Origin of the sequence: Streptomyces sp. AC512_CC834, from assembly GCF_019049325.1 — a bacterium.
Classification (GTDB): domain Bacteria; phylum Actinomycetota; class Actinomycetes; order Streptomycetales; family Streptomycetaceae; genus Streptomyces.
Window position 1 is genome coordinate 1 of the sequence record NZ_JAGMUO010000040.1, and the last position, 55,415, is coordinate 55,415.

At 70.9% G+C, this 55,415-nt stretch carries 51 protein-coding genes, 3 tRNA genes and 2 pseudogenes (1 of these 56 running past the window's edge); 28 read left to right on the plus strand and 28 right to left on the minus strand.

The features are described from left to right. Window positions 1-291: 291 nt before the first annotated feature. A complete protein-coding gene (locus tag KUM40_RS16810; protein WP_217166786.1) occupies window positions 292-945 on the minus strand; it encodes a TetR/AcrR family transcriptional regulator in 654 nt (217 codons plus the stop codon). Window positions 946-1,095: 150 nt separating this feature from the next. Between KUM40_RS16810 and KUM40_RS16815 the strand changes: the two genes are divergently transcribed. Continuing rightward, entirely contained in the window at window positions 1,096-1,854 is a 759-nt protein-coding gene (locus tag KUM40_RS16815; RefSeq protein WP_217166787.1) for an SDR family NAD(P)-dependent oxidoreductase, read from the plus strand. Window positions 1,855-1,930: 76 nt separating this feature from the next. Here the strand turns inward: KUM40_RS16815 and KUM40_RS16820 are convergent, their stop codons facing one another. The 3 genes from KUM40_RS16820 to KUM40_RS16830 all read right to left on the minus strand — a co-directional run bounded on the left by KUM40_RS16820 (window position 1,931) and on the right by KUM40_RS16830 (window position 5,091). Next, window positions 1,931-2,386: an SRPBCC domain-containing protein gene (locus KUM40_RS16820; protein WP_217166848.1), complete on the minus strand. Its 456-nt coding sequence runs from the start codon at window positions 2,384-2,386 to the stop codon at window positions 1,931-1,933. Window positions 2,387-2,529: 143 nt separating this feature from the next. Next, a complete protein-coding gene (locus KUM40_RS16825) occupies window positions 2,530-3,555 on the minus strand; it encodes an SEC-C domain-containing protein (protein WP_217166788.1) in 1,026 nt (341 codons plus the stop codon). Between the two features lie 99 nt (window positions 3,556-3,654). Next, window positions 3,655-5,091, minus strand: coding sequence for an MFS transporter (locus KUM40_RS16830; protein ID WP_217166789.1), 1,437 nt, complete (start codon window positions 5,089-5,091; stop codon window positions 3,655-3,657). Between the two features lie 115 nt (window positions 5,092-5,206). On the opposite strand from KUM40_RS16830, the gene KUM40_RS16835 reads away from it, so the two are divergent. The 4 genes from KUM40_RS16835 to KUM40_RS16850 all read left to right on the plus strand — a co-directional run bounded on the left by KUM40_RS16835 (window position 5,207) and on the right by KUM40_RS16850 (window position 7,972). Beyond that, complete coding sequence (locus tag KUM40_RS16835; RefSeq protein WP_217166790.1) at window positions 5,207-5,752, plus strand: helix-turn-helix domain-containing protein; 546 nt, start codon at window positions 5,207-5,209, stop codon at window positions 5,750-5,752. A 38-nt stretch (window positions 5,753-5,790) separates the two neighbouring features. After that, a complete protein-coding gene (locus tag KUM40_RS16840; RefSeq protein ID WP_374227388.1) occupies window positions 5,791-6,114 on the plus strand; it encodes a DUF6412 domain-containing protein in 324 nt (107 codons plus the stop codon). 109 nt (window positions 6,115-6,223) lie between these two features. Next, window positions 6,224-6,937 carry a YidC/Oxa1 family membrane protein insertase gene (locus tag KUM40_RS16845; RefSeq protein WP_217166791.1) on the plus strand — a complete coding sequence of 238 codons (714 nt, stop codon included), beginning with the start codon at window positions 6,224-6,226 and terminating at the stop codon, window positions 6,935-6,937. 177 nt (window positions 6,938-7,114) lie between these two features. Further along, the gene (locus KUM40_RS16850; protein WP_217166792.1) at window positions 7,115-7,972 is read left to right on the plus strand and encodes a fumarylacetoacetate hydrolase family protein; all 858 of its coding nucleotides are present in this window, start codon (window positions 7,115-7,117) and stop codon (window positions 7,970-7,972) included. Window positions 7,973-8,008: 36 nt separating this feature from the next. Here the strand turns inward: KUM40_RS16850 and KUM40_RS16855 are convergent, their stop codons facing one another. From KUM40_RS16855 to KUM40_RS16870, 5 genes and pseudogenes are all read right to left on the minus strand, one after another. Continuing rightward, window positions 8,009-10,555, minus strand: a complete 2,547-nt coding sequence (locus KUM40_RS16855) for an ABC transporter permease (protein ID WP_254395229.1) — start codon at window positions 10,553-10,555, stop codon at window positions 8,009-8,011. A 210-nt stretch (window positions 10,556-10,765) separates the two neighbouring features. Continuing rightward, window positions 10,766-10,891, minus strand: a pseudogene (locus KUM40_RS42675) (hypothetical protein); the annotation flags it as partial. Continuing rightward, a complete protein-coding gene (locus KUM40_RS16860; protein WP_217166794.1) occupies window positions 10,888-11,250 on the minus strand; it encodes a DDE-type integrase/transposase/recombinase in 363 nt (120 codons plus the stop codon). The pseudogene KUM40_RS42675 and the gene KUM40_RS16860, both read right to left, overlap by 4 nt. Then, window positions 11,190-11,498 (minus strand): transposase, encoded by a 309-nt coding sequence (locus KUM40_RS42140; protein ID WP_217166795.1) that lies wholly within the window; start codon window positions 11,496-11,498, stop codon window positions 11,190-11,192. Before KUM40_RS42140 ends, KUM40_RS16860 begins: the two co-directional genes overlap by 61 nt. Before the next feature lie 43 nt (window positions 11,499-11,541). Continuing rightward, the gene (locus KUM40_RS16870; RefSeq protein ID WP_217166796.1) at window positions 11,542-12,717 is read right to left on the minus strand and encodes a serine/threonine-protein kinase; all 1,176 of its coding nucleotides are present in this window, start codon (window positions 12,715-12,717) and stop codon (window positions 11,542-11,544) included. Window positions 12,718-13,004: 287 nt separating this feature from the next. Between KUM40_RS16870 and KUM40_RS16875 the strand changes: the two genes are divergently transcribed. Then, window positions 13,005-13,604 (plus strand): TetR/AcrR family transcriptional regulator, encoded by a 600-nt coding sequence (locus KUM40_RS16875; protein ID WP_217166797.1) that lies wholly within the window; start codon window positions 13,005-13,007, stop codon window positions 13,602-13,604. A 90-nt stretch (window positions 13,605-13,694) separates the two neighbouring features. Here KUM40_RS16875 and KUM40_RS16880 read toward each other — a convergent pair whose 3' ends face one another. The 3 genes from KUM40_RS16880 to KUM40_RS16890 form a co-directional block, all read right to left on the minus strand. Beyond that, entirely contained in the window at window positions 13,695-14,567 is an 873-nt protein-coding gene (locus KUM40_RS16880; protein ID WP_217166798.1) for an LLM class F420-dependent oxidoreductase, read from the minus strand. A gap of 136 nt (window positions 14,568-14,703) precedes the next feature. Beyond that, window positions 14,704-15,198, minus strand: coding sequence for a heme-degrading domain-containing protein (locus KUM40_RS16885; protein ID WP_217166799.1), 495 nt, complete (start codon window positions 15,196-15,198; stop codon window positions 14,704-14,706). Next, window positions 15,195-16,277, minus strand: coding sequence for a Gfo/Idh/MocA family oxidoreductase (locus KUM40_RS16890; RefSeq protein WP_217166800.1), 1,083 nt, complete (start codon window positions 16,275-16,277; stop codon window positions 15,195-15,197). Before KUM40_RS16890 ends, KUM40_RS16885 begins: the two co-directional genes overlap by 4 nt. 48 nt (window positions 16,278-16,325) lie before the next feature. On the opposite strand from KUM40_RS16890, the pseudogene KUM40_RS41375 reads away from it, so the two are divergent. The 3 genes and pseudogenes from KUM40_RS41375 to KUM40_RS16900 all read left to right on the plus strand — a co-directional run. Further along, window positions 16,326-16,550, plus strand: a pseudogene (locus KUM40_RS41375) (ROK family transcriptional regulator); the annotation flags it as partial. 282 nt (window positions 16,551-16,832) lie between these two features. Further along, window positions 16,833-17,954, plus strand: a complete 1,122-nt coding sequence (locus tag KUM40_RS16895) for an ROK family protein (protein ID WP_374227389.1) — start codon at window positions 16,833-16,835, stop codon at window positions 17,952-17,954. Window positions 17,955-18,106: 152 nt separating this feature from the next. Beyond that, window positions 18,107-18,928 (plus strand): hypothetical protein, encoded by an 822-nt coding sequence (locus tag KUM40_RS16900; protein ID WP_217166802.1) that lies wholly within the window; start codon window positions 18,107-18,109, stop codon window positions 18,926-18,928. 34 nt (window positions 18,929-18,962) lie between these two features. On the opposite strand, the gene KUM40_RS16905 is transcribed toward KUM40_RS16900, so the two are convergent. Beyond that, window positions 18,963-19,742 (minus strand): HAD-IIA family hydrolase, encoded by a 780-nt coding sequence (locus tag KUM40_RS16905; RefSeq protein ID WP_217166803.1) that lies wholly within the window; start codon window positions 19,740-19,742, stop codon window positions 18,963-18,965. A gap of 206 nt (window positions 19,743-19,948) precedes the next feature. Between KUM40_RS16905 and KUM40_RS16910 the strand changes: the two genes are divergently transcribed. The 3 genes from KUM40_RS16910 to KUM40_RS16920 are packed head-to-tail and all read left to right on the plus strand — an operon-like array spanning window position 19,949 to window position 23,097. Then, window positions 19,949-20,527, plus strand: a complete 579-nt coding sequence (locus KUM40_RS16910) for a hypothetical protein (RefSeq protein ID WP_217166804.1) — start codon at window positions 19,949-19,951, stop codon at window positions 20,525-20,527. Window positions 20,528-20,529: 2 nt separating this feature from the next. Further along, entirely contained in the window at window positions 20,530-21,267 is a 738-nt protein-coding gene (locus KUM40_RS16915) for a class F sortase (protein ID WP_217166805.1), read from the plus strand. 54 nt (window positions 21,268-21,321) lie between these two features. Then, window positions 21,322-23,097 carry a protein kinase gene (locus KUM40_RS16920; RefSeq protein ID WP_308401171.1) on the plus strand — a complete coding sequence of 592 codons (1,776 nt, stop codon included), beginning with the start codon at window positions 21,322-21,324 and terminating at the stop codon, window positions 23,095-23,097. A gap of 50 nt (window positions 23,098-23,147) precedes the next feature. Here the strand turns inward: KUM40_RS16920 and KUM40_RS16925 are convergent, their stop codons facing one another. Next, complete coding sequence (locus tag KUM40_RS16925; protein ID WP_254395230.1) at window positions 23,148-24,680, minus strand: peptide deformylase; 1,533 nt, start codon at window positions 24,678-24,680, stop codon at window positions 23,148-23,150. A 133-nt stretch (window positions 24,681-24,813) separates the two neighbouring features. Between KUM40_RS16925 and KUM40_RS16930 the strand changes: the two genes are divergently transcribed. From KUM40_RS16930 to KUM40_RS16945, 4 genes are read left to right on the plus strand one after another with little or no spacing between them, the layout of a single operon-like run. Further along, window positions 24,814-25,971 carry a glycosyltransferase gene (locus tag KUM40_RS16930; RefSeq protein ID WP_217166807.1) on the plus strand — a complete coding sequence of 386 codons (1,158 nt, stop codon included), beginning with the start codon at window positions 24,814-24,816 and terminating at the stop codon, window positions 25,969-25,971. Then, window positions 25,968-26,672 carry a hypothetical protein gene (locus KUM40_RS16935; protein WP_217166808.1) on the plus strand — a complete coding sequence of 235 codons (705 nt, stop codon included), beginning with the start codon at window positions 25,968-25,970 and terminating at the stop codon, window positions 26,670-26,672. Before KUM40_RS16930 ends, KUM40_RS16935 begins: the two co-directional genes overlap by 4 nt. Continuing rightward, on the plus strand, window positions 26,669-27,883 hold the full coding sequence (locus KUM40_RS16940; RefSeq protein WP_217166809.1) for a hypothetical protein: 1,215 nt from the start codon (window positions 26,669-26,671) through the stop codon (window positions 27,881-27,883). The genes KUM40_RS16935 and KUM40_RS16940 overlap by 4 nt, the downstream gene beginning before the upstream one ends. 14 nt (window positions 27,884-27,897) lie before the next feature. After that, window positions 27,898-28,743, plus strand: a complete 846-nt coding sequence (locus KUM40_RS16945; protein ID WP_308401172.1) for a glycosyltransferase family 2 protein — start codon at window positions 27,898-27,900, stop codon at window positions 28,741-28,743. On the opposite strand, the gene KUM40_RS16950 is transcribed toward KUM40_RS16945, so the two are convergent. Continuing rightward, window positions 28,740-29,267, minus strand: a complete 528-nt coding sequence (locus KUM40_RS16950) for an ATP-binding protein (RefSeq protein WP_217166810.1) — start codon at window positions 29,265-29,267, stop codon at window positions 28,740-28,742. The genes KUM40_RS16945 and KUM40_RS16950 overlap by 4 nt on opposite strands. A gap of 318 nt (window positions 29,268-29,585) precedes the next feature. Here KUM40_RS16950 and KUM40_RS16955 point away from each other — a divergent pair, with 318 nt between their 5' ends. Next, window positions 29,586-30,620 (plus strand): glycoside hydrolase family 6 protein, encoded by a 1,035-nt coding sequence (locus tag KUM40_RS16955; protein ID WP_217166811.1) that lies wholly within the window; start codon window positions 29,586-29,588, stop codon window positions 30,618-30,620. Window positions 30,621-30,676: 56 nt separating this feature from the next. Here the strand turns inward: KUM40_RS16955 and KUM40_RS16960 are convergent, their stop codons facing one another. From KUM40_RS16960 to KUM40_RS16975, 4 genes are all read right to left on the minus strand, one after another. Next, the gene (locus tag KUM40_RS16960) at window positions 30,677-31,333 is read right to left on the minus strand and encodes a hypothetical protein (RefSeq protein ID WP_217166812.1); all 657 of its coding nucleotides are present in this window, start codon (window positions 31,331-31,333) and stop codon (window positions 30,677-30,679) included. A 39-nt stretch (window positions 31,334-31,372) separates the two neighbouring features. Next, a complete protein-coding gene (locus tag KUM40_RS16965; protein ID WP_217166813.1) occupies window positions 31,373-33,310 on the minus strand; it encodes a kelch motif-containing protein in 1,938 nt (645 codons plus the stop codon). Further along, window positions 33,307-35,367, minus strand: coding sequence for a glycosyltransferase family 2 protein (locus KUM40_RS16970; protein WP_217166814.1), 2,061 nt, complete (start codon window positions 35,365-35,367; stop codon window positions 33,307-33,309). The genes KUM40_RS16965 and KUM40_RS16970 overlap by 4 nt, the downstream gene beginning before the upstream one ends. A 292-nt stretch (window positions 35,368-35,659) precedes the next feature. Then, window positions 35,660-35,733: transfer RNA gene (locus KUM40_RS16975), tRNA-Lys, on the minus strand. A gap of 222 nt (window positions 35,734-35,955) precedes the next feature. On the opposite strand from KUM40_RS16975, the gene KUM40_RS16980 reads away from it, so the two are divergent. The 3 genes from KUM40_RS16980 (at window position 35,956) to KUM40_RS16990 (ending at window position 39,110) form a co-directional block, all read left to right on the plus strand. Continuing rightward, window positions 35,956-37,053, plus strand: a complete 1,098-nt coding sequence (locus KUM40_RS16980) for a peptidoglycan-binding protein (RefSeq protein ID WP_217166815.1) — start codon at window positions 35,956-35,958, stop codon at window positions 37,051-37,053. 60 nt (window positions 37,054-37,113) lie between these two features. Beyond that, a complete protein-coding gene (locus tag KUM40_RS16985; protein ID WP_217166816.1) occupies window positions 37,114-38,373 on the plus strand; it encodes an SPFH domain-containing protein in 1,260 nt (419 codons plus the stop codon). 131 nt (window positions 38,374-38,504) lie between these two features. Then, complete coding sequence (locus KUM40_RS16990; protein WP_217166817.1) at window positions 38,505-39,110, plus strand: lytic polysaccharide monooxygenase; 606 nt, start codon at window positions 38,505-38,507, stop codon at window positions 39,108-39,110. A gap of 60 nt (window positions 39,111-39,170) precedes the next feature. On the opposite strand, the gene KUM40_RS16995 is transcribed toward KUM40_RS16990, so the two are convergent. The 6 genes from KUM40_RS16995 to ehuB form a co-directional block, all read right to left on the minus strand. Then, window positions 39,171-39,244: transfer RNA gene (locus tag KUM40_RS16995), tRNA-Lys, on the minus strand. Window positions 39,245-39,367: 123 nt separating this feature from the next. Continuing rightward, window positions 39,368-40,126 carry an IclR family transcriptional regulator gene (locus KUM40_RS17000; protein ID WP_217166818.1) on the minus strand — a complete coding sequence of 253 codons (759 nt, stop codon included), beginning with the start codon at window positions 40,124-40,126 and terminating at the stop codon, window positions 39,368-39,370. 234 nt (window positions 40,127-40,360) lie between these two features. After that, on the minus strand, window positions 40,361-41,149 hold the full coding sequence (locus KUM40_RS17005; protein WP_217166819.1) for an amino acid ABC transporter ATP-binding protein: 789 nt from the start codon (window positions 41,147-41,149) through the stop codon (window positions 40,361-40,363). Beyond that, on the minus strand, window positions 41,139-41,789 hold the full coding sequence (gene ehuD, locus KUM40_RS17010; protein ID WP_217166820.1) for an ectoine/hydroxyectoine ABC transporter permease subunit EhuD: 651 nt from the start codon (window positions 41,787-41,789) through the stop codon (window positions 41,139-41,141). Before ehuD ends, KUM40_RS17005 begins: the two co-directional genes overlap by 11 nt. Then, window positions 41,786-42,496: an ectoine/hydroxyectoine ABC transporter permease subunit EhuC gene (ehuC, locus tag KUM40_RS17015; protein ID WP_217166821.1), complete on the minus strand. Its 711-nt coding sequence runs from the start codon at window positions 42,494-42,496 to the stop codon at window positions 41,786-41,788. Before ehuC ends, ehuD begins: the two co-directional genes overlap by 4 nt. Beyond that, on the minus strand, window positions 42,493-43,422 hold the full coding sequence (ehuB, locus tag KUM40_RS17020) for an ectoine/hydroxyectoine ABC transporter substrate-binding protein EhuB (protein ID WP_217166822.1): 930 nt from the start codon (window positions 43,420-43,422) through the stop codon (window positions 42,493-42,495). The genes ehuC and ehuB overlap by 4 nt, the downstream gene beginning before the upstream one ends. Before the next feature lie 106 nt (window positions 43,423-43,528). Here ehuB and KUM40_RS17025 point away from each other — a divergent pair, with 106 nt between their 5' ends. Continuing rightward, window positions 43,529-44,023, plus strand: a complete 495-nt coding sequence (locus KUM40_RS17025; protein WP_217166823.1) for a DUF3830 family protein — start codon at window positions 43,529-43,531, stop codon at window positions 44,021-44,023. A 191-nt stretch (window positions 44,024-44,214) separates the two neighbouring features. Here KUM40_RS17025 and KUM40_RS17030 read toward each other — a convergent pair whose 3' ends face one another. Both KUM40_RS17030 and KUM40_RS17035 read right to left on the minus strand, forming a co-directional pair. Continuing rightward, window positions 44,215-45,594: an amidase gene (locus KUM40_RS17030; RefSeq protein ID WP_217166824.1), complete on the minus strand. Its 1,380-nt coding sequence runs from the start codon at window positions 45,592-45,594 to the stop codon at window positions 44,215-44,217. 69 nt (window positions 45,595-45,663) lie between these two features. Continuing rightward, on the minus strand, window positions 45,664-46,731 hold the full coding sequence (locus KUM40_RS17035; protein WP_217166825.1) for a D-2-hydroxyacid dehydrogenase: 1,068 nt from the start codon (window positions 46,729-46,731) through the stop codon (window positions 45,664-45,666). 188 nt (window positions 46,732-46,919) lie between these two features. On the opposite strand from KUM40_RS17035, the gene KUM40_RS17040 reads away from it, so the two are divergent. The 6 genes from KUM40_RS17040 (at window position 46,920) to KUM40_RS17065 (ending at window position 52,271) form a co-directional block, all read left to right on the plus strand. Then, on the plus strand, window positions 46,920-47,822 hold the full coding sequence (locus KUM40_RS17040; RefSeq protein WP_217166826.1) for a decarboxylase: 903 nt from the start codon (window positions 46,920-46,922) through the stop codon (window positions 47,820-47,822). Further along, window positions 47,819-48,550 (plus strand): aspartate/glutamate racemase family protein, encoded by a 732-nt coding sequence (locus KUM40_RS17045; protein WP_217166827.1) that lies wholly within the window; start codon window positions 47,819-47,821, stop codon window positions 48,548-48,550. The genes KUM40_RS17040 and KUM40_RS17045 overlap by 4 nt, the downstream gene beginning before the upstream one ends. Window positions 48,551-48,952: 402 nt before the next feature. Next, window positions 48,953-50,491, plus strand: a complete 1,539-nt coding sequence (locus KUM40_RS17050; RefSeq protein ID WP_217166828.1) for a polysaccharide lyase family 1 protein — start codon at window positions 48,953-48,955, stop codon at window positions 50,489-50,491. A gap of 161 nt (window positions 50,492-50,652) precedes the next feature. Then, window positions 50,653-51,021 carry a hypothetical protein gene (locus KUM40_RS17055; protein WP_217166829.1) on the plus strand — a complete coding sequence of 123 codons (369 nt, stop codon included), beginning with the start codon at window positions 50,653-50,655 and terminating at the stop codon, window positions 51,019-51,021. A 589-nt stretch (window positions 51,022-51,610) separates the two neighbouring features. Beyond that, complete coding sequence (locus KUM40_RS17060) at window positions 51,611-52,207, plus strand: bifunctional DNA primase/polymerase (protein WP_217166830.1); 597 nt, start codon at window positions 51,611-51,613, stop codon at window positions 52,205-52,207. After that, a tRNA-Lys gene (locus tag KUM40_RS17065) sits at window positions 52,198-52,271 on the plus strand. Before KUM40_RS17060 ends, KUM40_RS17065 begins: the two co-directional genes overlap by 10 nt. 67 nt (window positions 52,272-52,338) lie before the next feature. Here the strand turns inward: KUM40_RS17065 and KUM40_RS17070 are convergent. Beyond that, a complete protein-coding gene (locus KUM40_RS17070) occupies window positions 52,339-53,763 on the minus strand; it encodes a M6 family metalloprotease domain-containing protein (protein WP_254395232.1) in 1,425 nt (474 codons plus the stop codon). Between the two features lie 284 nt (window positions 53,764-54,047). Here KUM40_RS17070 and KUM40_RS17075 point away from each other — a divergent pair, with 284 nt between their 5' ends. Next, window positions 54,048-55,415 carry the 5' portion of a bifunctional diguanylate cyclase/phosphodiesterase gene (locus KUM40_RS17075; protein WP_217166831.1) on the plus strand. 615 nt of this gene lie beyond the right edge of the window, so the window shows 1,368 of its 1,983 coding nt (coding positions 1-1,368); the start codon lies at window positions 54,048-54,050; its stop codon lies beyond the right edge, outside the window.

The following is a 55,415-nucleotide window of genomic DNA, read 5'->3' on the forward strand; positions in this document are numbered from 1 at the left end:
TCCCGATCTCCACTCAAGATCAGGTTCGTATGGATGCCACGAAGTGAGTCAGTTTTGATCCGCCGTCAGAGGGTCACGGTTCAAGCGACGCCGACACGGCTGGATGGTCTCCGGAGGCGCTGACGCCTCCATGCTGGCGGGCGAGTTGCCCAAGGAACGCGGTATGGGACTTCTGCTGCCGCGTGGCGGGGTCCTGCGCTATGGACCCGCGAACATCTGAGTCCGGCGACTCTGGTTGGCACGAACCCTGCGGTAGCAGATGAGGCTGCTGGTGATGCCGGCGTGCCGGTGTCAACGTTCCGGCTTCGGGTCGGGCCGGCGGGTCGGGGCGTATCTGGCGAGCATGGTCTGGACGGCCTGTTCGACGGCGTCATGGATGTCGGAGGCTGCGGGGTTCCAGTCGGTCAGCAGCATGCGGGGCCACAGGACGTAGTTGGCGATCATGCCGAGGAACTGGTTCGCGGCGCTCACGGCGTCCGGGACGTCGGCGTTGCCCGCCTCGTGCTCGGATTCCAAGTAGTGCTGGACGGAGTTGAAGTAGGGCAGCTTGCCGAGCTGGAACTGCATCCGTCCCAGTTCGGGGAAACGGGGCAGTTCGGCGATGACGATCCGGAACAGGGCTGTCATGCCGGGTCGGCCGACCAGGTCGGCATAGCGGTGGCCGATGGTTGTCAGTCCGGAGCGCAGATCTCCGGTCTGTGGCCGTGCGGCAGCGTCGCCGGCGTCACGCTGCCAGGACTCGGTGACGATGGCCTCGAAGAGGGCCGCCTTGGTGGGGAATCGCTTGAACAGGGTGGACTTCGAGACCCCGGCCGCTTCGGCGATCCGGGCCAGTGAGGTGCCGTCGTAACCGCGATCCAGGAACAGTTCTGTGGCTGCGGTGGTGATCGCCTCGCGTTTCTGCTGGGCGAGTCTGCGGTGGTGTGCGGAGAGTTCTGCTGCCATGCGGGCAGTATGCCGCAGACCCGAGGCGAGTCACTTGACTCGCCTCAATGATCCTACTTACGGTGTGAGGGTAAGGCGAGTCGAGTGACTCGCATCGCATCTGTGGCGCCGGGGTGGATTCCCGGTAGCCGCGCGGTGGAGGAACAGTTCATGACGATCGACAAGACCGCCTTGGTGACCGGTGCGAATCGCGGCCTCGGACGTGGCGCGGCCATCGCTCTGGCCACACGTGGGGTGCGGGTCCTGGTCACCCACCGCGGTGATGCGGCCGGGGCCGAGGAGACGGTGGAACAGGTGCGGGCGGTGGGTGGGACTGCCGCTGTTCTCCGGCTCGACATCAGCGACGTCTCCTCCTTCGCGTCCTTCACCTCCGAACTGAGCGAGCAGTTGGAGCGCTGGGGTACGTCGCGGCTCGACATCCTGGTCAACAACGCGGGAGTGGGGATCTTCGGACCGCTGGAGGACGTCACGGTCGACGACTTCGACACGGTGATGGGCACCAACGTCCGGGGCACGTTCTTCCTCGTCCAGGCACTTGTGCCGCTGCTGGCCCGAGGCGGCCGCGTCATCAACGTCTCGACGTCACTGACCCGCCACACCAGCGCCGCCACCTCGGTCTACTCCGCCTCGAAGGCCGCCGTCGAAGCCCTGAGCCGTACCCTCGCCGCGGAACTCGGCCCGCGCGAAATCCGGGTCAACTCCATCGCCCCGGGGCCGACCGCCACCGATTTCAACGGTGGAGCGATGCGGGACGACGCCGGGACGCGCCAGGTTCTCGCCGGACAGACCGCGCTCGGCCGCGTCGGCGAACCTGAGGAGATCGGCGACGCCATCGCCACGCTGGCCTCCGAGGGTCTGCGCTGGGTCACCGCCCAGCGCATCGAGGTCTCCGGCGGCGCCCTCCTCTGAACGGCCGGGCGACCGCGGCCTCCCAGGGGCCGGGCCGGGATGTCGCCCGGGGGAGAGGGGGAGAGGGGGGAGGTGGTCAGGCCTTCGGTCCGTCCGCGAGGAAGCCCGTCAGGCCGTCCAGCAGCATTCCGCTGCCCTGCTCCGCCATGTCGCGTTCCTCCGCCGTGTCGCAGGTCTGGCTGAGGACGATCACGGTGTTGCGGGGGCCCTCCTCCGTGAGTTCCACGCCCATCGTCGACGGTTCCGGGCGGCCCGGGACGTCCATGCCGATGGTCAGCCGGCGGTGCTCGGCGACCTCGATGTAGGAGCCCGTCAGGGGGAACTCGGCGCCCTCCGGGGTGCGCATCGTGGCCTTCCAGAGGCCGCCCGGGCGGACGTCCATCTCGACGGTGCCGGGGATCGCGTAGGCCCACTGGGCGTACTGGTCGGGGGTGGTCCAGGCCTGCCAGACCCGCGCCGCGGGGGCGTCCAGGGTGCGGGTCAGGGTGTAGGAGAAGCCGTTCTCCGCCGCGGTGTTCTGCTCGGTGCTCATGTCGTCCTGTCTCCTCGGTTCGGCGGGGCTCGGGGCCTCGCGCTCTTCGTGGGTTCGGTTCGTCACGCTGTCGCACCTTGTAGACGTCCGCCGGGGCGGGAACTCATCGGTTCACCGCGACGGCTGTTCCAAGCTATTCCCGGCTATTCCCGGCCGTGGCACTCCCCGTACGCCCGCTGCGAGCCGCACCAGCACACCGCCCCGCGCTGCGGCGGCCACGCCACCGCACGCCCCCGGGCCGCCAGGGTCGTCGCGTACTGCGGCAGCAGGGCCGGGTCGGCCGGGGACGCGCCCTCCGACGCCGCGAAGGCCTCGTAGGACGGGACGGTGCCCGGGACCACGCCCAGGTTCGGCGTGCCCGACGACGCGAGTTCGCGCAGGGCCGCCTCTATCGTCGCCAGGTGCTCCTCGTACGAGGGGTACTCGGCGGCCAGCGGCGGATACGCCTGGAGCAGCTCCGTCAGTTCGTCGGCCGGCCAGTGCAGCATCGCCACCGGGAACGGGCGGGAGAGCGCCTCGCGGTACGCGCCCAGCTCGGCGCGCAGGCGGGAGATCTCCGCCTCCAGGTCCGCCGGGTCGTCCGAACCCAGGGACCAGACCCGCTTGGGGTCGTGCAGCTCGTCCAGGGAGACCGGCATGGTGTGGAGGGTGTCGGCCAGGGCGTCCCACTCGTCGTGGGCCAGGCCCAGCATCCGGCGGACCCGGTGACGGCCGTAGAGGAGGGGATGCGTCGAGTACGGCGGTTCCGGCACGTCCGTCAGGAGCAGGCGGGCGCCCTCCGTGAACGTCTCGTGCGCCGCCTCCAACTCGTCGTGGGACTCCAGGGCCTCGGCCACGATCACCCACGGCGCGGGATCGCGCGGCGACGCCGCACGGACACCGTCGATGATCGCCCGGGCCTCCGCCTCGTGGTCGTACTCCCAGAGGTTCGACGCCTTCAGGGCGCGCACCAGGGACGGGTTCTCCAGCCCGGGGGAGCCGGTGGCGGCGGAGGACAGCAGGCGGTCGTAGAGCCTGGTCGCGGCGGGGCGGTCGCCGGACAGCTCCAAGTGGGCCGCGGCGCGCAGGAGCAGGGCCTCGGCGTCCTCGGGATAGAGGCCGGAGGTTCGTTCCAGGCGGGCCGCTTCGGCGGCGTGGTCGACGTTTTCGGCGGGCGTGTCGGGGCGCATGGGGGACACCGTACTGCCGCGAGGTGACCAGGGTCAGCCATCCGCCGGCCGGAGCCCGGGGGATCGGCGTCGCCGAGGCCCGCATCGGCTCGCGGGGGCTCAGTGCCGCTCCCGCAACGCCCCCACCAGCACTCCCGCCACCACGGCCAGCCCCGCCGACACCCACAGCGCCACGTCCGTGCCCGCCCCCGGGCTCCCCGCCGACGTCGCGATCGCGATCGTCAGGGCGACGCCGGCGCACGAGCCGATGTACCGGAACGTCTGCTGCGCGCCCGAGCCCATCGCCGCCCGGGCCGCCGGTACCGACTCCACCGCGAGCAGCGGCAGCGCGGCGTTCAGCAGGCCGCTGCCGACGCCGGCCAGGACCAGACCGGGCAGCAGGCGGACCCAGGAACCCGCGCCGACCGCCCCGAGCATGGTCAGGACACCGACCGCGTGCAGGGCGAAACCGACGGCCAACTGGTGGCGCGGGGACACACGGTGGGCGACGCGGCGGGCCTGGAGGGCCACCGCGAAGGCGAGACCGGCCCAGACGAGGGAGAGCAGGGCCGTCTCCATGGGGGACAGGCCGAGCGCCCGCTGCAGCACCGTCGGCAGGAAGCTGAACAGGCCGATCACCGACAGGCCCGTGAACAGACCGCCCGCGGAGGACGCCAGGAAGCGCGGGCTGCGCAGCAGGGACAGGTCGATCATCGGGGTGGCCGCGCGGCGCTCCAGTACGACGAACAGGGCGCCGAGGAGTACGGCCGCCGCCAGCAGCAGCGCCACCGGCGCCCGCAGCCACCCGTCCCGCCCCAGCGTCAGCGCCGCCACCAGCGCGACCAGCGCCGGTCCGAACGTCACCGCCCCGGCGAAGTCCGGCCGGCCCGCCCGCGGTGAGCGCGACTCCGACAACGCCCGCGCGCCGAGGCCCGCCACCACCAGCGCGGCCGCGCCGAGCACGCCGTACGACACCCGCCAGTCGGGGATCGCCCCGACCAGCAGCGGGCCCACGGCTATCCCGCCGCTCACGAAGGCACCCCACACGCCGGTCGCGCGCAGCCGTCCGGCCGGGGTCGGGAAGGCGTGCACGAGCAGGCCGAGGCTGCTGGCCAGCAGCGCCGCGCTCGCCGCGCCCTGCGCGATGCGGGCCAGCGTGAACAGCCACGTCGTGGACGCGAAGGCACCGAGGACGGTGGTGACGCCGAGGGCCAGCGTGCCGGAGACGAAGATCCGGCGGCGCCCGTAGTCGTCGGCCAGGCTGCCGGCCACCAGGAGCACGGCGGCCAGGCCGAGCGGGGTGCCGTTCAGCAGCCAGGCCTGCGCGGACAGCGGGGTGTGCAGGTCGGCGGCCGTCTCGGGGAGCGTGACCGCCGGCGCGGCGTACGTCATCAGGGCCACGGCGGTCGCGGCGCTGGTCAGCGCGAGGGTCCGGCCGGGGTGCGGGGGCGGCGAGGCCCGTTCCGTGGTGTCGTCGGCCGGGGGTGCCGGTGTCGCGGTGGTGGGGGTGGCCGCGGTGGTCGGGGTGGTCGGGGAATCCGTGCCGGTGTCGGTCATGGCTGGCTGTCCGCTCCAGGTTGGTTCGGTCAATGAACTGACTCGAGGCGGCCCAACTTAGCATCATCAGTTCGGTGAATGAACCGAGCGGGGAAAGGTGGCTACAGTGGACGCCATGGCACTGGGCAAGGACTACGCGACGCAGGAGTGCTCGATCGCCCGCGCGCTGGAGGTCGTCGGCGAGCGGTGGACGCTGCTGGTGATCCGCGACGCGCTCTACGGCGTCCGGCGCTACAACGACTTCCTCGTCCACCTCGGCATCCCGCGCGCCGTCCTGGCCAACCGCCTCCAGGCGCTCACCGCCGAGGGGCTCCTGGACAAGCGCAGGTACCAGGAGTCGCCGCCCCGGGACGAGTACGTCCTCACCGACCGCGGCATCGCCCTGTGGCCCGCCCTGCGGGCGCTCGGCATCTGGGGGCGCGAGCAGCTCGGCGGCGAGCCGCTGCGCACCTACTGGCACGCCGACTGCCGCACCGAACTCACCCCCTACGGTGCCTGCCCCGCCTGCGGGACCCTCGTCGCCGTCCGCGACGTCGAGGTGCGGCCGGGCCCCGGACTCGACCCCGACCCCGCGGACCCGGTCAGCCGGGCGCTGCTCGGTCCCCGGCGGCTGCTCCAGCCGATCGAGACCGAGCAGGGTGCCGCGCCGCGTCCTGTATAACTGGGGCAAACGCGCGTGCGAGAGGAGGGGAGCCGCCGATGCCGCCCATGACCCAGCACCACCGGGCCGTCCCGCGTCCCCTTCTCGTGCTGCTCCTGGTCCTCCTCCCCGTCGCGCTCCTCGACGTCGGCAGCCTCTCCGCGACCGTCGCGCTCGCCGCGACCGCCGCCGTCGGTTCCGCGCTCGCCGTCTGCGCCGTCATCGCCGCACGCTGCGCGCCCGCCGTGCCGCGCACCCGGGTGCGTACGGCCATCAGGGACCGGGACCTGCGTACGGCCTTCCTGCCCCAACGCGATCCCGACGCCCGCGGCCGCCGCCGGCCCCGAGCGCCCGGACACGCCCTCCCGGCGACCACCGCGTAGGGCACCGCTGCACCGCTGCACCGCTGCTTCACCACCCTGCGCGGGGTGTGTCGTCATGCCGCAATCCCCTTGCCCGGCACGACGAGACCCTCGGAGGGCTCACCCACTCATGTCCGTCTTCGCCAGCCTGGTCGAGCAACTCGCCGACCTGCTCCAGCCCCTGTTCGGCGCCTCGGCCGCGGCCGCCGCCATCGTCCTGTTCACCGCCCTCGTACGGCTCCTCGTACACCCCCTGTCCCGGGCCGCCGCCCGCGGGCAGAAGGCCCGCACCGAACTCCAGCCGCGGATCGCCGAACTGCGCCGCAAGCACGCGAAGAACCCCGAGAAACTCCAGCGGGCCGTACTCGAACTGCACACCGAGGAGAAGGTGTCCCCGCTGTCGGGCTGCCTGCCCAGCCTGTGCCAGATCCCCGCCTTCTTCCTCCTCTACCACCTGTTCTCCAGCTCCTCGATCGGCGGCGAGGCCAACGCGCTGCTCTCGCACCGGCTCCTGGCCGCCCCGCTCGGCGGACGCTGGGCCGACGCGCTCGGCGACGCCGGGCCGTTCGGGGGCGCCGGGCTCGTGTACGCCGCGCTGTTCGTGCTCGTCGCGGGGGTGGCCTTCTTCAGCTACCGGATCACCCGGCGGACGATGACCGAGCGTCCGGCGCTGCCCGCCGCCGACGGGCAGCAGGTGCCGGGACTGGGCGCGATCAGCAGGGTCATGCCGTTCATGTCCTTCTTCACGCTCGTCACCGTGGCCGTGGTGCCGCTGGCCGCCGCGCTGTACGTCGTCACCAGCACGACGTGGAGCGCCGTGGAACGGGCCGTCCTGTACCGGTGAGGAGGCTGGTGAGGAGGCTGGTGAGGCTACGGCTACGGTCCAGTACGTGAACGGGGTATTGCGGAGTGGACCCCGACCTTGGACGATCGACCAGTCCTCCGACGGGTGTCGCGGCACTGGCCGCACCCAGGTCGCACCTCATCGGGCGGGCTGCCCGAGACCGAGGAGTTGGGGATCATGAAGCTGCTGCGAGTCGGTACGGCGGGGTCCGAGCGGCCCGCGCTGCTCGACGCCGGCGGGACCCTGCGAGACCTGTCGGGCGTCGTGACGGACATCGACGGCGCACTGCTCGCCGACGAGAGTGCGCTCGACCGGGTACGGTCCGCCGCCGACGCCGGTGAACTGCCCGCCCTGGACGGCGGCCTGCGGTACGGGCCGCCGGTGGGACGCATCGGCAAGGTCGTGTGCATCGGGCTGAACTACCACGACCACGCCCGCGAGACCGGGGCCGAGCCGCCCGCCGAGCCCGTCGTCTTCTTCAAGGCGCCGGACACGGTGGTCGGACCGCACGACACCGTGCTCGTGCCGCGCGGCTCGGTCAAGACCGACTGGGAGGTGGAGCTGGCGGTCGTGATCGGGCGTACGGCCCGCTACCTGGAGTCGGCGGAGGAGGGGCTCGCGTGCGTCGCCGGGTACGCGGTCGCGCACGACGTGTCCGAGCGGGAGTTCCAGATCGAGCGCGGCGGGACCTGGGACAAGGGCAAGAACTGCGAGACGTTCAACCCGCTGGGCCCGTGGCTGGTCACCGCCGACGAGGTACCCGACCCGCAGCGGCTCTCGCTGCGCCTGTGGGTCAACGGCGAGCTGAAGCAGGACGGGACGACCGCGGAGCAGATCTTCCCCGTGGGTGAGGTCGTGCGCTACGTCAGCCAGTTCATGGTGCTGCGCCCCGGTGACGTCATCAACACGGGGACGCCGGCGGGGGTGGCGATGGGTCAGCCGGAGCCGAAGCCGTATCTGAGGGCGGGGGACGTGGTCGAGCTGGAGGTCGAGGGGCTCGGTCGGCAGCGGCAGGAGCTCAAGGGGGCCTGGTAGGACCGCAGGTGCACGCCGCCCGGCGCACCGCGCGGGTTACTCCTTCTTGATCGCGGCCAGCATGTCGAGGCGGGCCGCGCGGTGTGCGGGCCAGGAGGCGGCGAGGACGCCGACCAGGGCGGCGAGGGCGAGGAAGATGCCGAGCCTGCCCCAGGGGACGACGAGTGTGTACGTGTCCAGTCCCAAGCCGGTGATCAGCTCACCGGCGGCCCAGCCCAAGAAGACGCCGAGCCCGATGCCGAGCACCCCGCTGTTGAGCGAGATGACCAGCGATTCCAGCCGCACCATCCGCTTGACAGCGCGCCGGTCGAGGCCGATGGCGCGCAGCATCCCGATCTCCTGGCCGCGGTCGAAGACCGACATGGCCAGCGTGTTGATCACGCCGAGCACGGCCACGACGACCGCCATCGCGAGCAGCCCGTAGACCATGTTCAGCAGGACGTCGATCGTCTGTGAGGCATCCTCGGCGACATCTTCCTTGTCCTGGACGAGGATGGCGGGGTTGTCCCCGAGCTGCTTGTTCAGCGCGTCCTTGACCTCGGCGCCCGCGCCGCTCTCCGTCTTCGCGAGGACCTGCATGTCGGCGACCTTGGACATGTGCGAGGAAATGGCCGAGTTGTCGACGACGATGCCGTCCAACGTCGCGTCGCGCTCGTAGACGCCACCGACGGAGAAGCGGCCCTTCTCGCCGTCGCCGTAGGTCATCTCGAAGGACGAACCGACCTTCCACCCCTGTGACTTGGCGGTCTCCGTGTCGACCACGATCTTCTTGCCGTCGCTGAGCCCGGCCCAGCCGCCCTGCTGGAAGTCGGGCGCGGTGAGCTTGCCGATGGTGGCGCCGTTGACGCCGGTCAAGGACGCGGCGACGCCGCCGATGTCCGCCGTCGCATTGCGCAGGGGGGAGGTCGTGGTGACCTCGTCCATCGCGGAGAGCTTCTTCTCCACCTGGGGTGGCAGCTCGGTGTGGCCGGCCATCGAGACCGTGTAGTCGGCCTTGAGGGAACCTGCTGCCAACTTCTCGACGGCCTGCTGGACGCCGCCCGCGATCACCGTGAGCCCGGTGATGAGAGTGAGGCCGATCATCAGCGCGGAGGCGGTCGCCGCCGTACGGCGCGGGTTGCGCACAGCGTTTTGGTGGGCCAGCTCGCCGCTCACGTGGAACAGGCGCAGTACGGGCGCTGCGGCGGCGATCATATGGCGCGACAGCAGCGGCGTCAGTACGAAGACACCGATCAGCAGCAGCACGGCGCCCAGCCCCATCGGGGCCATGCCGTCCTCCATCGAGGTGGCCGGCAGCACCAGCGCGGCGCCCGCACCGGTGAGGAGGGCGCCGATGGTGTTCCGCACGACCAACGAGCGTGGGCTCGCCGCAGCGTGGACGTTGTCCATCGCCGCCACCGGCGGGATCCGCGACGCCCGGAGCGCGGGCAGCCAGGCGGCGAGCACGGTGACGATGATGCCCATGGCCAGTGAGGCGACCACCGTCGAGCCCTCGATCACCAGCGGGCCCGAGGGCACGGAGCCCATGGTGCCGACCAGGGAGCGCAGTCCGGCGCCGATACCGATACCGGCCGCCAAACCGGCGAGCCCCGCGACGGCGCCCACGGCGAACGCCTCGACAAGTACGGAGCACGTCACCTGACTGCGGCTGGCGCCCACCGCCCGCAGCAGCGCCAGCTCCTTCGTGCGCTGCGCGACGAGCATGGTGAAGGTGTTGGCGATGATGAAGGCGCCGACGAACAGCGCGATCCCCGCGAAGGCCAGCAAACTGATCTTCATGCTGTCCATGCCGGAGGTGATCGCCTTCGCCTCGTCTTCGGCGAGCTCCTCACTCGTGATGGCCTCGGCCCTCTCGGGCAGGATCTTCTCGGCCTGCTGCTTGAGCGCTTCCTCCGAGACACCCTGCTCGGCGGCGATGTGGATCTCGGTGTACTCACCGGGCTTGGCGAACAGCTTCTGCGCTGTGTCGGTGTCGAAGAGGATGAGGGAGCCCCCCGCGGCGACGCTGCCGTTGTCGGTGGTGAAGACGCCGGTGACCTTCTCCTCGTGCACGGGCCCCTCGATCGACATCCGCACGGTATCGCCGACCTTGTAGCCGCCACGCTCTGCGGTCCCGGAGTCCAGCGCGATCTGTCCGGGGGCGCGCGGCGCCTTGCCGGCCTTCATCGGGTAACGGGGGTCGCTGCCTTTGCCGTCCTCCCCCGCGTAGTAGTTGGCACCGACATTGGAGAAGCCGTCGCCGATGAGCTTGCCGTCCTGGTCGGAGACCGCGGCGGGGCCGGAGACGATACCGATGGCCGACTTGGCGCCGGGCAGTTGCGTGGCCCTGTCGAGGGTCCGCTGGGTGATCGGCGCGGGGGCGGGGCCTGGGGGGCTTCCCTCGGGCGTGTCGCTGTAGCTCTGATGTATGGAGACGTCGACGTCGGCGTAGCCCTTCTGCGAACTCTTCTGGAAGGCTTCGGAGACGGTCGAGGTGAAGACCAGGGTGCCGGAGACGAAGGCCACGCCGAGCAGCACGGCGAGCACGGTCATCAGCAGCCGGGCCTTGTGCGCGAAGACATTACGTAAAGCGGTACGGAGCATGAGGTGTCCTGGGGGCGAGGCGTCGGTCAGAGCGTGTCTGGTGGGTGGTGCTGGATCAGGGAGCGGTGCGGTGGTCGTGCTGGTTAATCGTGGGTTATGCGGCTGGTTCAGCGTGGTTGGTGTGAGATGGAGGGCGTTCTCGAAGGCGATCGGTGATCGTAGTCCGAGGCGGGAGTGTCGGCGTCGGGTGTTGCAGCGGTGGAGCCATCTGAAGGCGTCGAATCGGGGCCTCGCGCTCGTTGGGCCGGCTCTTTCGTCCTTGCAGGGTTCGCGTTTGAAGGTCGCGTTGAAGGACTCGGCGAGTGCGTTGTCCGCACTGGACCCGACCGCGCTCATGCCTCGCCGAACTCCTGCTGACCTACATGCTTCGGCGAAGGCCCTGCTCGTGTACTGGGCGAGTGATCGGTGTGCGTGATCGATCCGGCGAGACTGCCACGGGTTCGGATCGATCCGGCCAGGGCGTCGGTGACGAGGTCCGCGCGCATGTGGTCGGCGATCGCCCAGCCGACCAGATGGCGCGATACGAGGTCGATGACGGTCGCCAGGTAGCAGAACTTCCCGCCGTCGACAGGCAGGTAGGTGATGTCGCCGACGTACTTCGTGTTGGGCCTCTCGGCGCTGAAGTCGCGGCCGATCAGGTCCGGCGCCTTGGCCGCTGCTGAGTCGGGGACGGTGGTGCGGTGCCGGCGGCGCATCCGGACTCCTTCGATCCCGGACGCCCGCATGCTCCTTGCGGCTGATCCTCGCGACGCGCCGAGTACGCCGTCTCCCATGGACCGTATCGCTCGGGCAGATCCCGCCAGGGAGAACCGGTCCTCGCCCGCCACCAGATCCCGTCGAAGACCTGCCGTCGATCCCGCGGCTTGCGACCCATCACCGGCAACGGAGGCAACACCGCCTCCAGACACACCCACTGTTCGCCCGTCAGATCTCCACGAGCCACCCGAAGATCGTTCCGCAGCGGAGATCGACATCTCAACCACGCCTTAGAACAGGGCGGCGGACACGGCGTCCCAACCGAAGAAGTACACCGCCCACGCGACAATGATGACAATCGTTCCGACTATCGAGCCGACGGTCGGCCCGGACTTCTCCGACGTTGGCGTCTTCGTTTCCCCGGAATCGGCCGTTGAGTCGGTCTTGTGCTCGGCCTCGGGCTTCGCCGCCCGTCTGCTGCTCGTGCCGTTGCCGTCGGGAGCTTCGGGAGCTTCGGGAGCTTCGGTGAGGACGCGGGTGCGAGGCGTGGTCCAGTCGCGGACCAGGGTCTCGGCCTCGGAGAGATCGGTGGCGTGCTCCAGGCGTCGGCCTTCCCGGGCGTAGGAGGTGATCAGGAGGTCCCAGTCGGGTGGCAGCGGTTCGGTGCCGCCTGACAACGACTGGACCAGCTCCCGGGCAGTGGGCCGCTCGGCCGGGTCGCGGGACAGACAGGCGCCGATGGGACCGGTGAGGCCGTCGGGCAGACCGGCGAGGTCGATGTCGGCCTGCCGAACGTAGTTGAGCTGCTGCAGCGGTTCCGTGGTGTACGGGTAGGGGAGTCGTCCGCAGGCGATGTAGGAGAGAGTGACGCCGAGCGAGTAGACGTCGGAGGCCGGGGTGCAGGACTGCCCCTCGGCCTGCTCCGGTGCGGCGAACGCGATGGTGCCCAAGGTGAGGCGGGTACTGGTCAGGTCGCCGGCATGGGAGATGCCGAAGTCGATGACCTTGGGCCCAGCGGCGGTGAGCAGCACGTTGAGTGGCTTCACGTCGCGATGCACGATCTTCTTGCCGTGCAGTTCGACCAGAGCCTCGGCCACGCCCCGGCCCACATGGCGCACTCCGCCGGCCCCGTCCAGCGCTCCCCGCTGCACGACCAGCGCCTCCAGCGAGGGCGCCGGTACGTATTCCATCGCCATCCACGGCCTGGCCGCCTCGGCGTCGGAGTCCAGCACCCGGGCCGTGCGGTCGCTGCTGACACGCGCGGCGAGGGAGACCTCGCGACGGAATCGTCGACGCGCCTCGTCACTGACCCCGCCGGGCGCCAACACCGTCTTCAGCGCGGCCAGGCGGCCCGTTTCCACGTCCCGCCCCAGATAGATCAGCCCCATTCCGCCGGTGGCCAACTGACCCAGCAGGCGGTAGGGACCCAGTCTCCGCTCCTCGCCCGCCAATGCGACGAGTCCCATGCCGCCTGCGGTGGACCCCTCCGTCACAGCGCCTCCGTTCCGGTTCCGCTGCGTTCCCATCGTTCCAACAGCGCGGTTCGTTGCCCGGGCCGACTGGTCTGCGAAGCCCTTGCCTCCGTGTGGAGGCAATATCTGACGGGCGATCAGCCACGTTCAGTCTGCGACAAGATGGCGTGTAGTGGAATCAGTTCCAGAAAAATTTCTAGAAATCTCTCCTGTGCTGAAACGGGAGCTACGCTCACCGGCAGGAGCGAGTGGCAGGCTCCGGGAGCGAGGACGTCTGACTCATGGGCCCGAAGCAGCAACGCGGCGCGGCCACCGTCGAGCAGGTGCTCGACTGCGTCCTGGACATCTATGCCGTGTCGGGCGAGACCGGCGTGACGGTGAGCGCCGTGACCTCCGCCAGCGGGGTCAGCGCCGGCAGCGTCTACCATCACTTCGGCAGTCTCCAGGGCGTGCTGGCCGCCGTCGCGCAACGCTGGTTGGGCTGCCTTCTGGCGGAATTGACCTCGGCGCTCGAGCGGGCCGGTGACGATACCCGCTGTGGCATCGAAGCCGTGGTCCGCGGCTACCTGAAATTCGTTGCGGATCATCCGGACGCGGCCCGGCTCATACACTCCGTTGTGATGGACAGTGAAGCCATGGCGAGCGGCCGTGAGCTTCGCGGTTCCCAGGAGGCACGTCTGGCGCCACTGGCCGCGTGGCTTCGGAACCGTCGGGAGGCGGGCGACCTCGTGGCACTGCCCGCGCCCGTGCTCGAGTCGCTCGTCCTGGGCCCGGTGACCGCTCTGGCGCGACGCTGGCTTTCGGTCGGCGACATCGATCTGGACGAGGTGGCGCGCACCGTACCGCAGCAGATCTGGTGGTCCGTCGGTAACCGCCCGTGATACCGGACCGGCCCCGACGGTACCGGACTCCCCGTTCCGCGCCCACGTCGCGGAGCCAAGCCCTGAGCAGGGCCGGTTTTGCGGGGCCCCTCAGCCCAAGAGTGACGCGAGCCTGCGCCAGCCCTCCCTCGGGAGACGGGTCATGTCGGCTTCCACCACCTGGAGGGCCACGTGGTCGGCGCCCGCGGCGTGGAAGGCGTCGATGCGGGCGCGGATCGTGGTCTCGTCGCCCCAGGCGAAGACCGCGTCGATGAGGCGGTCGCTGCCGCCGCCGGTGACGTCGGCTTCGGTGAAGCCGAGGTTGAGGAAGTTCTTGGTGTAGTTCGGCAGTTCCAGGTATCGGGCGAGGTAGGCGCGGGCCGTCGCGCGGGCGCGGGACGGGTCGGCGTCGAGGACGACCTTGAACTCCGGGGCCAGCAGCGGGCCCTCGCCGAGCCGCTCGCGGGCCTGCGCCGTGTGCTCGGGCGTGACCAGGTACGGGATGGCGCCCGCCGCCCGGTCCCTGGACAGGTCCAGCATCTTCGGGCCGAGCGCGGCCAGCACCCGGTGGCCGGAGCGCATCCCCGCCCGGTCCAGGTCGTCGAGGTAGCCGACCATCGTCGAGTACGGGCGGCTGTATCCCTCCACGCGCGGGCCGTGGCTCACGCCGAGGCCGAGCAGGAAGCGGCCGGGGTGGGACACCTCCAGCTCGGCGAAGCCCGCCGCGGCCTCGGACGCCTCGTGCTCCCAGATGCTCTGGATGCTGGTGCCGACCACGATCCGCGAGGTCGCCCCGATCAGCGGGGCGGCGTGCCGGGCGGCGCTGTTGCCGCCGAGCCACAGGGCACCGTAGCCGAGCTGCTCCAACTCGGCTGCGGCCTCGGCCCGTTCGCCCGCACGCTCGGGGTCCTCGGCGCGCAGGACCGCGTTCCAGACGCCGTATCGTCCGACCGATTCCTTCAGGGAAGCCGTCGCGTCGTTCATCGGTTCCGATCCCTCCGGTGGGCTTCGTGATCTTCCTGCGTACCTGTCTGCCTGCCAACCACAGGTACCCACCGGTGATTCCCCGAGTACCCGACCCGGGGCCGATCGGACTACTCGCCCTACTCCCCTACTCGCCCTACTCGCCCAGGAACCGCTCCAGCGCCTCCACCACGAGCCGGTGGTCCTCCACCTGCGGCAGGCCGGACACCGTCACCGCGCCGACCACACCGACGTCGGCGACGGTGACGGGGAAGGAGCCGCCGTGCGCCGCGTACGTGTCGGGGTCGAGCCGCGAGGACTCCTCGAAGGTCGTGCCCTTGGCCCGGAAGCGCGAGCCGACCAGGTACGAGGCGGAACCGTACCGCTCCACCACGCGGCGCTTGCGGTCGATCCAGGCGTCGTTGTCGGGGGTCGAGCCGGGCAGGGCGGCGCGGAAGAGCTGCCGGCCGGCGCGGTGGATGTCGATGGCGACGGGCGCCTGACGCTCCCGGGCCAGCTCGACGAGCAGGGAGCCCAGCGCCCACGCGTCGTCGTTCGTGAACCGGCGGAAGACCAGCCGACGTTCCTGCTCCTCCAGCTCCTCCACGGTGGGTGTCGTCGGCGTCTTCGGTGCGGATGCCTCGGGGCTCACAGGGTCACCACCACTGAGTCGCGGGCGGACCGGCGGGCCGCCTCCAGTACGTCCAGTGCGGCGGCCGCCTCCCGGGCGTCCACCGGGTTCGGGCCGCCCTCGCGCAGGGCCTTCGCCACCGCCGCGTAGTACGCGGGGTAGTCGCCCGCGAGTGTCGCCTCCACGCGTCCGCCGCCGGTCAGCGGGGAGTCGCCGGAGCCGATCCGGCCCCACAGCGACTCGTCCTCCTCGCCCCAGCCGGGGCCCGGCCGCCTGCCCTCGCGCAGCGCCGCCTCCTGCGGGTCCAGGCCGTGCTTGACGTACCCGGCCTTCGAGCCCAGCACTCGGAAACGGGGGCCGAGCTGGGCGGCGGTGGAGGAGACGTGGAGGTGGGAGCGGACGCCGTTCGCGTGCGTGAGGGCGATGAACGTGTCGTCGTCCGCCTCCGCGCCCGCACGCCGTACGACGGACTCGGCGTAGACCTGCGTGGCCGGGCCGAAGAGGACGAGGGCCTGGTCGACGACGTGGCTGCCGAGGTCGTACAGGAGACCTCCGATCTCTGCCGGGTCGCCGGACTCGCGCCAGCCGCCCTTCGGCTTCGGCCGCCAGCGCTCGAAGCGGGACTCGAAGCGCCACACCTCGCCCAGCGCGTCCTCGGCGAGCAGCTTGCGGAGGGTGCGGAAGTCGTTGTCCCAGCGGCGGTTCTGGAAGACGGACAGCAGCAGGCCGCGCTCCTCGGCCAGCGCCGCCAGCTCCCGCGCCTCGGCCGCCGTCCCGGCCACCGGCTTGTCCACCACGACCGGCAGACCGGCCTCCAGGGCCCTCGTCGCGAGCGGTACGTGCGTCTTGTTCGGGGACGCGACGACGACCAGGTCCAGCTCGCCGGCCCGGTCGAACAACTCGTCGGGCGTGGCGACGGTCCGTACGTCCGGGAACTCGGCGCGGGCCTGCTGCTGCCGCTCCGGGTTCGAGGTGACGACCGTGTCCAGGGCCAGGCCCTCGGTGGCGGCGATCAGCGGGGCGTGGAAGACGGAGCCCGCGAGGCCGTAGCCGACGAGGCCGACGCGCAGAGGGGGATTGCCGGGAGGGGTACCTGTCATGGCTCCTACTTTCGCAACGGTGTTGCCAAAGTGCAAGCGCCGGGGACAATGGGGGGCGTGAACAGGACGAACGGCGGAAGTACGGGGGCCGGGGTCAGGGCTGGGGCTGGGTCCGGGGCTCGGTCCGGGACCGGGACCGGGACCGGCGCGGGCGCCAATCTCCTCGCCCTGCGCAGCCACAACACCGCCCTGGTGCTCGACCTGCTGCGCACCGCCGGTGCCGAGGGCATCAGCAGGCTGGAACTCGCCGAGCGCACCGGGCTCACCCCGCAGGCGGTCAGCAAGATCACCGCCCGGCTGCGGCGCGAGGGCCTGGCCACCGAGGCCGGACGCCGCGCGTCCACCGGCGGCAAGCCGCGCACGCTGCTGCGCCTGGTGCCCGAGGCGGGCCACGCGCTCGGCGTCCACCTGGACCGGGACGAGCTGAGGGCGGTGCTCGTCGACCTCGACGGCACCGTGGTGGGGGAGCGGCGCTCGGCGCTGGACCTCGGTGCGGGGGCGGAGACGGTCGTGGAGGGCGTGGCGCGGGCGGTGGAGGCACTCGCGGCGGAGGGCCTGCGGCCACCACCACCTGTCGCGGACGGCCCGCGGTCACCTGTCGCGGATGGCGAGCCGCGAGCGCCGGGCCGCGCCCTCGCCGCGGACGGCGGGCTGCGAGCGTCGGGTTACACCCTCGCCGTGAACGCCGGGCTGGGAGCATCGGGCCGCGTCCCTGTGGCGGATGGCGGGCTGGGAGTGTCGGACCGTGCCCTTGTCTCGGATGGCGGGCCGGGTGTGTCGGGCCGTGCCCCTGTGGTGGACGACGGGCGGCGAGTGCCGGGTCACGCCCCTGTGATGGACGACGGGCTGGGAGTGTCGGACCCTGCCCTCGTCGCGGATGGCGGGCTGGGAGTGTCGGATCCTGCCCTCGTCGCGGATGGCGGGCTGGGAGTGTCGGATCCTGCCCTCGTCGCGGGATCTGGCCCGCGAGTGCCGGGCCGTGTCCTCGACGCCGCTCCCACCCTTCTCGGTCTCGGCGTCGCCCTCCCGGGGCCGCTCGACCACGTTCGGGGTGTGCTGCACCGGGTCACCGGCTTTCCGGAGTGGGACGGCTTCCCCCTGCGGGACGCGCTGGCGCGGCGGCTCGGTGTGCCGGTCGTCGTCGACAAGGACACCAACGCGGCGGCGCTCGGCCTCGCCGTCGGGGGCGAAGGGGGTGGCGAGGACGGCTCCTTCGCCTATCTGCACCTCGGTACGGGACTCGGCGCCGGCCTCGTCTTCGGCGGCGGCGTGCACCGGGGGGCCAGGACCGGCGCCGGGGAGTTCGGGCACCAGGTCGTCCAGTTGGACGGGCCGCCCTGCACCTGCGGCGCCCGCGGCTGCATAGAGGCCCTGTGCCTCGCCGCCGTCGCCCGCGGGGACCTCGCGGAGGCGGCGCGGGTGCTCGGCGCGGGCGCCGCGAACCTCGCCGGGCTGCTGGACATCGACCTGGTGCTGCTGGGCGGCCGTACCGTCGCCGCCGCGCCCGAGGCCTTCGTCCACGGGGTCGGCGCGGTCCTCGACGACCGCGCCCGGCGCGAGGGCGGTCACGACGGCGCCGTACCGGTACGGATCGCGCCCGGCGGGACGCGCGGGGTCGCGGAGGGCGCGGCCCAACTGCTCCTCGCGCCGCTGTTCGGCCGGGGGAACGGCGGCTGAACGAACCGGCAGGGCGGCGCGGGCGTAGGCATAGGAGTAGGCCGAACGAGGGCTTCGCCGCCGCCGATCGAGGTGCGTGCCGCGGCCGTTCGAGGGGTGTGCCCCGAACGGCGGTGCCGTTGGGGCGAGGTGTCCGACACGCTCATGTGTTTATGCGACTGTTCACGCCCACGTCCCCCCGTCCGACGGCGGCAGCCGCCCTCCTCGCCGCCCGCGCCCGCGCCTGGGCCTGTGCCTGCGCGTCAGCCGCCGTGTTCGTGTCCGCCGCCCCCGCGCACGCGGACCCGCGCGACCCGTTGCCCGCCTGCACGGCTCCGGACGACCACACCTTCCCCCTCACGACCCGCCTCCACGGCGGCCCCGCCGGCTACGACCCGGGCGGCGGCTACGGCACCTGGTACCTGGACCTCACCAACACCACCTCCCGTACCTGCGAGGGCATCCACCCGGTCGTCGTCCTCGTCGACGACGCGCGGGCGCTGGAGCCGTCGCAGCCGCGCCTGGAGTTCTACGACGGCGACCGCCCGCACCCCGTCGACTTCGAGAAGACCGACCGCGACGAACTCATCGGCGCCTTCGACGACGGCTTCCCCGGCTTCACCGTCGGCCCCGGCAAGACCCGCACCGTGAAGGTGCGGCTCGCGCTCACCTCGGGCACCGAGCCCGGCGAGGTCACCGCCAACGCGGCCGTCGTCCAGCGCCGGGGCGGTGACGGCGAGTGGATCGGCCAGTCGAACGACTACCGGTTCCGCGTCGGTACGGGCGCGGCGGCGGACGAGTCGGCCACCGCGCAGGACTCCGACCCGGCCACCCCCTCGGTCGCCGCCACCCCGGACGACCAGGGCACCGGCATCCCCTTCGCCGACGAACTCGCCGGCACCGGACTGGGCCGCCTCGACACGGCCCTGGCGGTCACCGCGCTGCTCGTCGCCGCCGGAGGCACGGCCGTACTGCTGGCCCGCAGACGCCGCTGACTTCGCCGACGCCGTTCACGCGCGGGGCGTCGCCTCAGACGAGGTCCACCAGGTCCGCGATGGAGTCCACCACCTTGGTCGGCCGGTACGGGTAGCGGTCGATGTCGTTGCGCGTCGTCAGCCCCGTGAGCACGAGGAAGGTCTCCATCCCGGCCTCGAGACCGGCCAGGACGTCGGTGTCCATCCGGTCGCCGATCATGGCGCTGGACTCCGAGTGCGCGCCGATGACGTTCAGACCCGTCCGCATCATCAGAGGGTTCGGCTTGCCGACGAAGTACGGCTCCTTGCCCGTGGCCTTCGTGATCAGCGCGGCCACGGAACCCGTCGCCGGCAGCGCGCCCTCCGGCGACGGACCGGTGTTGTCCGGGTTGGTGGCGATGAAACGGGCGCCGCTGTTGATCAGGCGGATGGCCTTCGTCAGCGCCTCGAACGAGTAGGTCCGGGTCTCCCCGAGAATCACGAAATCGGGGTCGGTGTCGGTCATGACGTAGCCCGCGTCGTGCAGTGCCGTCGTCAGGCCGGCCTCACCGATGACATAGGCGGTGCCGCCCGGGTGCTGGGTGTCCAGGAAGGACGCCGTGGCCAGGGCGGAGGTCCAGATGTTCTCGACCGGCACCTCGAGACCGATCCGGTTCAGGCGGGCGTGCAGGTCCCGGGCCGTGTAGATCGAGTTGTTGGTGAGCACCAGGAACGGCCGCCCGGAGTCGCGCAGCTTCTTGATGAAGGCGTCCGCACCGGGAACCGGGACCCCCTCGTGCATCAGCACCCCATCCATGTCGGTGAGCCACGATTCGATGGGCTTGCGCTCTGTCATGGGGATGGACTCCTGCCGTGCGTGGGCCAGTGGGCCATGTGGCCATGGGAGGGCCCATGCTATGCAGTCATACGTTCGCACGGATCACTCCCGCGGCCGCTGAAACCCGCAGGCCGTCGCCGTAACCCGTTCGGAGCAGCGCGACCCTCGCAGCGGATGCGGGGACGGGGCCCGCGGGGGAGTCTCCAGGTAACTGGAGGTACACGATGGGCTCACTGAAAGTCACACTCTGTGCCGGAGCCGCGCTGGCCGCCGCGTTGTGCGCACCCGCGGCCTATACGGCGGCCTACGCGGCGGACGGCGGCGGCGTCTCCGTGACACCGTCCTCGCCGGCCCCCGGCACCGACGTCACGCTCCGCGTGCCCGACTGCACCGAGAAGACGGCGATCGCCGTGTCCGCGGCCTTCGAGTCCGACGTCCGGCTCAGCCTGGCCGCCCGGGACGGCGTCCTCGTCGGCTCCAGCCAGGTCCGCTCCACCGTGCAGGCCGGCGCGTACGCCGTACAGGTCAAATGCGGCGACGACGCCCGCAGGGGCACCATCACCGTCGACGAGAAGCGGCGCCCCGACACCGGGCCGTCCGCCCCCGCCTCTCCCGTGGCCCCCGTCGACGCGGGCGGCGGCGGCACCGCGCGGCTGGCCGCCGCCGACAGCGGGGAGCAGGCCCGCTCCGAGCCGCCCGGCACCGCGCACACCGTGACCGGCCTGGTGCTCGCGGGCATCACCGCCGTCGCCGTAGCGCTGCGCAGCGCCCGCAGCCGGAGCCGGAGCCGCGGGACGGGCTGACCATGTCCGAACAGGACGAACGGAATGACCAGGCCGACCAGGCCGAACAAGGCGCCGCAGTGGACGGGCGTCGCACCGCCGCCCCCGGTGGCCGCCTGGTCACCGGCGTCGCCTGGATGGTGCTGCTCCTCGGGCTGTGGCTGTGGGGCCGCGAGGCCACCGACGTACGCGAGGGCATATCCCGGCCGGCCACCGGCGACATGGCGGCGGCCGGCCGACCCCCCGACGTCCCCCTGCCCCCGGCCCACGCGCCCCTGGGCGACGACGCCCGGCCGCAGCGGCTCGACGTCCCCGAACTCGGCATCCAGGCCCCCGTAGTGGCCCGCGGCCTCGACGACAAGGGTGCGATAGAACCACCGCCCTTCGACCGGCCCGGCTCGGTCGGCTGGTACGCGGCCGGAGTCACCCCGGGAGCGGCCGGGACCGCCCTGATGGTCGGCCACGTCGACACCGAGACCCGGCCCGCCGTCTTCTACAAGCTCAGCAGCCTGGAGCCCGGCGAGACGGTCCGGGTGGTCCGCGACGACGGCGGCACCGCCGAGTTCACCGTCGACGACGTTCAGGTCCTCACCCGCGACGGCTTCGACGCCCAGCAGGCCTACGGACCGCGCGACGCGGACCGCGCCGAACTCCGCCTGATCACCTGCGGCGGCACTTTCGACCAGACCACCAACAGCTACACGGCCAATGTCGTCGTCTCCGCCTACCTGACCGGAACCGGAACCGGAACCAGCCCCTAGACGTATCGCCGTATCGCTGCCGCCCCGGTGATTGAGGACCGGTAAGTTGTGTGGGTGACTGGCAACCGTGCGGAGGAGATTGCCGGTCGGTATCTCCTGCTTGAACGTCTGGGCAGTGGAGGCATGGGCACGGTTTGGCGTGCTACCGACCGGTTACTGGAGCGCACCGTCGCGGTGAAGGACGTGCACCTTCACGGCGGTGGAGAGGATCTCTCCCAGCGGTTGCGTCGTGCGCACCGTGAGGCACGTGCCATCGCCCGGATTTCCCATCCCAACGTCATCAACATCCACGACCTGGTCGACTACGAAGACCGGTTATGGCTGGTCATGGAGCTGGTGGAGGGCCCGTCGCTGGCCGAACACGTCGCCGCGCACGGTCCCCCGAGCGTGCAGCGGGTCGCAGAGATCGGCCTTGAGCTCTTGGGCGCCCTCAACGCGGTGCACTCCGTCGGCGCTCTGCACCGGGATGTGAAACCGGGGAACGTCCTGCTGCGCGCCGACGGCCGGGTGGTGCTCTGCGACTTCGGGATCGTGGAACTGACCGACACCGAGTCACTCACCACTTCCGGTGGGGTGATCGGCACCGTGGAGTACCTCTCCCCGGAACGCATGAAGGGCCTGCGGGCGGGCCCGCCCAGCGACCTGTTCTCCCTGGGCAGCACCCTGTGCGCGCTGTTCACCGGAGGTTCGCCGTTCGCCAGGCCGGAGCCCGCCGCGGCGGCGTACGCATTGGTCAACGAGCCGCCTCTGCTGCCCGAGGCGGCCGGGCCACTGCGCCCGCTCCTCGCCGCGCTGCTCCACAAGGACCCGGCCGCGCGGCCGTCCCCCGACGAGATCGCCAACGCGCTGCGGGCGGTGGCCGCGACGCCCGGGTCCGCCGTTCAGCCGGGGCGGCCCACCACGGCCGCCGAGGTGTTGTCCCCACCGAACGACCGTCGCCGTCGCCTGCTCCGGGTGGGCCGCTGGTCGGCCCTGCTGGCAGCGGTGCTGCTCACCGGCGGTGCCGTCACCACCCTGTTGGCCAACCGTTCGTCCGGGCAGCCGGGGACCGGGGCCGACGGGACGCCGGGTGCGGAATCGTCACAGAGCGCGTCGATCCAGCCGACATCGACGAGGATCGGGGCCGCGTTGCCCGCTCCGGGCGATCCGTACAAGGCCTGGCTGTTCTCGGGCGACCAGTACCTGCTCGTCTCCCTGTCGAGGGACGGCGAGCCGGTGGAGAGCAGGGAAGAGGGCCCCGCCCCCCTGACGGACTGGACCGGAGCCTTCGAAGACCTTCCCGGATTCCGCGACGGCATCGACGCGGTGTTGCCCGTTCTCCGGGGGCCCAACGAATACTGGGTGTTCTCCGGCCCGGAGTACATTCGGATGCGCGTCTCCGACAACAACGACAACGGCGACGGCTACGACGACGACTACAGCGTCACGCGGCTGACGGAGCCCGCCCCGCTCGAGCACTGGCGCGAGGCGTTCTGCACGGAAGACGACTTCGTGGCGGGCATCGACGCGGTGATGACGGTCCCGGGCGATCCGGCACAAGCCTGGATCTTCGCCGGGAACAGCTACGTCAGGACGACTCTCAACGGCACCGGTGCCGGAGGGACGTGCGCCATCGACCGGACGCCGCTCAGCAACTGGTCGGGCACATTCAAGAACTACGACAACTTCAAGCGCGAGATCGACGCGGTCCTGCCCGTTCCGGATTCCGAAAGCGACTACTGGGTGTTCTCCGGCGACAAGTACCTCAGGATCCGCCTCGACAGCGAGGACTACTCCGACACCTCGAACGGCACTGCCAAGCCGCTGCCGGACTGGCGCACATTCTCCTAGCAGAGCGCCCGGTCCCACGTGCAGGTGAGGACCTGTCGCCCGCCCAGGGATCAGGGCTCGTACGACCAACCACGGCCCGTCTGCCGGTACTCGGCCACCGGGACGGGCTCCACGCCGGGCCTCATCCGGTGCGTGTACAGGTGGCCTTCGAGGTGGTCGATCTCGTGGGCGACGAGCCGGGCCGCGCCACGTTCGTACGTCGTGGTCACCGTGGTGCCGTCGAGAGCCGTGGTCTCCACGGTGATCCGCAGCGGGCGGGGCACCATCCCGCGTACGTCGAAGAAGCTCAGGCATCCCTCGAACTGCTCGTCGGCCTCCTCCGAGGTGTCCACGATCCGAGGGTTGACCAGGACGATGGCTCCAGCGCCGGCTTCGGGCGGCTGGACGACGGCAACGGCCCGGCCGATCGCGATCTGCGGGGCGGCGATACCTGCCCCCTTGGCGAAGGTGTGCACCCCGGCGATGCGTTCGATCGCCGAGAGGAGGGCTTCGACGGCCTGTTCCACGGCGTCCCGTTCCGCGGGCAGGTCGAAGACCCTGGCGGGCTCGGTGAGGATGGGGGCGCCCTCCTGGACAACGCCGAGATTGCGCATCTGCTGGCTGGGCAGCGCCTCGCTCACGTGAACTCCTTGGGTCTCATGTCCTGTTGGGGCAGCCCGGAAGCGCCATTCGAGACGATAGCGGGCGTGCAGGATGGGCCGGCTCGTCGACCACGTGAAGACGGTGACACCGTTCTCCTCACTCTGGATCGGAGCAGTCTGGAGCGGGGACGCCTCTGCGGTCATGGAAGTCACGGTCCCCCAAACCGCGGGGTCCAGCCGAGTCGGGAAGGCAAGCTGTACTTCGAGGTGCTCGGTAGGCAGCCGGACGGCGCGCTGGAACCAGCGTCCCCACTTCTCCTGACCGACCGTGTACGCGTACTCGATCCACACCGACTCGTCGGGGTATAGCGGGAACCGGCCCTGATCGTTCTCGAACAGCAGCCAGACCTCTTTGAACGCGTCGCGGTCGTGCTTGGCCTGCCAACGCATGCCCTCACCCCGGCACACCGCGTTCAGGTCGAGTTCGCCCCAGGTCAGCGGGTGGGACCGGTAGTGAGCGTTGCTCCGCTCGGGTTCCCCGGGATAGCGGTCGACGCTGATTCGGATGAGGTAGCGGGTGATGGGCTCGGTCCCTGTGTTGCGCAGCAGGCGCCGCATGGTGAGCCGGTAGCTGCGCCCGTCGTAGTCGAGGCGGGCGGCGTCGTGCTCGACGAGGACGGAGGATCCGGTGGCGTAAGGCTGCTCGGTGCGCGCGGCAGGCACCACGGCCGTCTTGCCGGCTCGGATCCTGGCGGTCTCGTAGGCGCGCCACAGATGCCAGATCGCCTTGCCCGCGTTCAACGTCTTGTCGGCGCGTCGCGCGAAGTCCTCCGTGGGCTTCGTCCGCCCGGACTCCATGTGACTGACGTAGGACGGGTGGAAGCCCATACGTTCGGCGAGGGCCCGCTTCGACAGGCCCCGCACCTCCCGCCAGCGTGCGAGTTCCGCGACGAAGTGCTCGTGGGCCTGCTCCAGCGTCAGGTGGCCCTGCGGCTCCATCATTCCCCCGTATGGCGGCTGGTTGAGTGCGTGAGTGAACTGTGAGTGACCCCAGTTCACCATTCTGTCGCTGCCCCTGCCGACGGTTTCCTTCCCTCACCGGTCCGGAACGACCCCCGGCCGGCAGGAGGATCCCATGCAGCGCGTGCTGTATCTGCTCAACGTCTCCAACCCGCACCGGTTGTCAGCCGACTCGGGGTTCACGTTCGCCGAGCTGTTGACGCCCGCTTTCGCGGACGCCGGTGTCGAGGTGACCCTCGCGTCCCCCGCGCCGGTCGGTGACCCGCGTGTGCGGTACGTGCCGACCGTGTCGCCGTCCACGAAGTACCGGGCCCGTTTCGACCCCGACCTGGACGGCCTGGTCGACGTGATCCGTGAGACCCGGCCGGACATCGTCATCGCCAACCAGGTCGAGGCGGTGCCCGCTGTCCGTGCTGCGCTGCTGGAGGCCCGCGTTGACGCTCTGATCGCCGGGTACTGCCACTACCTGCCGTTCTCCTTCACCGGCGGGCAGCAGCCGCGCCTCGACCCTTCCCTGGACGACGGCAGCCTGGGCCGAAGCGTGCTGCTGGCGTTCGCGGCCGGTCTGGCGGCGTGCGACCGGGTCCTGGCCCACTCGGCGACGGCCGCTTCCTGGACGGCGGCGGCCGCCTCGCGAATGAGCGTGGACCTCGCGGACAAGCTGCACATCGTGCCCGCGCCGCGTGACGAGCGGCTGGTCCGCGACCCCGAGGAAGCCGCGGCGTCCGACGGCACGCTGACCGGCGTCTACAACCACCGTCTGTACGCCCACTACGGCACAGCCGAGTTCACCGCGCTTGCGCGGCGGCTGGTGACCGAGGCGCCGGTGCGCCTGACGGTGATGGACCTGTTCGGACAGCGCAGCCCGGAACGGATCCGGCTCGACCCGAGCCCCGAACGGCACCGGCTCGAACTCGCCGATCTGCCGGGGGTCACGATCGCCTCCGACGACGGTGACCGCGTCCGCTACCGGCAGATCCTGGCCGGCGCCCACTTCGGCGTCGCGCCGTTCCGCGCGGGCTGCCCGTGGTCGATGTCGGTGATCGACTGCCAGAGCATGGCGCTGCCGGTCATCGCCCCCCGCACCGGCTGGCTGGCCGAGCACGTCGATGACGACCTGCTGTTCGAGACGCCCGACGAGGCCCTGGCCATCGTGGCACGGCTCGCGACGGACTCCGAGTTCTACCGAGTACAGGCCAAGCGCGCGCACACGGCCACCGCCGACCTGCGGCCCGGCCAGGTCGCCACCCGCTACCTGGAGGCCCTGCGATGACCGACTTCGACATTCTGATGCTGTCGTACGACGAGCCGCGGGCCGACCTGCTGCACATGCGTCTGCAGCGGATCATGGGCTCGAAGGTGAAGCGGCTGCACGGGGTGCACGGAATGCGGCGCGCGTACCGGATGGCCGCCGAGATCGTCGACACCGAGCAGTTCCTCCTCGCCGACGGGGACTTCGTCATCGCCACCGAGTTCCGGCTGGACGACGTGACCCCGCTCGCCGAGGACGTGTCCATGCGGGTGTGGCGGGCCCGCAATCCCCTCAACGGGCTGGTCTACGGCTACGGCGGGCTGAAGCTGATGCGCCGCTCGGCGCTGCGGCAGCTCGGCGAAGCGGTCGACGTGCTCGCTGCTCTTCCCGGCCGTACCGAGTTCCACGTCCGCGTCGCTGGCACCACCCGGATCAACCAGTCGCCCTACCACGCCTGGAAGGCCGGATTCCGGGAGTGCGCCATGCTCGCGCGCGGCAGCGAGTACGGCATGGACGACGGGGAGGCAGCCCAACGGATCGCAGCCTGGACCGGTGACTGCGAGGGCGAGTTCGCCAGGTACGCCATCGCTGGTGCGAAAGAGGGTGTGGCCTTCGCCGGCGAGGCCGCCCGGACACCGCAGATGTTCGACAAGCTGAACGATCCCTCGTGGCTGTTCGCCCGCTTCACCGCTGTCCACGCCGAGCAGGCGGTTGCCGGGTGACCGGCAACGCCCTGGTGCTCGTCGAGCCGGGTGCGCACCGGCCCGGCGGGCACCACCACGGAGCCCTGCTCGCACTCGCGAAGGCGCACCCCAAGACGGTGGTGATCACCCCGTACGGGGTCCCCGGTGAGATGTGGGAGCAGCTCCGGGCAGCCGGCGTCCGGGTGTCCGTCCCCGCGGGGGTGTCGGTCGCGCCGTTGGCCGTGGCGGCTCTCGCCCTGGAATCCGTGGCCGTGGTCGGGCGGCACGTGCTGCGCTCCCGCCGCTGGCCCAATGTCCTACGCCGACTTCCCCACCAAGTGACGCTGATGTCCCGCTGCATGGCCGAAGCGGCATGCGTGCGTACCGCGCGCCGGTTCGGCCCGGGTGCCGTGGTCGTGCTCAGCGCCGGCGAGGCCCTGCACGGGCTCGCCGGGCTCCTCGGAGGCCCGCACAGCCGTTTCGTCCACGAGGTCGTCACTACGGAGGACGCCGCCCTGCGGCTGCTGGGCCGGCTGGCGCGCGCCGGCGAGCGACGCGTGCAACTGTTCGCGCCAACGGAAGCGGTCCGCACCGATCTCGCCGGTCGGTTCCCTGGGCTCCGGGTGCGGGTGCGTCCGTTCGCTGTCGCTGACCCAGAGGACCGGCTCACGGGCGAGGAGCGCCGTCGGGCCCGGGAGGCATTCGGCATTCCGGGTGCGGAAGCCGCCGTGTGCCTGGTCGGCGGCTGGTGGCCGTACAAAGACATCGGCACGGTCGGAGTGGCACTCAACCGGCTAGACGGCCCGCTGCATGTCCTGGTGACGGGCACGCCGCTGCACACCGACGTCCTGGACCGCTGGCGCGCTCTGCCTGCGGTACGGCTGCACGTGGTGCCGGGCCCGGCCACGCAGGCTCAGGTCCGGGAGGTGTACGCGGCGTCCGATGCCGCGGTGGTCGTACGCCGGGCCGGGGTGGCCAAGGAGTCGGGGCTCGTGGTGGACGCCGTACGGCTCGGGGTGCCGCTGCTCGTGTCCGAACATGATCCGGCCCTCACCGGCCGTCTCGCCGGCCGCCCGTGGGTCAGGACGTTCCCCGCCGGTGACGGGGGCGCCCTCGCGGCGCTGCTCCGCGATCTCGCGTGGAGTCCCCTGGTCCACCCGTCGGCCGGCGTGGGCGCTGAACTTGGAGTTCCCACGGCCGCCGCACAGGCCGCCTTCCTCTACGACACCGCCTCGAAGGGTGCCCGCTGATGTCTGTTCCTCCCGTGCTGGTCGCCGTGATCGGCCCTGTGGAACCCGCCTTGCTGACCGCGTGGGTCGACCACTACCGCTCACTGGGCATCGAGCGGTTCGTGCTCGGGTTCCACTTCACCGACTGCGCACCTGCCGACCGGCGTATCAAAGTCCAGGCGGCGTGCCGTGAGCTGGGGATCACGCCGACCACTGTCAGCCACGGGCCCTGGCATGAACACACCAACACCCGGTTGCGGGACCTGCTGCGGGTCGAGGCGGGCGATGGCTGGCACCTGCTGGCCGACTCCGACGAATTCCAGGTCTACCCCGCCCCGATGGACGAGCTGATCGCCCAGGCGGAACGCCGAACGGGAACGGTCGGAGGGCTGATGCTCGACCGGGTCGCCGACGACGGCACGCTGACAGGCTGGACTTCCGGCGTGAAGGCTCTGGACGCGGCGTATCCGCTAGGCGGGTTCTTCACCCACCACCTGCTGCGCGGCGACCCCCGCAAGGTCGTCCTCGCGCACTCGCGCGTGCCGGTGGATTCCGGGAACCACCGGGCGGAAGGGCACCGGCCGGCGAACCGGCCGCCGGTCATCGTGCACCACTTCAAGTGGCGTAGCGGCGTGGCCGAGGATGTCGAGCGGCGGGCCTTGCACTGTGCGGACGGCACATGGCAGACCGCTTCCCCGGCATGGCTCTCCGAGGCCCGCCAGTTCATGGGCCACCTCGTTCAGCACGGCGGACGGATCAACGTGGACGACCCTCGGTTCGGCTTGCGGCCGGTGTCGCTGGGGACGGTGCCCGCCTGGTGGGCGGCTGAGGCGACTCAGCTTGTCGGCGCCTGGCGGCCTCCCGTCTACGGCCGCGCCTAGAACGAGTCCTGGTCGACGACCTCTTCGCCCTCCCCCGCGGGCGGTTCGAACCGGGCGTAGAAGTCGTCGAGGGCGGCCGCGCTGACCGTGAGCGCGTTGGCGTCCTGCCGCTGGTTGCGCTCGTCCAGACGGCGCAGCAACTCGGCCCGGTCGACGGGGAAGTACAGCAGCCGCCACCGGCCCCCCGCCGATTCAACGACCTTCATCCACTCCTCGCGGGCCGAGCGCAGCCACAGGCCGTGATCGAGGACGACGTCCCGGCCGACCGCGAGGAGCTTGACCAGCTCCTCGCGGATCTCGGCGACGATCGGCGACTCCAGAGCGAAGTAGTCGGGCTCGGGGTAGTCGACGCCGTACCGGCCGTGCCGTTCGTAGACCCGCTCATCCACCGAGAGCCGGACAGCGCCTGTAGACTCCAGGCGCTTCTTCGCGAATGTGGTCTTGCCCGACCCTGTCAGCCCTACCAGCAGGTAGACGGTCGGCCTGGCGTCCGAGGCGGCGTTCTGCCTGGACTCGGTGTCCACTCGTGCACTCCTTGCATGGCGTCGGTCCCTCTACTGCCCAGACTGCCACCTCCATGGCCTCGGTGCCCCTGATTCCGGGGTGAGCCCATCCTTGGTCCCGGACGAGTGCATCGTGCTCGGTCCGGTCGACGCTCAGTCGTCGGCAAAGCTTGGAGCCGGACCAGTCCTCGCCGTCGCTGGCGTACATTTCGCGCCTTCCCGCGCCCCGGCTTCCTCGTACTCGTAGTAGGACAGGCATTCCCCTGACCCGGGAACCGCGTGGGCGCAGGCCGCGTATGTCAGGATTGAGCCTCGTAACAGTGCACCCAGGGGGGTTGGATGTACGGCAGCAAGCCGGCCGGAAGCATGTCCAGGAGGCGAGCTGCGTCGGCGGTGGCGCTGGGGGCGGCTCTGCTGCTCGCGGGCTGCTCCTCGTCCGGGGACGGGGACGGGGACGACGAGGGCAAGGGCGCGGGCGCCGGGATCACGCAGCAGCCCAAGGAGGCCGACCCGTTCTGGGTCAATCCCGACGGCAACGCGGCACAGCAGATGGCGTCCCTCACGGAAGCGGGGAAGAAGGACCAGGCCGAACAGATCCGCAAGATCGCCCAGCAGCCGACGGGCGAGTGGCTCACCCCGGAGAACCCCGAGGAGCAGGCCCGCGGATTCACCGAGGCCGCCGACGAGGCCGGCCGCACCGCGCTGCTCGTCCTCTACAACATCCCGCACCGCGACTGCGGCCAGTACTCGGGCGGCGGCGCCGCCGACGGCAATGCCTACCGCTCCTTCGTCGACGGCGTGGCCAAGGGCATCGGCGACCGTGCCGCCACCGTCATCCTGGAACCGGACGCGGTGCTCCACCTCGTCGACGGCTGCACCCCGCAGGAGTTCCACGAGGAGCGCTACGACCTCCTCAAGGGCGCCGTCGAGAAACTCACGGCCCTGGAGAACACCAAGGTCTACCTGGACGCGGGCAACGCCGGCTGGGGTCATCCCGACCAGATCTTCGAGCCGCTGAAGCGGGCCGGCATTGACCAGGCCGACGGTTTCTCGGTCAACGTCTCGAACTTCTACACCACCAAGGATTCCATCGCCTACGGCAAGCAGCTCTCCGCCAAGGTCGGCGGCAAGCCCTTCGTCATCGACACCAGCCGCAACGGCAACGGCCCCTACACCGGGGGCGCCCCGGACGAACGCTGGTGCAACCCGCCCGGCCGAGCCCTCGGCGAAACCCCGACGACCAAGACGGCGGACCCGCTCGTCGACGCCTACCTGTGGGTCAAGCGCCCCGGGGAGTCCGACGGTGAGTGCAAGGGCGGCCCCAAGGCGGGCGAGTGGTACCCCGAGTACGCCTTGGACCTGGCCAAGGGGTAGCGAAGGGATAGTCGACGGACAGTCACCTGGTGCCTTGTCCGTGTCCGTATCCGTTCCTATGGCCGCGGTGTGCTGGACCAGCGCCACGTGGTGAGACGAGGGTGCCCCGGCAACTCGGCGCGGCCGGTGGCCCACAGCAGGGTGGGCCAGGGATCCGCGTCGGCCGGAGCCTCTGGAAACAGACGGGCGAGCACCCGCGAGCAGAGAGCGGCGGGCGGGGTCCAGGCAAGCCCGAAGCCTTCCGCCACGTCGTGCATGTGCACCAGCGTCTCCACCACCCCCATCGCCGCGAAGCCTTCGGGGTCCGACACCCCGGCGGCGTGGTGGGCGCGGACCCGGGACGGCGTCGTACGCACCATGGCGACCAGCAGCGCGCCGCACGCCTCCAGCACCTGCACCAGGCCGGCCGGACCCGCATCGCGCTCCGCGTGGGCGAAGGCCATGGGGCCGTCCGGCCTCTTCCGGTTCAGCGCGAAAGGCACATGGGTGTCCAGGGGCGGGCTCTGCGGCCCCAGTTGTACGGCGTAGTACAACAGGTCGTTGGCGAGGTGCTCGACGGTCTCCCAGCAGTCCCACTCCAGCGAACCGGCCTTACCGCCCCACCCCTTTGAGGGGGCGTCCCGAAGGACGCCCACGGCGAGCCGCACGGCAAGGTCGACGTCGTCCGCGGTGACGGGAGACAGGACTGATCCGGGTTCGGCTGATCGAGACATGACGGCACCGTATCGTGAGGGCTTTCGCGGCTGCCGCCGCTACGGCACGTGCACCCACTCCGCCTTGGAAGGCGTCCCCTCCCCGTTCGTCACGAACATCATGTACCACCCCGACTGCACCAGGTTCTTGCCCTGAGGCACCGTCACCGTCAGCTTGTCCCCGTCCGCCTTGAAGTCCAGCGCGATGGACCGCTGGTCGACGTCCGTGACATGCGTGGAGGCGCTCGGCCGGATCAGCCGCACCTTCTTGACCGACCCGGCCGCCCGGGACGTGAACGTCCCCGACTCGCCGCGCTCGATGGTCTTCGGGCCGCCCGAGAGGTCCGGCCGGGAGTCGCGGTACAGATACGGCGGCGTGTAGATCTCGATGCGCTGCTCGAACTTGCCCGGCTTGGTGTTGGCCTTGTCGGCGTAGAGCGAGTCGGAGCCGAAGAACATCAGGCGTCCGTCGGGCAGCAGGATCGAACCGGAGTGGTAGTTGCGGCCCACCAGCGGGTCGGCGACCTGCTCGAACTCGTTCGTGTCCGGGTGGTACAGCCGGGCCTGGAGGATGTTGGAGTCGCCGCGGCCCCGGTAGTCCTCCGAGCCGCCGGAGACCAGCACGCTGTCGTCGGGCAGGATCGAGGCCTGCGGATAGCGCGTGCCCTTCTCCAGTGACGGCCCGTCGACGAACTTCGGGTCGTCCGCCTTGAGGTCGACGATCCGGGTCTTCTCGCTGGACAGCTTGGACTCGCCGACCCCGCCGCCGCCGATCACCATGAACTTCTCGTCCTGCGCCGGCGGCAGCAGCACCGTGTTCGCCGTCTCCAGCATGTTCTTGTCGCTCATGCCGGGGATCTTGGTGAACTTGTTGGTCTCCACGTCCCAGATGCCCGGGTCGCGGCCCACGTCGTCGGGGCCGTAACCCGCGTTCGCACCCGAGTAGAAGATCTTGCCGTTCTGCATCAGGAACAGCGCCGGGTACGTCGGGAACTGCCGGGTCTTGTCGAGGTAGGTCCACTCCTTGGTCTTCGGGTCGTAGACCTCGTTCTTGCCCGGGACCAGTTGGCCGATGTCGTCGAGGCCGGAGACGCTGAGAACCTTGCCGTCGCTCAGGGTGGTGAGCGTCGGGTACCAGCGGGCCTCGTGCATCGGGTCGACCTTGATGTACTTCTCGGCGACCGGGTCGAACTCGAAGGCGTCCCGGATGCCCTGGAAGTCCTTCTTGTCGAGGGCGAGCTTCTGCGCGATGCCGTACGTGTTGCGCGCGTCCGTGCCCGACAGGCCCTGGATCCGGTAGTTGTCCTCCGTACCCGTCTGGTACTTCCGGCCGCTCTTCTGCGCCTCGACGTAGATCCGGCCGAGACCCGGGTCGTTGCGCAGGAACTTGCCGGTCGCCGGGTCGAAGACCTTCTCGGCGCGGGGCACGAGGACCGGGTCCTTGGAGACGAAGGTCTTGTGGTTCTCCTTGCCGGTGAACTTGGTGCCCGCGGGCAGGGTGATCGGCTTGTCCGGGTTCTCGTTGTGGACGACCATCAGGCCGCCCGCCTTGGTGACGTCGCCCTTGAGTTTCTCGTACCGCTTGGTGCCGCCCGCGATCAGCAGATTGCCGTTGGCGAGCTGCGTGTGTCCGGTGCAGAACAGGTCGGTGGGCGTCGGCACCTTCTTGATGGTCCCCTTGACGGGGTCCCAGATCCGGGTGTCGTACTGCTTGGCGTCGGAGTTGTCCTGGTTGTTGCCGGACCCGGCGACCATCAGCACCTTGCCGGTGCGCAGCAGCGCCGCGTGGATGGTGTTCTGCCGGTACTTCTCGGGAAACTCGATGATCTCCCACTTGCCGTTGGCGGCCTTGTACTCCGGCTGATTGATCTTGTACTGGTGGTATTTCTCGGTTCCGAAGCGGTAGAGCCACGGCCCGTTCATCCCGGCCAGCGCGACTACCACCGCCGTACCTATCGCGAAGCGACGGGCTCGGCGGCGGCCGGCACGGTCTTTCATTCCTTACGTCCCCCAAGTCCCCCGAGTCCACCGAGGGCGATCTGCATGGTCTGGTCGTCGCCTCCGTCGGGGGAGGCGGCCCAGCTTGGCTTCTGCTGCGGCGCATGTGGCGCATGTGGCGCATGTGGCGCATGTGGCGCATTTGGCCCCGGCTGTCCGTACTGCGCGTACGGCTGCTCGGGTGTCGGTGCCGGCGTCGGCGCCGGTGCCTGGTGCTGCGGCGGGACCCGCGGTGCGGGCTCCGCCGCCGCGACCGGCGGTTGCTTCTTCGCCTTCCTCAGCTCGTGGCGCCAGGCGAACATCGGCGACGCGGTGATCAGCAGCGCGAAGGTCGCCCAGATGATCATCGCGGGGTGCGAGTGGCCGTACACGAAGCCGGCGGCGATCGAGCCGCCGAAGATGACGATGAAGTACCAGTGGTACCGGAAGGTGCCGAACAGGGTGTCCGGGCTGGCCGAGTCGCCCTTCGGGGTCACCACGAACTTGCTCTTGCGGCGCAGCACGGCGTCGATGAGCGCCTTCGCGTACAGCGGCGCCGACAGCGCGGACATGATCATGCCGGCCACGCCGCCGGAGCCCTCCGGCTCGTGCGGCGAGACGTTGTGGCGGCGGTTCCAGACGTACAGGCCGATCTGGAGCGCGGAGGCGTTGCCGTAGAGCATCAGCCAGACCGCCGGGTCGATGTTGACGCCGGAGGCGCCCAGGCCCAGGAACAGGCAGCAGCTCAGCGCCGCCAGGATCCAGTTGAGGGCCGACATCGGATAGAAGATGATCATCATCGTGTAGTTGAAGAGCTTGCTCGGCGGCAGCGAGTACCAGCCCTTCCAGTACTGCTTGAGGATCGTCTCGTACGTCCCCCGCGACCAGCGCATCTGCTGGGTGAAGAAGTCCGTCCAGGCGTTCGGGCCCTCGCCGACCGCGAGCACGTCCGGGGTGTACACCGAGCGCCACTTGCGGCCCGTGACGGGGTTCCGGTGGCGGTGCATCTCGAAGCCGGTCGCCATGTCCTCGGTGATCGAGTCGTACAGACCGCCGATCTGCTTGAGCGCCCTGATGCGCACCGCGTTGGAGGTGCCCACGAACATCGGCCCGCCGTAGCGGTTGCCGGCGCGCTGGATCAGCGCGTGGAAGAGGAACTGCTGCGACTCGGCGGCCTTGGTGATCGGGTTGTCGTAGTTGCCGTAGACCTGCGGGCCGATGACGAAGCCGACGTTGGGGTCGCGGAAGAAGCCGAGCATCCGCTCCAGGTAGTTGGGCAGCGGCACGTGGTCGGTGTCGACGGAGGCGAAGAAGTCGTAGTCGTCGCCGTGCGCGTCCAGCCAGGCGTTGTAGTTGCCGTGCTTGGTCTTGGCGCGGTGCGGGCCCTTCTTCTGGTTCCACTTGGCGACGCCCTTGCGGGAGAAGTGGTGCACTCCCAGGCGCGCGCAGACTTCCTTCACCTCGGGGTCGTCGCCCTCGTCGAGGAGCCAGACGTGCATCAGACCGCGGTGGCGGATCTTCACGGCCGCCTCCAGGGTCTTCGTCACCATCTCCAGGGGCTCCTTGCCGGGCACGAAGGAGGTGAGGAAGGCGACCCTGGTGCCGGTCTCCGGCACCACCGGGACCGGGTCGCGGGCGACCAGGGTGGCGTGCGCGTTCGACAGCACGTTGAGGCAGCGGAACAGCTCGATCAGGCCGATCGCGACGAGCATCACGATGTCGAGCGCGGGCAGCCAGTCGAAGGCCACGTAGTCCCGCTCGGTCCAGTGCTCGGGCTGGAGCAGCCAGACCAGCAGCACCACCGACAGCAGCGGGGCGGCGGCCAGCATCAGCGCGACCCGGAAGCGGTGCGGCTCCTGCGAGATCAGCGAGCGGTACTGCACCGTGTACGGCTTGTTCGGGTCGGGCTGGGTGAGGGGGCCCGCGAGCCGGCTGTAGTGCTCGTAGTCGTACTTCGGCAGGGTCTTCTTTATCCGGCGGAACGAACCGGTGTTCCAGTTCCGGTTCCCGGGCAGCCTGAGCTGGGTGGTCTGGGACGGGTCGTGGTCCTGCCCGGCGCCCGTCGGCGTCGACGTCATGAGTCATCCCCCCACACGCGGGTCGTGCGTGTTTCGTCGCTTACTTCGCCTGCACCGGTCCCCCTCGACCGTCACAGACGTAACAGTGGTGGGTCACTGTCACCACGGCATCCACACCTTATATAGACATGGAACGGCGACCCCCGGTTGCATGATGCCCCCCTCGGCATCCCCTCGGCACCCGGCCCCCAACCGGACCAGGGTTCTACGGTGTTCCTCATGATCGCAAGGTGTTCGGGCACCGGACACGCCGAAGGCCCCCCGTGTGATACGAGGGGCCTTCGACCGTCTGTGCGCCGCCAGGGACTCGAACCCCGGACCCGCTGATTAAGAGTCAGCTGCTCTAACCAACTGAGCTAGCGGCGCCTGCTGACCTGCACACTCTACCCGATGTTGCTTGGTGCCCGGGACGAGTGCCCGCGACCACTGCCCTGGACCGCTGCCCTGGACCACGGCCCGGGATCCGCTCGGCCGGTTACATCATTCGGACCGTCAACATGCGAGTGCGGACGACAGTTGAGAAGCTGTCCGACATGTACCGAAGTGTACCGACGCGGACATTTCCATCGGGAGTGTGAGGGGAATCGCATGGAGGCTCCTCCCGTATTCGAGGAAATCGATCCCGCGAGCGACTGCGGATGCCCCGGCTGCCGTCACTGGCGGCGCGTCCTGCCGCATGCCCCGGCCGGCCGCGCGCTCGACCGTCCGGCGGCCTACCGCGCGCTGGTCGTGGCCACCGCGGCGGCGTCCGCGACCGTCGCCTCCGCTCTCGGCGCGGGGCAGGCGGCAGCGGTTCCGGCCGCCGCCCACGCTTCCTATGCCTCCCACGCCGCTCATGCTTCCCACGCCGCCCATGCTTCCCACGCCGCCCATCGGCCGGGCGTTCCCGCAGGTGACGTGCCCGATACCCCACAGGGGCCGAGGTCCCCGCTGTACGGCCTGACGGGCCTGCCCGGGGCGCCCCCGGCCGGTGCGGAAGCGGCCGCCATCACCCGTACGGAGATCATCGAGCGGGCCAGGACCTGGGTCACCGCGAAGGTCCCGTACAGCACGACCGCCTACTGGTCCGACGGTTACCGGCAGGACTGCTCGGGCTTCGTGTCGATGGCCTGGAAGCTGCCCACGAACGAATGGACCGGAAGCCTCGCCGGCTTCGCCGACCGCATCACCAAGGAGGAACTCCAGCCCGGCGACATTCTGCTGTTCCACAAGGCGTCCGACCCCGAGAAGGGTTCCCACGTGGTGATCTTCGGCGGCTGGACGGACTCCACGCACACCGCCTACACGGCCTACGAGCAGACCCCGCCGCGCGCCCGCGAGCTGGCCACGCCCTACGCCTACTGGAGCAACTCGGCCAAGTACCTGCCGTACCGCTACAAGGGGGTCGCGGCGGGCACGGCGAGCGGCGCGGCCGGGGCGCCGGCCGCGACCCCCGCCTCGCACGGGGTGGCCGGGTACCCCGGACGGGCGATGTTTCGTCCGGGCGCCGACAACGCGTACGTCACCCGGCTCGGCAGGCAGTTGGTGAGGAAGGGATTCGGCACGTACTACACCAGGGAACCGGGTCCGCGCTGGGGCGAGGCGGACCGACGGGGCGTCGAGGCCTTCCAGCGCGCCCAGGGCTGGCGCGGCGGCGCGGCGGACGGCCACCCGGGCCCGGAGACCTGGCGGAGGCTCTTCTCATGAGCGTCCGCACCGAGGTGATCACCCGTTCATGACGCGTCTGGCGCGGAGGCTGGAGCACGCATGAGTACGACATCTTCAACGAACCCTCAGGGCACGGCGCCGGCCGCTGCCGAGCCCGCGACGCCCTCGACGTCCGAGACGTCCGAGACGCCCGCGACGAACGCGACGCCCGCGACGGGGGAGGCCGGTCCCCGGCCCGCCCGGCTCATCCACAACGAGGCCACCACCGAGATCCCCGTCCACCTGCTGTTCCGCGACGATCCGGACCTGGACCCGGACCCGGCCCCCGTGCCGCTGCGGCCCGCGGTCGTCGCCCGCCGGCAGGGCCCGGGGGAGCGGTTCGGGGAGCGCCCCGGGGAGCGGCCCCCCACGCGGCGCCCCGTCGCGGCGCGACCGCGCCCGGTGCCGTCGGTCGACCCGGAGCTGACGGAGCGTCCGGCCCGGGTGCTGCCCGGCGCGGTGGGCGTGGCCGCCGGTCTGTGCGGGGCGGCGGGATGCGCGCTCACCTCCTGGTGGGCCGGGCTCGTACCGCCGCTCGCCGCCCAGGCCCACGCCCAGGCCCCGGCGCTGGGGCTGGGGCTGCCGGCGTACGCGGGTGCCGCCGGGCTCGGGCCCGCGCAGTGGGCGGCGTACGCGGCCGCCGGGGCGCTGGGGCTGTTCGGGTTCGGCGGGCTGGCCAGGGGCCGGACCGGACGGGCCTGGGTGCTGGGCCTGTTCGGGCGCTACCGGGGGACGGTGCGGCGCACCGGCCTGCTGTGGGTGAACCCGCTGCTGCTGCGCCGCCGGGTCGACGTGCGGCTGCGGCACTGGCGCAGCGAGCCGATGCCCGCGGCCGACGGCAACGGGGTCGCGCTGCGCGCGGTGACGCTGGTGGTGTGGCGGGTGCGGGACACCGCGCGGGCCACGCTGGGCGTCGAGGACCACGAGACGTATCTGCGCGAGTGCGTCGAGGCGGCGCTGGCCCGGGTCCCGGTGGAGCCGCTCGGCACGGTCCGCAGCTCGGCGGACGTGGCCGGCGACACGCTGACCCGGCTGGTGGCGGCGGACGCGGCGCCGGTCGGCCTGGAGGTGTTCTCGGTGCGGCCGGTCCGGGTGGAGTACGCCCCCGAGGTCGCCGCCGCGATGCACCGGCGCCGGATCGCCGCACTGGACGCGGCGCAGCGGGCGAGCGTGCTCACCTCGGTCGTGGACTCGGTGGAGGACACGGTGACCCGGCTGACCATGCGCGGGCTGGTCGAACTGGACGACTACGAGCGCAAGACGCTGGTGAAGGACCTGACGGTGGCGTTCTGCGCGGCGCGGGGGGACAGCGGGCCCTGACCGGTCCGGCGCGGGCGGGCAGCGCGTTCCGCTATTGGTATGGACATGTTCAACTAACGGCAATAATCTGAAACTTGGTCTAGACCTGCACGGCTCACTGAACTTCCCCACACGTCACAGGGAGCAGCAGTATGCGCACAAGGACCAAGATGTACGCCGCCGCGCTGGGCATGGCGACGACCGGAGCCCTCGTTCTCTCGTCCGGCGGCGCCAGCGGCCACGGCTACACCGACCTGCCGGTCAGCCGGCAGAAGGTGTGCCAGAACGGCACGGTCAGCGGTTGCGGCGCCATCCAGTGGGAGCCGCAGAGCGTGGAGGGCCCCAAGGGCTTCCCGGCCTCCGGGCCGGCCGACGGGAAGATCTGTTCCGCCGGTCACGCCCCGTTCGCCGCGCTCGACAGCCCCAAGCAGCCGAACGGCCAGGCGTGGCCGACCACCGGGGTGAACGGCGGACAGAGCTACACCTTCCGCTGGCAGTTCACCGCCCGGCACGCCACGACCGACTTCAAGTACTACGTCACCAAGCCGGGCTGGAACCAGAATCACAACCTGGCCCGGTCCGACCTCAACCTCACCCCGTTCTTCACGGTGCCCTACGGCGGTCAGCGGCCCCCGGCCACGCTCTCCCACACCGGCACGCTGCCGTCCGGGCTGAGCGGACACCACGTGATCCTCGCGGTGTGGACGGTCGCCGACACGGGCAACGCGTTCTACGCGTGCTCGGACGTCACCTTCTGAACGAGCGAAACGAACGAAGGGCCCCTCGCGTGAGCGAGAGGCCCTTCCTCTGTTCCTCTGTGCGCCGCCAGGGACTCGAACCCCGGACCCGCTGATTAAGAGTCAGCTGCTCTAACCAACTGAGCTAGCGGCGCATGACTCCCGCCGTCCGCTTCTCGCGGCCGGCGACGACGAAAATACTACCTGGTCCCGAGCAGTGCGTGTGACCAGCGTTGGTCCAGGGCTGGATCAGCGCTGGACCAGCCCTGGGATCGGCTCTAGATCGCCAGTGACAGCAGCACAGGCGCCGCGCTCCGGTTCAGCTCGTCCGCGGCCCGGCGCAGCCGGTGCGCGTGCTCGACCGGGAGCGACAGGGCCAGGCAGCCCACGGCGGAACCGGCGGTGATCGGGACGGCCGCGCAGACCGTGCCCACCGCGTACTCCTGGAGGTCGAGGACGGGCACGCTGGGCGGCTGGGACTCCAGCCGGGACAGCAGCAGCTTGTCGCTGGTGATGGTGCGCGAGGTCAGGCGGGCCATCCGGTGCCGGGCCAGGTGGTCGCGCCGGCCCGCGTGGTCCAGTTGGGTCAGCAGGCTCTTGCCGACCGCGGTGGCGTGCGCCGAGACGCGGAAGTCCACCCACTCGTTCACCCTGGGCGCGGCCGGGCTGTCCGCGTACTGGGTGACGCTGACCTCGCCGTCGACGTACCGGCTGATGTAGACGGCGGCGCCCACCGAGTCGCGCAGCCGGTCCAGGGTGCGCTGGAGCTTGTCGCGCAGGGCCTGCTCGCGGTTGTGGGCCGAGCCGAGGCGGTCCAGCGCCTCCCCGGTGACGTAGGCGCCGTCGGCGGTCTGCTCGACGTATCCCTCGCGGCGCAGCATGCGCAGGAGCGTGATCAGCCGCTCCCGGTCGAGGCCGCACTGGCGGGCGATCTCGGTGTCGGTGACACCGGAGGTGTGCCGCGTCACCGTCTCCAAGACGCGCAGGGCGTCCTGGGCCGAGTGGTGCGGCGCGGTCGGCTTGTGCTGCAGCGCCACGGTGGTCTCCCCCTGCGCTAGCTTCGTAGGCCCCTGCCTCTGTCCCTGCCTGTGCCCCCGGTCCGGACAGCGGATGCCCTCCACGATAGCCGCCAAGAGGTCCGAGGGGAGGGGGTGTTGGCGGGATTTCAGCACCCCCGACTCGCCCCCAACTGCGGCGTTGACCCGCTGGCATATGCCAAAGGAATGCCCCAACGCCTCGACCTCGGACGTTGGGGCAGTGACACCGCGTGCTCACAGCACTGCGCTGAGGAACTCCCGCGTGCGGTCGTGCTCCGGTTCGCTGAAGATCTTCTCCGGCGGGCCGGCCTCGATGACCCGGCCCGAGTCGAACATCAGGACCTGGTCCGAGATGTCCCGGGCGAAGTTCATCTCGTGGGTCACACAGAGCATGGTGATGTCCGTGGTGCGGGCGATGTCCCGCAGCAGGTCGAGGACGCCCGCGACCAGCTCCGGGTCGAGCGCCGAGGTCACCTCGTCGAGCAGCAGCACCTTCGGCCGCATCGCCAGCGCCCGGGCGATCGCCACCCGCTGCTGCTGGCCGCCGGAGAGCTGGGCGGGGTGGGCGTCGCACTTGTCGGCCAGGCCCACCAGGTCCAGCAGACCCTTGGCCCGCTCCACCGCCTCGTCCTTGGACATGCCGAGCACGGTGACCGGCGCCTCGGTGATGTTGCGCAGCACCGTCATGTTCGGGAACAGGTTGAACTGCTGGAAGACCATCCCGATCTGCTTGCGCACCTCCCGCCGCTCCTTCTCGGTCGCCGGGAACAGCTTCTGCCCGTCCACGGTGATCGTGCCCTCGTCGGGCTTGAGCAGCGTCATCAGCAGCCGCAGGATCGTCGTCTTGCCCGAACCGGACGGACCGATCAGGGTGACGTGCTTGCCCGCGTCCACGGCGAAGTCCAGGTGGTCCAGGACGACGTTGTCGCCGAACCGCTTGGTGACGTGGTCCAGACGGATCAGCTCGCCGCCGCCGCTCTGCTCGGGGCTTTTCTCGGGGTTGGGAAGAGTGTCAGTGGACAAGGCGTCGCTCCAGGGCTCGCAGGGCAAGGGAGGCCAGGTAGGAGATGATGATGAAGGCCACACCGATCACCGTCAGGGGCTCGGTGAACTGGAAGTTCTGCTGCGAGAACAGCCGTGCCTCGCCGAGCATCTCAAGGACCGTGATCGCCATCAGCAGCGGCGTGTCCTTCAGCATGGAGATCACGTAGTTGCCGAGAGCGGGCACCACCCGGCGGATCGCCTGCGGCAGGATGACCGCCGTCCAGGTCTTCGCGAGCGGCAGGTTCAGCGCCGTCGCGGCCTCCCACTGGCCGACCGGCACCCCCTCGATGCCGGCCCGGTAGACCTGCATCGTGTACGTCGAGTAGTGCAGGCCGATGGCGACCACACCGGTGGTGAGCGCCGAGAAGGTGATGTCCCACTCGGGCAGCACGTAGAACAGGAAGAAGAGCTGCACCAGCAGCGGGGTGTTCCGGATGAACTCGGTGACCACACCGACCGGCCAGGTCACCCAGCGGCTCGGCACCCGCATCAGCAGCGTCCACACCAGGCCGAGGCTGAAGGAGACCAGCGAGCCGAGGACCAGGATCTGCAGGGTGACCAGCAGGCCGTCCCAGAAGTGCGGCATGAAGTCGGAGACCGCGCTCCAGTCCCATTTCACGACACACCACTTCCCTCAGGCACGCCCACGGCAGCCGTCTTCTTCTTCGGCTTCTTCGGCGCCTTCCCGACGCCCGCCTTCAGCTTCTTCTCCAGGCCGCGCATCACCCGCGTGAGCAGGAATGCGATCACGAAGTAGATCAGCAGGATGTACGTGTAGATCTCCGCGCTCTCCTGCAGCGCCAGGCGCACCAGGTTGGCGCTGAAGGCCAGGTCGCCCATGCCCATGATCGACACCAGGGCGGTGCCCTTGAGCAGCTCGATCAGCAGGTTGGAGAAGGGCGGGATCATCTCCGGCACCGCCTGCGGCAGCATGATCAGCTTCATCCGCTGCCAGGGCGTGAAGCTGAGCGCGATGCCGCCCTCCTTCTGCGCCGGGTCGACCGCGGCGAGCGCCCCGCGCACGATCTCGGAGCCGTACGCCCCGTACGTCAGACCGAGCGCCAGCGTGCCCGCCCACATCGGCACGAGCTGCCAGCCGAAGGCCGGGGGCAGCACGAAGAAGACCCAGAAGATCATCACCAGCGCGGACGTCCCGCGGAACACCTCGGTGTAGAAGCCCGCGAGGAAGCGGACGATCCACAGCCGGTGGGTGCGGGCGATGCCGGCCACGAAGGCGGCGCCGGTCGCCAGCAGTGCGCTGAAGAAGAGCAACTGGATCGTGACCCAGACGCCCTGGAGTACCAGTTCCCACAGTCCGGATGTCATCCGCCGCACAACTCCTTCGCGGTCAGATCGGTCATCTCGTTCTCGGTGAAACCGAAGGGCTTGAGGATGCGGAGCAGCTCGCCGCTCTTCTTGAGCTTCTGCAGCTCCACGTTGAAGGCGTCCCGCAGGTTGGTCTCGTTCGTCCGGAAGGCGAAACCGCCGCCGTCGACGTGCGGCTTGCCGTCGATGATCGGCGAGAAGGCCTCGGTCGCCTCGGCCTTGCTGGACTTCTTCACCACTTCACGGACGGTCAGCGCGGTACCGGCGAAGACGTCGGCGCGCCCGGACTCGACGGCGTTGAGTCCGGCCACCTGGTCGGGGACGATCAGGATGTCGTCCTCCTTGTACCCGTGCTCCACCGCGTACGCGATCTCGGCGTAGCCGGTACCGGTCGCGAACTTGGCCTTCTTCTTGACGACGTCCTTGTAGTTGTGCAGCCCGAGCGGGTTGCCCTTGCGCACGATGTACGCGTCGAGCATCTGGTAGTCGGGGTCGGAGAAGATGACCTGCTGGCAGCGCTCGGGGTTGATGTACATACCGGCCGCCACGACGTCGAACTGCTGCGACGCCAGACCCGGGATGAGGGAGCCGAACTCCGTCGGCACCGGCTGCACCCGGTCCACTCCGAGCCGCTTGAAGATGACCTTCGCCAGCTCCGGCGCCTCACCGGTCAGCTCGCCGTTCTTGTCGATGAACCCGAAGGGGATCTCGCCCGCGATGCCGAGCCGGGCCACGCCCTGTGCCTTGAGCCGGTCGAGAAGGTCGCCGCCTTCCACGCCGGACCCGGTGGCCACCCGCGAGCAGCCGGCGGCGCCCAGCGCGCCGAGCGCCGCGACCCCCGCGAGCAGCGACCGGCGAGTGGGCCCGGCTGTCCTGGACCTTTGGTCGGATATACCCCTTGGCGGGGTTCTGTGTGGTCGAGCCATGGGCGCGCAGCTACCCGCTGGTGGGCAGGTTATGCCGATCGTTTTCAGTCCGATACATCGGCCCGGCGCCCTTGACCCGGGGGCCGCGGGGCACTGCCATGGAGGCATGGCTGATCGCTACATCGAAGTCTCGCTGGTCAAGCGCGGAATCACCTGCACGGCCCAACTGCTCGACGACCGGGCCCCGATCACCTGCAAGGCCGTCTGGGACGCCCTCCCCCTCGGCAGCGACGTGTATCACGCCAAATACGCGCGCAACGAGATCTACGCCCTCTTCCCACCCTTCGCGACATCCGAGCCACCACTGGAGAATCCGACCGTAACGCCCATTCCGGGCGACCTGTGCTATTTCGCCTTCGCGGGTGCCGAGTTGGGCACCAAGGCGTACGGCTACGACCGCGACGTCCGCGCCGGCACCACCCTCGTCGACCTCGCCCTCTTCTACGAGCGCAACAACCTCCTCCTCAACGGCGACGTCGGCTGGGTCCCCGGCACCGTCTGGGGCCGCGTCACCGAGGGCCTCGACGCGATGGCCGAGGCCTGCAACGACCTGTGGCGCACGGGAGCGGCGGGGGAGACGCTCAGCTTCCGCCGGGCGTAGGCCTCCGGCGGCGGGGCGTTTGTTTGGGGTGGGTGCTTGAACGTCGGCCGAGTGGTGGCCGGCGGTGGTGTGGGCGCGGGGCGGGGAGCGCGGGCCGGCGCTCGCCGGGCGCCGCCCTCTTTGGGACGGGCGCCGCCCTGGGGGCACCTCCCAGGCCGTTCAGGCACTGGGGGAGGCACGACTGCCCGCAGCTACGGAGCGCCCGCCCCGTACAGCGCGTGTGCGGCTCGCAGGACCAGGTCGTCGCGGTGGCGGGCGGCGACGACCTGGAGGCCGATGGGCAGCCCGTCCGCGTCCGATCCCACCGGCACGGTCGCCGCCGGCTGCTGGGTGAGGTTGAAGGGGTACGTGAACGGCGTCCAGCCCGTCCAGCGCCGGTGCCCCGAGCCCTTGGGCACCTCGGCGCCCGCCTCGAACGCCGTGATCGGCAGCGTCGGCGTGACCAGCAGGTCGTACTCCTCGTGGAAGCGGCCCATCCGCCGCCCCAGCTCCATCCGCACGTCCACCGCGGCGAGGTACTCCAGCGCCGAGTACCTCGCCCCGGCCCCGACGATCTCCCGCAGCCCCGGGTCGAGCAGCTCCCGCTGCCCCGGGCGCAGGTGCTGCACCACGCGCGCCGCCCCGCTGAACCACAGGGTGTGGAAGGCGTCCACCGGGTCCGTGAAGTCGGGGTCGGCCTCCGTCACGTACGCGCCCAGCTCCGCCAGCCGCTCCACCGCCCGCCGCACCGCGCCGGCCACCGACGGACGCACCGCCACCTGACCGCCCAGCGAGGGCGAGTACGCCACCCGCAGCCCCCGCACGCCCCCGGACAGGGCTTCGGTGTACGACCCGGGCGCGGGCCCCAGCGCCGACCAGTCCCGGGCGTCCGGAGTGCCGATGACGTCCAGCATCAGCGCGGCGTCCGCCGCGTCCCGAGTCATCGGACCGACGTGCGCGAGGGTGCCGAACGCGCTCGCCGGGTACAGCGGCACCCGGCCGTACGTCGGTTTCAGGCCGAAGATGCCGCAGAAGGACGCCGGGATGCGCACGCTGCCGCCGCCGTCCGTGCCCAGCGCCAGCGGCCCCGCCCCGAGCGCCACGGCAGCCCCCGCGCCCCCGCTGGAGCCGCCCGCCGTACGGGAGGGGTCGCGCGGATTGCGGGTCACGCCGGACAGGGGCGAGTCGGTGACGCCCTTCCAGCCGAACTCGGGCGTCGTCGTCTTGCCGAGGAACACGGCGCCGTGCTCGCGAAGCCGGGCGACGGACGGCGCGTCCTCGTCCCAGGGTCCGTCCGGCGAGACGGCCCGGGAGCCGCGCAGGGTGGGCAGGCCGCGTTGCAGCAGGATGTCCTTGACCGTGACCGGCACCCCGTCGAGACGCCCGCACGGCTCCCCGCGGCGCCACCGCTCCTCCGCCCGCCCGGCCTCCTCCAGCGCCTCCTCGCCGGTCAGCCGGACGAAGGCGTTCACCTCCGGCTGGATCCGCTCGGCCCGCTCCATCGCCGCCCGCGTCACCTCCACGGGGCTGAAATCGCCCTTGCGATACCCGTCGACGAGCTGCACAGCGGTCAGCTCCGTGAGGTCGGTCATGCACCCTCCCGCGTTCTTGGGACGTCGGTGTCTTCGATGTCGTCGGCGTCGTCGGCGTCGTCGATGCCGTCAGTGTCCGGGCACGTATCCGCGCTTCTTGTCGACCACGTTGGCCAGCGGCCCACCCGCCGCCCAGCTCTCGAACAACTCCACGAACTGCGCCCCCAGTTCGTCCCGCCAGCCGATCGTGTCCCCGCTCATGTGCGGCGAGACGATCAGCTCCGGGACGCGCCACAGCGCACTGTCCGGCGCGAGGGGCTCGTGGCTCAGCACATCCAGGGCGGCGCCCGCGATCCAGCGCCTGGTCAGCGCCTCGGCGAGATCGTCCTCGACGACCAACTGACCCCGCCCCACGTTCACGAACCGGGCCGAGGGCTGCATCAGCCCGAACCGCCGGGCGTCGAACATACCGCGCGTGTCGTCGGTGAGCGGCGCCGCCGCCACCACCCAGTCGGCACGGGCCAGCAGCCGGTCGAGATCGCCCGGCCCGTGCACCTCGGGCCCGTGCACCTCGGGCCCCTGCACCTCGGGCCCCTGCACCCCGGGCCCCTGCACTCCGGGTCCGTCCGCCCCGGGGCGGGCGGTGCGGCCCACCAGCGCGGTGGTGATGCCGAGCGCCTCGAGGGTCCGCGCGATTGCCCGCCCGATCGGCCCGGAGCCCACCACACAGGCGCGAGTTCCGGCCACCCGCATCGACTCGCGGTGGCGCCAGGTCCGCTCGCCCTGCAACCGCAGCGTCGTGGGCAGGTCCTTGGCCATCGCCAGCACGAGCGCGGCGACGTACTCGGCGATCGGCTGGTCGAAGACACCGCGCGCATTGGTCACCACCGTGTCCGACTCGGCCAGCTCCGGGCACATCAGATGGTCCACCCCGGCGCTCGCCGTGTGCACCCAGCGCGGGCGCGGGCCGTCCCCGGGCCACGCCTTGCGTACGGCGTGCGAGGTGAAGTCCCACACGAGCAGGACGTCGGCGTGCGGCAGCCGCTCGGCGAGGGTCGACGCGTCGGCGTGCTCGACCCGGGCCCGGCCGGTCAGCCGACCCAGACGGGGGAGCGGCTCGGCGTCCAGCACGAGGAGCGTGGGTGCGGGCGTGGGGGGCGTGGGCGTGGGCGCGGATGCGGGCCTGGACGTGGTCATCGGCGGGCCTGTCTCCCGTATGGGGGCGCGGGTGCGTTTCAGGTATTGACGGGGAAGTTAACCGGCTGTTGACCTGGGAGGGGCGCGGGCGGATTGACCACGCTCGCACCGCAACCTACCTTCGTCAACACGGCCGTGCGTAACGGTGCGTTGCCTTCTCCTTCCTCAGTGTGAGGCCGGTGCGTGCCATGGACATCTCCTTTCTCGGCGGACCAGCTCCGCAACGCGGGGTCGGCGTGGTCGCCCCGTTCGACTTCGCACTCGATCGCGAGCTGTGGCGATGGGTGCCCGACGACGTGTCGCTGCACATGACACGGACCCCCTTCGTACCCGTCGAGGTCAGTCTGGACCTCGCGCGGATGGTCAGCGAGCACGAAACCCTCGGCGAGGCGGTGCGCACCCTCAACGCCATCGCCCCCGAGGTCGTCGCCTACGCCTGCACCTCGGGCAGTTTCGTCGGCGGCGTCGCCGGCGAACGGGCGATGTGCGAGGCGATGACCTGGGCGGGCGCGGTCCCGTCCGTGACCACCTCCGGCGCGTTGCTGGACGCGCTGGCCGAGTTGGGCGTACGCCGGCTCGCGCTGGTGACGCCGTACACCGTGTCCGTGACCCGGTCGCTGGAGGCGTACATCGCCGAGGCCGGGGTGACGATCACGGGCTGCGCCTTCATGGGGCTGACCCGGCACATCTGGAAGGTGCCGTACCGCGACGTGGCCGACATGGCGCGCCAGGCGGTACCGGGCGAGGGCACGGCGGACGCCCTCTTCATCTCCTGCACCAACCTCCCCACCTACGACGTCATCCCGCAGCTCGAGGCCGAGCTGCGGATCCCGGTGATCTCGGCCAACCAAGTGACGATGTGGGCGGCGCTGCGCCGATTGGGTACCCCTGCGGTGGGGCCGTACCAGGCGCTGACCGATCCGTCCGCGCGCATCGGCCCCGCGGCGGGGGGACCGGCCGGTCCCGCGGTGATGGGGCCCGTCGGTCCCGTCGACTCCGCGGTGGCGGGCCCGGTCGGCCCCGCGGTGGCGGACATGCCGGGCGTCGGTGACGGCCCGGACACGGAACAGCAGCAGGAAGGGTGGACATGACAGCACTGGGGTTCCTGTACCCGGGCCACTCCGGCGAGGACGACTATCCACGCATCGAGCAGCTCCTGGGCAGCGACATCCGGGTGGACCTGGTGCACACGGACATCGGCGAGGACGCGCACCGGGTGGACGCCCTGCGCGAGATGGGCTCGCCGCACCGGCTCGCGGCGGGCGTGGCGGAGCTGCGGCTCGCCGGCGCCGACGCCGTGGTGTGGGCCTGCACCAGCGGCAGCTTCGTGCACGGCTGGGAGGGCGCGCAGGAGCAGGTGCGCGCCCTGGCCCAGGCGGCGGGTCTGCCGGCCTCCTCCACCTCCTTCGCCTTCGTGCACGCGGCGAAGGAGATCGGAGCGCGGCGGGTCGCGATCGGGGCGACCTACCCGGACGACGTGGCGCGGCTCTTCGCGGACTTCCTCGACGCCGCCGGCATCGAGGTGGTCGACGTGGTCAGCTCCGGCATCATCACGGCGGCGGAGGTCGGCACCTGGACCGAGGAGGAGGTGCTGGCGCTGGCCCGCGCCGCCGACCACACCGACGCCGAGGCGGTGTTCCTGCCGGACACGGCCCTGCGCACGGCGGCCCACATCCCCGCCATGGAGAAGGAGCTGGGCAAGCCGGTCCTCACCGCGAACCAGGTCACCATCTGGGAGGGCCTGCGCCTGGCGGACCGCCGGGTCAACGCACCGGAGCTGGGCGCGCTCTTCACGCGGGAGCCGGTGGTGCAGGCCTGAGCGAGAGCCGTACACGGAAGAACCCCGGTCCCGCGTGAGCGGGGCCGGGGTTCTCGTTTCTCGTCGAGCGCTGGGCAGGCCTTGCACCTGCATTTCCTCACGGGAAGTGAGGCGTCTTTCCTTGGACCACCAACGCACTGCCTGTTGTTGGGGGTTGGCACCCCGTGATCAGGCAAGATGATCGTACCGCAGCTCCGGCCGGGGTGCACATCGAGTCGAGTCTGTTCATGTACAGAGACGATGATCTGCATCCTGAACCCGCAGCATCGTACCTGAACCCTTGTCAGTTCTCGGATCCACCCTTATTCTCACGGCGAGAAAGCGCTTTCTCTCAGGGCGGGATTGACATGATCACGCCATAGTTTTCGTTCCGGCATGTGAAGCTGAATGGGGAGACCGAGGATGAGACGACCAGTCGCGCTGCGACTCCAAGCGGCACTGGGCACGCTGGCCCTCGCGGCCGCGGCCGGTGTGGTGCTGTCAATGCCCGAGGCGGCCGCTGCGGCCGGCGGCGCCACCGGCTACGCGACCCAGAACGGCGGCACGACCGGCGGCGCGGGCGGGCAGACCGTACGGGCCACCACCGGCACCGCGATCCACCAGGCCCTGTGCGGCCGGGCCAGCAGCAGCACCCCGATCACCATCGAGGTCGAGGGCACCATCAACCACGGCAACACCAGCAAGGTGTCGGGCGACAGTTGCAACACCGCGGCCGACAAGATCGAGCTGAAGCAGATCAGCAACGTCACGATCGTCGGGGTCGGAAGCGGTGCCGTCTTCGACGAGCTGGGCATCCACATCCGGGAGTCCAGCAACATCATCATCCAGAACGTGACCGTCCGGAACGTCAAGAAGTCGGGCTCGCCCACCTCCAACGGCGGCGACGCCATCGGCATGGAGAGCGATGTCCGCAACGTCTGGGTCGACCACTCCACCCTCGAGGCCTCGGGCGGCGAGTCGGAGGGCTACGACGGCCTCTTCGACATGAAGGACAACACCCAGTACGTCACCCTGTCCTACAGCGTCCTGCGCAACTCCGGGCGCGGCGGGCTGATCGGGTCCAGCGAGAGCGACGTGTCGAACGGCTACGTGACCTTCCACCACAACCTGTACGAGAACATCGACTCCCGTACGCCCCTGCTGCGCGGCGGCACGTCGCACATCTACAACAACCACTACGTGGGCCTCGTCAAGTCCGGAATCAACTCCCGGGCCGGCGCCAAGGCCAAGGTCGACAACAACTACTTCGAGGACTCCAAGGACGTCCTCGGCACCTTCTACACCGACCAGGCCGGCTACTGGCAGGTCAGCGGCAACATCTTCGACAACGTGACCTGGTCCGAGCGCAGCGGCGACAACCAGCCCGCAGGTCCCGACCCGACGTCCAACACCTCGGTGTCCATCCCGTACTCCTACAGCCTGGACGACGCCTCCTGCGTGCCGGACGTGGTGAACAGCACGGCCGGCGCGGGCAAGGGCCTGCAGGTCTCGGACGGCAACTGCACACCGCAGACGCCGACGGACCCGCCCACCGACCCGACCGACCCGCCGACCGACCCCACCGACCCGCCCAGCGGGACCAACCTCAGCATCGGAGCCGGCTCCGACGGCTCGAGCAAGGCCTCCGGCACCAGCTACGGCGACGTGCGGGACGGTGACATGAGCACCTACTGGTCGCCGGTCGGTTCGACCGGCGAGATCTCGGTCAAATGGTCCTCCGCCACCACCGTCTCCAAGATCAACATCCGGGAGGCGGCGGGCTCCGAGGGCACCATCGGGTCCTACCGCGTCGTCAACCACGACACCGGCGCCGTCCTGGCCTCCGGCAGCGGAGCGGGCGTGATCGGCTTCTCCCCGGCCTCGCTGGAGAAGGTCACCTTCGAGATCACCGGCGCCTCGGGCACCCCGAAGGTCGCCGAGTTCGAGACCTACGCCGGCTGACGAGCCGCGCGGCACCGCCCGAGGGGCGGGGTGTGTCCGGTCTGCGTCACCGGACACACCCCGCCCTCTTGCACGGGCGCGGGACAATGGACGGTGGCCCACTCCACCGGGGTGCCCCCGCGCGCGGGGAGGGCCGTCGTGACGTACGAGGAGGAGAAGACATGGCGGAGCCCACGCCGGGTCGGAACGAACCGCGGCTACGCCCCGCGCCCCTGCTCTTCGAGCCGGCGGAGGCGGCCGCCGATCCGGAACACTTCTTCGACCTCGAGTCGATCGACGACCCCCGGGCGCTGCTGGAGCGGGCCACCGAACTGACGCAGGCGTTCCGCGCGGCGGCGGACCGGGCGGTGGAGTTCCAGGCGATGGCGGCGGCGCAGCTCGCCGACCCGCGCCGGTTCGACCGGCTGACGACCGCCGAAATCGCCGAACGGGCCGAGTGGACCGAGGACTACGCCAAGAAGATGGTGGAGTTCGGGTGGGACCTGATGCGCGGCACCGAGGCCACCCGCGGCCACGCCGACCCGATCTGACCGGGCGGCCCGGCCTGGCGGTGCGGCTTGGCGGTCCGGCTTGGCGGTCCGGCCCGCTGGCTCGGCTTGGTGGTTCGGCTTGATGGTCCGAGCGGCGGTGCGGCCCGGTGGCCCGTCCCGGTGGTGCGGCTTGGCGGCCCGGCCTGGTGGCTCGGCTTGGTGGTGCGGGCCCGGTGGTCCGGTTTGGTGGCTCGGCTTGGTGGTGCGGGCCTGCGGTGCGTGCCGGTGGTGCGGCCTGGTGGTCCGAGCGGCGGTCCGGCCCGGCGGTGGGGCCCGGTGGTCCGTCCCGGCGGTGCGTCCCGGTGGTCCCGCGTGGTGGTCCGGCCTGGTGGTCCGGCCTAGTGGTGCGGCCTGGTGGTCCGGCCCGGTGGTCGGTCCCGGCGGTGGGGCCTGGTGGTCCCGCATGGTGGTGGGGCCCGGCGGTCCATCCCGGCGGTGCGGGCCCGGTGGTCCGGTGCGTGCCGGGCGGGTGAGTGGGTCGGGTGCATATGCCAGGCGGTTGGGCAAGATACTCCCTTCCCTGCCGCGCTGTCCCGGTTTCCGGCAACCCAGCGGAGTGGGTTCCTCACGCCCGGTAGATCTATGCGGCATGAGCAGCACACGCAACGCCACGGCCCGTGTCTCGGACGTCACCTCGGACGGCGCCGCCTGGCTGGCCTCGGCGGGCGCGTATCCGCGCAGCACCCTCGCCTTCTGGGAGGAGCGGCCCGAGGCTCCGGTCGTCCTGCCCTGCGGCTGTGCCTTCGACGTGGTGAGCGCTCCCGCGATCTTCGGGCGCCGGATGCTGGACCGGATGTGGGACGACGGCCCGGGTTCGGGCCCGGTGGCGGAGTTCCGGGGCCGGATGCTGCTGTTCGCCGCGCCGGGCACCGCCCAGCGGCTGCCGTCGCTGCTCGAGTGGGAGGAGTGGGGCGCCCGCGGCCGGGAGGGCGGCCGTACGGGCGCGGTGCCGCCACTGCTGTGCCACGGCGCCGGGGATGCGGTGACGGTACCGGCCCCCGCGGGCACGCCCCCGCGTTCCGGGTCCCGCTGGCTGGTGGCTCCGGACACCCGTCAGCCGTGGCTGCCGGGCCCGGAAATCCTGCTCTGGGCGGCCGTCCGGGCGGCCCGCTCCGCGGTGCGGATTTCGATTTTTCCTCCCGCCGACCAGGATGCTAAGGTCTACGACGTCAGCAGGCGCCGCTAGCTCAGTTGGTTAGAGCAGCTGACTCTTAATCAGCGGGTCCGGGGTTCGAGTCCCTGGCGGCGCACGTTGACGATGGCGAGGCATGTTCGCGGAAGACGCGAACGGGTCTCGCCATCGTTGTTTTGCGCGGCTCACCCCGGAGTGATCTGTACGGTCCACGCCCCCGACTCGGTCCGTCCCTCGACCTCCACCCGTACACCGTCGCCCGGCACCGTGAAGCTCTCGCCGAGGGCCACCGGCGCGTCGGCGAGCGGTGGGTAGACCGAGTCGGCCCAGCAGGCCTCGGTGTCCGGGTGGGCGTCGACCACCTCGACCGGCCCGCCCCCCGACTCCGCCCCGCTGCGCACCCGGTACACCAGCACCCCCGCCCGGCAGGCGGAGACGTCGTTGCCGACCGGCGTACGCACCTCGAAGGCGAGCACACTGTCCGCGCCCGTGCGCACCACGGCCAGCTTCGTACCCCGCCCGAGGCCGAACGCCGGCGCTCCGGCGGCGCCCGCCACCACCACCCCAGGACCCGCCCCCAGCGGCTCCAGCGTCAGCCGGGTCGGCCCGCTGCCCCGCACGCAGGCCACCTGCCGGGGCTTCAGCCAGCCCAGCTTCCACTTGTGCCAGCCGAACAGGTCGGGGGCGAGCCCGAACTGGCTGCCCATCAGGTCCCAGTCGCCGACGTGGGTGTCCCAGTCGCCCTTGCCGTCGACGGGCCGGTGGTACAGGTCGGGCAGGTCGAAGACGTGCCCCGTCTCGTGGGCCAGGACCAGCCGGTCCGGCGGATGGTTCTCGAAGACCGTGACGATCCGGCGGATGTCGGTGCCGTCGGCCCGCATCGGGGTGTCCAGGTTGACGACCTTCGTGGCGTCGGAGTCCACGCCGGGTGCGTCCGGGTCCGCGACGAAGTACACGACGTCGTACTGGGAGAAGTCGACGCGCCGGTCGGCGGCGTCCAGCGCGTCGCGCAGGTAGGCGGCCCGGTGCTCGGGGCTCCAGTCACGCCGTATGGCGTACGACGTCGACGGGCTCGGCATCGGGAGCCAGCTCCGCAGCGGATGCGGGCGGAGCGTGAACGCGCCGTAGGACGCGCGCCGGAAGAAACGGGCGGTGGCCGGGAAGTGGTCGGCGGCGAGTTCGGCCGGTGACGTCAGCGGCTGGGAGTCGGGAAAGGACAGGAACACCATCACCGCGTCCAGGGAGCGGACGGGCCGCGGATAGGTGGCGTTCCAGGTGTCCAGGCCCTCGGAGTGATGCACCTCGGCACGCCGGAGGGCGCAGGGCTCCGGGGAGAACGGCTCGGCGACCGAGGGGGCGGTGATCAGGGAGGTCGCGGCGAGCGCCGACATCGTGGTGCACACCGCCGCGGTGCTGCGCAGCCTGGGCCGGCCGCCCGTTCCCGCCCTCCCCGTCCTCCCTGCAGCCCCTGCCGTTCCCGCCCTCCCCGCCGTCCGGCGGCCCGCACCGAGCGCCTCGAGGGCCTCCCGGGGAAGTCGCCTCAGGGGGAGCTGGCGCGGCACATGGACCTCCGGGTGCGGTTGACGGGACACCGCACCCAGCTTGTGCATGATTGTCGTATTACGCCCTGTTCGCCTGCACCGGATGGGTGAGCCGGCCGGGATTTCGCCGGAGTCCTCCCGGCCGACACCCCGGAGACACTCACGGAACGTCACAACTGGTCGGAGGCGTGAAGAACCCTTCCCGATGTGCGCAGAAACGATCTGCCAGAGGGCCCGCTCGGTCCAGAACACGGAACGGCGGCTGGAAGGGCCACGTGCCAGCCTCTATGATCGGCACACTTTCCTGCACGAACAGAGCACGAACAGAGATCGAGGCACTGCGGGAGCGAGCGGTGAACGGAACCTCCGAAGGGCCGGCGCCCGCGACAGACCTCGGCCGGTCGGCCATCACAGACAGTGACAACAGCCTGGCTCCTCGTACCGCGGCTACGAGACCCACGGCCTACAGATCGGTGTTCACCGCGGCCCCTCTCGCCATGGCCGTCGTGGACGCCGAGGGCCTGGTCGTCAGCGCCAACGACACCCTGGGCACCCTGCTCGGCACCGACCCGGCCGCCCTGGCCGGCTGCGTGGCGGCCGACCTCGTCGACCTCGCCTCCGACGCCGGTACCTGGCACGCGTACCGCGAGGTACTGCGGGGCCACCAGGCCCGGCTGCGCTGCACCCGGCGGCTGAAGCGGGCCGACGGGCACTCGCTGTGGGCGCAGGTCACAGTCGAACCACTGGCCGACTCCGGGGACACGGACACGGACACGGACACCCCTGGCCTGCTGCTGTCCGTCGCCGACGTCAGCGCCCGGCGCGAACTCCAGGCCCGGCTGCGCCACCTCCAGATGCACGACCCGGTGACCCGGCTGCCCAACCGGGCCCTGTTCTTCGAACGGCTGACGGCCGCGCTGGAGGCGGAGTCCCACGAGCACGGCGGCACCGGCCGGATCGGCGTGTGCTACCTGGACCTGGACGGCTTCAAGGCCGTCAACGACACCCACGGCCACCGCGTCGGCGACCGGCTGCTGGCCGCCGTCGCCGAACGGCTGACCCGGTGCGCCGAGGAGGCCGGCCACGCACGCTCGGGCGCCCCGCTGGTGGCCCGGCTCGGCGGCGACGAGTTCGCCCTCCTCGTGGAGGACTCCACCGGCCCCGACCAGCTCGCCGACCTGGCCGGGGCGGTCCTGACGGCCCTCCAGCCCCCCTTCGAGCTGTCCGACCGCCGCCTCTCGGTCACCGCGTCGGTCGGCGTCGTCGAACGCCACACCGCCGGCACCACCCCCACCGCCCTGATGCAGGCCGCCGACACGACCCTGTACTGGGCCAAGGCCGACGGCCGCGCCCGCTGGACGCTCTTCGACCCCGAGCGCAACGCCAACCGCATGACCCGCCAGGCGCTGGCCGCCACGCTCCGTCCCGCCATCGAGCGCGGCGAGTTCGCCCTGGAGTACCAGCCGCTGGTCGGCATGGAGGACGGCCGGGTGCGGGGCGTCGAGGCGCTCATCCGCTGGAATCATCCTCAGTTCGGCGTACTTGCGCCGAATCGGTTCATCGCACTGGCGGAGGAGGATGGCTCGATCGTTCCCCTCGGCCGCTGGATCCTGCGCACCGCCTGCCACCAGGCCCGCCGCTGGCAGCTCGCCCACCCGGACGACCCGCCGATCTTCGTCAGCGTCAACGTGGCGGTCCGCCAGGTCTGGGACTCCGACCTG

Bases quoted from the DNA above. Each gene is read 5' to 3' on its own strand.
- KUM40_RS16810 (WP_217166786.1), bottom strand. From the start codon at position 945: ATGGCAGCAGAACTCTCCGCACACCACCGCAGACTCGCCCAGCAGAAA.
- KUM40_RS16815 (WP_217166787.1), top strand. From the start codon at position 1,096: ATGACGATCGACAAGACCGCCTTGGTGACCGGTGCGAATCGCGGCCTC.
- KUM40_RS16820 (WP_217166848.1), bottom strand. From the start codon at position 2,386: ATGAGCACCGAGCAGAACACCGCGGCGGAGAACGGCTTCTCCTACACC.
- KUM40_RS16825 (WP_217166788.1), bottom strand. From the start codon at position 3,555: ATGCGCCCCGACACGCCCGCCGAAAACGTCGACCACGCCGCCGAAGCG.
- KUM40_RS16830 (WP_217166789.1), bottom strand. From the start codon at position 5,091: ATGACCGACACCGGCACGGATTCCCCGACCACCCCGACCACCGCGGCC.
- KUM40_RS16835 (WP_217166790.1), top strand. From the start codon at position 5,207: ATGGCACTGGGCAAGGACTACGCGACGCAGGAGTGCTCGATCGCCCGC.
- KUM40_RS16840 (WP_374227388.1), top strand. From the start codon at position 5,791: ATGCCGCCCATGACCCAGCACCACCGGGCCGTCCCGCGTCCCCTTCTC.
- KUM40_RS16845 (WP_217166791.1), top strand. From the start codon at position 6,224: ATGTCCGTCTTCGCCAGCCTGGTCGAGCAACTCGCCGACCTGCTCCAG.
- KUM40_RS16850 (WP_217166792.1), top strand. From the start codon at position 7,115: ATGAAGCTGCTGCGAGTCGGTACGGCGGGGTCCGAGCGGCCCGCGCTG.
- KUM40_RS16855 (WP_254395229.1), bottom strand. From the start codon at position 10,555: ATGCTCCGTACCGCTTTACGTAATGTCTTCGCGCACAAGGCCCGGCTG.
- KUM40_RS16860 (WP_217166794.1), bottom strand. From the start codon at position 11,250: ATGCGCCGCCGGCACCGCACCACCGTCCCCGACTCAGCAGCGGCCAAG.
- KUM40_RS16870 (WP_217166796.1), bottom strand. From the start codon at position 12,717: ATGGGACTCGTCGCATTGGCGGGCGAGGAGCGGAGACTGGGTCCCTAC.
- KUM40_RS16875 (WP_217166797.1), top strand. From the start codon at position 13,005: ATGGGCCCGAAGCAGCAACGCGGCGCGGCCACCGTCGAGCAGGTGCTC.
- KUM40_RS16880 (WP_217166798.1), bottom strand. From the start codon at position 14,567: ATGAACGACGCGACGGCTTCCCTGAAGGAATCGGTCGGACGATACGGC.
- KUM40_RS16890 (WP_217166800.1), bottom strand. From the start codon at position 16,277: ATGACAGGTACCCCTCCCGGCAATCCCCCTCTGCGCGTCGGCCTCGTC.
- KUM40_RS16900 (WP_217166802.1), top strand. From the start codon at position 18,107: ATGCGACTGTTCACGCCCACGTCCCCCCGTCCGACGGCGGCAGCCGCC.
- KUM40_RS16905 (WP_217166803.1), bottom strand. From the start codon at position 19,742: ATGACAGAGCGCAAGCCCATCGAATCGTGGCTCACCGACATGGATGGG.
- KUM40_RS16910 (WP_217166804.1), top strand. From the start codon at position 19,949: ATGGGCTCACTGAAAGTCACACTCTGTGCCGGAGCCGCGCTGGCCGCC.
- KUM40_RS16915 (WP_217166805.1), top strand. From the start codon at position 20,530: ATGTCCGAACAGGACGAACGGAATGACCAGGCCGACCAGGCCGAACAA.
- KUM40_RS16925 (WP_254395230.1), bottom strand. From the start codon at position 24,680: ATGATGGAGCCGCAGGGCCACCTGACGCTGGAGCAGGCCCACGAGCAC.
- KUM40_RS16930 (WP_217166807.1), top strand. From the start codon at position 24,814: ATGCAGCGCGTGCTGTATCTGCTCAACGTCTCCAACCCGCACCGGTTG.
- KUM40_RS16935 (WP_217166808.1), top strand. From the start codon at position 25,968: ATGACCGACTTCGACATTCTGATGCTGTCGTACGACGAGCCGCGGGCC.
- KUM40_RS16955 (WP_217166811.1), top strand. From the start codon at position 29,586: ATGTACGGCAGCAAGCCGGCCGGAAGCATGTCCAGGAGGCGAGCTGCG.
- KUM40_RS16960 (WP_217166812.1), bottom strand. From the start codon at position 31,333: ATGTCTCGATCAGCCGAACCCGGATCAGTCCTGTCTCCCGTCACCGCG.
- KUM40_RS16965 (WP_217166813.1), bottom strand. From the start codon at position 33,310: ATGAAAGACCGTGCCGGCCGCCGCCGAGCCCGTCGCTTCGCGATAGGT.
- KUM40_RS16970 (WP_217166814.1), bottom strand. From the start codon at position 35,367: ATGACGTCGACGCCGACGGGCGCCGGGCAGGACCACGACCCGTCCCAG.
- KUM40_RS16980 (WP_217166815.1), top strand. From the start codon at position 35,956: ATGGAGGCTCCTCCCGTATTCGAGGAAATCGATCCCGCGAGCGACTGC.
- KUM40_RS16985 (WP_217166816.1), top strand. From the start codon at position 37,114: ATGAGTACGACATCTTCAACGAACCCTCAGGGCACGGCGCCGGCCGCT.
- KUM40_RS16990 (WP_217166817.1), top strand. From the start codon at position 38,505: ATGCGCACAAGGACCAAGATGTACGCCGCCGCGCTGGGCATGGCGACG.
- ehuC (WP_217166821.1), bottom strand. From the start codon at position 42,496: ATGACATCCGGACTGTGGGAACTGGTACTCCAGGGCGTCTGGGTCACG.
- ehuB (WP_217166822.1), bottom strand. From the start codon at position 43,422: ATGGCTCGACCACACAGAACCCCGCCAAGGGGTATATCCGACCAAAGG.
- KUM40_RS17025 (WP_217166823.1), top strand. From the start codon at position 43,529: ATGGCTGATCGCTACATCGAAGTCTCGCTGGTCAAGCGCGGAATCACC.
- KUM40_RS17030 (WP_217166824.1), bottom strand. From the start codon at position 45,594: ATGACCGACCTCACGGAGCTGACCGCTGTGCAGCTCGTCGACGGGTAT.
- KUM40_RS17035 (WP_217166825.1), bottom strand. From the start codon at position 46,731: ATGACCACGTCCAGGCCCGCATCCGCGCCCACGCCCACGCCCCCCACG.
- KUM40_RS17040 (WP_217166826.1), top strand. From the start codon at position 46,920: ATGGACATCTCCTTTCTCGGCGGACCAGCTCCGCAACGCGGGGTCGGC.
- KUM40_RS17045 (WP_217166827.1), top strand. From the start codon at position 47,819: ATGACAGCACTGGGGTTCCTGTACCCGGGCCACTCCGGCGAGGACGAC.
- KUM40_RS17050 (WP_217166828.1), top strand. From the start codon at position 48,953: ATGAGACGACCAGTCGCGCTGCGACTCCAAGCGGCACTGGGCACGCTG.
- KUM40_RS17055 (WP_217166829.1), top strand. From the start codon at position 50,653: ATGGCGGAGCCCACGCCGGGTCGGAACGAACCGCGGCTACGCCCCGCG.
- KUM40_RS17060 (WP_217166830.1), top strand. From the start codon at position 51,611: ATGAGCAGCACACGCAACGCCACGGCCCGTGTCTCGGACGTCACCTCG.
- KUM40_RS17070 (WP_254395232.1), bottom strand. From the start codon at position 53,763: ATGCACAAGCTGGGTGCGGTGTCCCGTCAACCGCACCCGGAGGTCCAT.